This window comes from Shinella yambaruensis, assembly GCF_050859155.1.
Classification (GTDB): Bacteria; Pseudomonadota; Alphaproteobacteria; order Rhizobiales; family Rhizobiaceae; genus Shinella; species Shinella yambaruensis.
Window position 1 is genome coordinate 680647 of sequence record NZ_CP150639.1, and the last position, 56732, is coordinate 737378.

Here is a 56732-nt window from a genome sequence, read left to right on the forward strand (position 1 = left end):
GTCGCCAAGGGCGCGGGGCGCGCTGGAGACGATCGCCTCGCTCGGCGGTTTCAACCAGCGGAACGCATAGGGATTGACGGAGATGCACGCGGCCCACCGCTCGTCCTGCGCCGCCGCGCGGAAGGCGACATAGGCCCCGCTGCAACGCCCGAAGAGAATGGCCGGGCCCGTCCTGCCGATGCCGTCGAGATATTGCCGCACCGATGCCATGTCGGCGATCTGCGGTTCATCGTAGAGAACCTGCGCGCGGCGGCCGGGCACGGGCGGGCTGTCGCCGACGCCGGCGCTGTCGAAGCGGAACGAGGCGACGCCCTTCCGGGCGAGATGGCGGGCGAGGTCGACGCCCGAGCGCGCCCAGCCGCCCTGGTGGTCGTAGCCGGTGGTCAGCAGCACGGCCGTCGTGCCCGTGTCGCCCTCCATGGGCTCGGTGAGCGTTCCGATGAGCCGTCCGCCGGGCCCGAAGCGCTGGGCCGTCTCGCGCACTGCGCCGACGGTGAGGACGGCCGGGCCGGCCGGAAGCCTCGGGGGATGGCGGGCGGGCGCCTCGAAGGCGGCAAGGCCTTTCAGCCAGTCCGGGAAGGCTTCGAGAAAGTCGGCCGGGATTTCCTGCCCGAGCGGATTGGAGACCAGCTTGTCATAGCCGCGGAAGGTGAAGTCCCGGATCGCCGCCTCGCCTTTCGCCAGCCGGTCGCGCAACTGGCGGTCCGCCGTGTTGTCGGGCCGCGCGGCGAAGAAGATCTGCCCGGCCGGGTTGTCGTCGAAGGCGTCGGCATTGAGCGTCGCGAGCGTGTCGACGATGCCCTGCGGCATCGTCAGCCCGGCGATCGTGCCGGGCGCGGTATCGCGCATATGCGGGGCGACGCCCACCCCCTCGTCGACGACGGCCGACCAGACGGAGAGCTCCCGCAGGTAACGCCGGCCGGCGACGACGGGTGCGAGCAGCGCGAGGCCGGCAAGGTTTTCCACATGGGGGCTTGCCTTGAGCGCGATCGCCGCGCCGAGGCCGAAGCCGAGCAGGACGACGTTGTCCGCGCCGGAGAAACGGCGTACGGCCTCGACCCCCGCACGGGCGGCCTCCACCCAGCAATCGACGTCGATGACGGCATCGGGGGCATCGAGCGCATTGGCGGTGCCGGGATAATCGAAGCGCAGGCTCGCGACGCCGGCTTCGGCCAGCACCTCGGCGGTGATGCGGAAGAAGCGCCGGGTGCACAATTCGTCAATTCCCCAGGGGCTGAGGAAGAGAACCGCGACATCGCGCGCCGGCGATGCGCCCGATGCAGGCTTGAAGAGCCCCGGAAGGCCTGAAAAGGCGACGGGGCAGGCGGCCTCACCGGCTTCGGATGTTCTTTCCGCGGCGGTGGCCGCGCCGTTGTTGGCGTTTGCCGACATTGCGTGTCTCGTCCCCAGTCCACCGCTGCGCAACGCCGCGTCGCGCCGAAGGCGACCCGCGGGACCGTGCCATCGCGGATGTCGGCTTGACCGGGCGCGCGGACATTCCGTCCCTCCGGCGCACGATTTAAAGATGCATCATCCATCCGTTGTGCCGGGCAAAGCTTAAGATCGGGTGTAATGACGGGCCTTACGGCGGTGCTCTAGACGGTCCTGTCCTTCGCCAGGAACATCCAGGTCGCGCCGACGAGGGAGACCTGTACGGCGAGACGGGCAAGCCCCGCGCCCAGCAGGCCGCCAAGCGAGGCGCCTGCCATGATCGCCGGCACCATGATGAGGGCCGTGAGGATGAGCAGGGTGATGCGCAGCTTCTGCTTGCCCACCGCCCGCAGGATATCGGCGCCGATGCCCGACAGGCCCATCAGCAGCGGATAAAGCGCCAGCAGTTGAATGATCTCCGGCGTGCCGTCGAAATCGTGGCCGATGAGATAGGGGATGTAGTCGGCCACGAAATAGAGGAAGATCGCGATCGGAATCGAGATCACCAGGGAAAACGGAACGAGACGCAGGCCGAAGCGCACGCTTTCGGTGGCACTGGCGGATGCGTTGCGGAAGTGGCGCGTATAGGTCGCGTAGAGCAGGGCGCGGATCGGCGCCGATGCCGCATCGACGATCTTGAAGCCCGCGGCATACTGGCCGGCAATGTCGGGGCCGAGCGTCTGGGCGACGGCCGGCTTGTCGATATCGGCGACGCTGCCGATCGCCACGAACTCCAGGCAATATTGCAGGCCGAGCGAGATGTCCGCGCGGATCACGCCCGGGGAGGGCAGGCCGCAGACGACGGCTACCAGCGCCATGGCCACCAGGGCGCCCAGCGCCGAGGCCGCAAGATACCACCAGGCCCAGTCGTCGAGCGTCAGGTCCTTCTGGTAGAGGATCGCCGCCACCAGGAAGAGCGCGCGCAGCACCGCAAGGCCGACATTGACGAGCAGTTGCAGCTTTGCCCGGTCGAAGGCCATGAACGCGCTGGCGCAGACGGCGACGATGCGGCCGAAGACGAGATGGGCCACGACGAAGGCGAGGAGCGAGGCGACGTGCACATGGTCGCCCACGAGATAATGGCCGATGACGGCGGCAAGGACGGCGATGATCGGCACCGTCAGGGCGGACATCGCGACGCTGTGGCCGAGGGAGCGCGAAAAGCTCGCCGGATCGACGGCGACGCGCTGGATCATCACATGGTCGCTGCCCAGCCCCACCAGCAGCACGCCGATGCCGTTGATGCTCGAAAGCGCGACGAAGACACCGTATTCGGATGAGCCGAGATAGCGGGACAGCAGCATGAAGTAGCCGAACTGGATGACCAGCTGCATGCCGAAGTTGAATGTGTAGACGATCGTGTTCCGGGCGAGAAGCGAACCGCGAACTTTGTCGGCAAGCGCCACGATCCGTTTCATCCAATCACCCTGCGCTCTGCCCCCGTGGCGCCCGGGCACGGCCCGGCAGCCGCCCGATCACGGCGCTACGTCTAGAACAATGGCGGATTGCGCGCAATGGCGGCAGGGCCGGTAAACCGTTTCTTGAGCTTTGCGGCGTAGATGGAGGACGCTCGCCCTGTTGCCGCCGGAGACGCCATGCTTGCGAACACGCTCTACCTCACCTTCCACGGCATCGGCGCGCCGATCGTGCCGCCCGCGGAAGGGGAGCTGCGCTATTTCGTGACGGAAGAGGTCTTCCGCCGAACGATCGCCGGCCTCGACGACCTGGAGGCGAAGACCGGGGTCGAGGCGCATGTCACCTTCGACGACGGCAATCTCTCCGACTACGACGTCGCGTTGCCGGTGCTGGCGGATCATGGCCGGAGCGGCATCTTCTTCGTTCTCGCCGGCCGGATCGGGCAGAAAGGCTATCTCTCCGCCGCCCAGATCCGCGATATCGCCGCGGCCGGCATGACGGTCGGCAGCCACGGCCACGACCACGTCGACTGGCGTTCCCTCGACGAGGCGGGATATCGCCGCGAACTGGTGGATGCCCGTAGGAAGATCGAGGATGTGCTCGGCACGCCGGTCGCCTATGCCTCGATCCCCTTCGGCGGGTTTGACCGCTCGGTCTTGCGGCGGCTGAAGGCGGAGCGCTACGACCGCGTCTTCACGAGCTCCACGGGCCTTGCCTATCGCGACGTCTGGTTCTGCCCGCGCCGGTCGCTGACCGAAACCTTCGATCCCCGGAGCGGACTCCTGCCGCTCGCGCGCCCCGGCGCGAAGGCCCGGGGCCTCGCCTATCGGATCGCGCGTCGGTTGCGCTATCGCTGGTAGCCGACCTCCTTCGCATTTGATCGTTTTCGTTTCGCGCACATTAACCAAGCAACTACGAAACCTGCACCGAAAGGGAACTGGACGGCCGAAATTAACGCCGTGTTAGACACGAACCGTCATCAGCTTGGGGAACGGCGTATGCGATTGTCGGTTGCGAAGGCGCCGGAAACCGCAGCCCCAACGGGCCGGCAGGAAGGATGGAGCGCTTGACCTTGATTTCGGTAGTCATGTGCACCTTTGACAGGGAGGTGATGGCGCGGCGGACGATCGCATCCGTCTACGCCCAGCGCCTTGCCGACGGGCACGCCTTCGAGATGATCGTCGTCGACAACACGCCGGACGCGAACGCGCGAGCCTGGGTGGAGAGCCTGTCGGGCCTCGAACCGCCGTTGCGCTACGTGCACGAGGCACGAAGCGGCATTTCCCATGCGCGAAACGCCGGGGTGGCCGCGGCAAGAGGCCAGTTCATCGCCTTCATCGACGACGACGAGACCGCCGAGCCCGACTGGCTGGCGAACCTCCACCGCGCGCTGCTCGCCCATGAGGCCGACATGGGCACCGGGCCCGTCCTGCCGGTCTTCGAGAACAAGCCGGCGCTCGGCTGGGACCCCACGCCCTTCTTCTTTGGAAAGCGCGAGGCCATGGCGACCGGCGGGACGCTGCAGGCCGCACGCACGGGCAATATCATGCTCCGCGTCGCCACCTGCTTCGACGGCACCCCGCCCTTCGACCCGCGCCTCGGCCGGTCCGGCGGCGAGGACACGGAATTCACCCATGGCCTCTACCGCAAGGGGCGCAAGATCATCTGGGTGGCGGATGCGACCGTGCACGAGTTCTGGCCGCAGTCGAAGGCGTCGCTGCCGGCGTTCCTGCGCCGCAAGCTTGTCACCGCGCGCAACACGACCCATGTGAGGATCGCCTGGGCGCCGCGGCCGGTGTCGACCTTCCTCGCGGTTGCGGTGAAGGCGCTCGCCCAGCTCGTCGTCTTCTCGCCGCTCGCGGCGGCGAGCTATCCGTTCAGCCGCCAGTTCTATGCACGCAACGCCATGCAGGTCATGTCGGCGCTGGGCAAGCTGACGTTTTGGCAGAGGGCCGGCTATTACGGCGGCAGCGGAGGGGGGACGTGATGCTGCAGAAACCCGCAAAACCCTATCGCGTGGCGATCTTCCACCAGGGCTGCGTTCCCGTCTACCGGCGGGGCTTCTACGTGCGGCTGGCCGAGACCTCCCGCAACCAGTATGTCGTCTTCCACGGCAAGCCGCCGTCCAATACCTCGCTGCAAGTGGCCAAGCCGCCGTTTCCCTTCGCCAATGTCGAAGTCGGCACCGTGGAGCTGCGGCTGAAAAAGGCGCTGCTGATCTGGCAGGCGGCGGTCTCGCGCTATGTGAAGGGTCGGTTCGACGGCGTCGTCATCGGCCACGAGTTCAAGTTCCTGTCGAGCTTTGCCATCCTTGCGCTTGCCAAGCTGCGCAGGCGGCCGGTCTTCTGGTGGGGCTTCGGCTATCGCAAGGCCTACGGCTCGTGGGAGGAGGGCGGCGCGCGGCCTCCGCTCAAGGACCGGATCGCCCGCTGGGCCGCCGACCGGCTCGCGCGGCTTGGCGACGGCTATCTCGCCTATACCGAGAAGGGGCGTGAACATCTCCTGTCGATCGGCGTGCCCGCCGACCGGATCCAGGTCGTGCGCAACACGATCGACGTCGAGGAGCAGATCGTGCTCGCCGACAGGGCCGCAGCGTTCGACGATGCCGGGATCCGCGCCGAGTTCGGCCTGCGGCCGGGTTCCGACGTGCTGCTCTATGTCGGCCGTCTCGTGCCGCGCAAGGAGGTGGACAGCCTAGTGCGTTTCGCCGTCGCCTCTCCCGAAGTGGACGGGCGGCCGGTGGACGTGCTGGTGATCGGCGACGGCGAGGAGCGCGCCAGGCTCGAGGCGCTTGCCGGCGGGGCGCGCAACATCCGCTTCGCCGGGGCGATCGACCCGTCCGACCTGCGCATCGCCAAGGCCATGAAGCTCTGCCGCGCGGTCGTCATCCCCGGTTATCTCGGCCTCGCCATCAACCACGCCTTCGCCCATGGCCGCCCCATCATCACGCGCAAGCACGACTTCCACAGCCCCGAGATCGAATATCTGACGGAGGGGGAGGACAGCCTGCTGATCGCCGGCGACGAGGCCGATTTCCACAAGGGGCTCGCGGCTTTCCTTGCCGCGCCGGAGGAACAGCAGCGCCTTGCGGCAAACGCCGCCGCCCGGCGCGAAACCCTGAGGATGGACTACATGGTCAAGGCCTATGACGATTTCATAAGCCGTGTCGTGGCGAACGCGGACAACGGCCGATGACGAACGCGATCGCCCGGCTCAGGATGGCGTCCCTCGGGGATGCGCTGGTGCGCCGCTTCCCGCCGCTCTATCACGCCTATCGGCGGGAGCTTGCCGCTTTCGACGACAGCGATATCGACGGCCGCAGGGCGCTCCAGCAGCGCCTCGTGGAGCGGACCCTCGCGGCCGCCTCCGGCCTGCCCGGTTATGCGGCCTGGCGGGGCAAATCCCTTGATGCCCATCCCCTCCTGACGAAGGAGATGCTGCGCTCGGGTCCCGACCGCTACCGCTCCTCGTCCGGTTTCCTGACCACGGCGGCGGCGACCAGCGGTTCGTCCGGCATTCCGCTCGCCATCAAGCGCAGTTTCGCCTCCGTCGTGTTCGAGCAGGCCGCGATCGACCATGTGGTTGCGCTCGCCGGCGGCGACTTCCGGCGCGACAGGATCGCCGTGCTGCGCGGCGAGGCCATCAAGGACCCGTCCGACCGGACGCCGCCCTACTGGCGCGTGGAGCGCGGCGGGCGGATCATGAACTTCTCCGTCGCCCATCTGAACACCGCCACGGCGGAAACCTTCTTTGCCGCGCTGAAGGAATTTTCGCCGGGCGTCATCTGGGCCTATCCCTCGGCGCTCGACATGCTCGCGGCCTGCATGGAACGCCGCGGCTGGCGGCTCGACGTGCCGGTCGTGCTGACCTCTTCCGAGGTGCTGACGGACGAGCTTCGCGCGCGGGCGGAACGGCTCTTCGGCGCCTGCGTCGCCGATTATTACGGCCAGGCCGAGCGGGTCTGCTTCGCCTATGCGTTGAAGGCGTCGGCCTACCGGTTCATGCCGGCCTATGGCCGCGTGGAGCTGCAGCCGGAGGGCGAGGGCGGCGGACGCTTTCGCATCGTCGCGACCAATCTGCGCAACGAGGCGCAGCCGCTGCTGCGCTACGACACCGGGGACATCGCGCTCGCTGCGGACGCCGCCGACGCGCAGGGCGCCGAAGAGGTGGCGCTCGGCATCCGGCCCTTCGCCCGCATCGAGGGGCGCGAAAGCGACTATCTGATCGCCCCCGACGGCAGCCGGCTGATCGGCATGAACCATATTCCGCGCTCCATCGACGGCCTCGTGCAGATGCAGCTGCGCCAGACCGACCCGGACCGCGTGCTGGTGCTCGCCGTTGCCGAGGGGCCTGCGGACGAGACGCTGAAGGCGGCAATCGCCGCGAAGTTCGCGCCGCGCCTGCCCGGGACGATGCGGGTGGAAATCCGCTTCTGCGAGGCTATCGCGCGGGAGAAAAGCGGGAAAATGCCGCTCGTGGTGCGTGAAGCCGGCCTTCACGCGCCGGGATAGGGTATCCGAAAGGTTTTGCCGCTAGGACGCAGGTCCGGCAGCGGCGTTCGTCATCACGCCGGCAAACGGCACCATTGCAGAGGTTCGCATGAAGATTTCGCTATTTGGCCTTGGTTATGTCGGAGCCGTGACGGCAGCCTGCCTTTCGCGGGACGGACATGATGTCATCGGCGTCGACAACCAGCAGCTCAAGGTCGATATCATCAACAGCGGCAACTCGCCCGTCGTCGAGGAGGGCGTCGGCGAACTGATCCGCGCCGGCATCGAGAACGGCCGGCTGCGTGCGACCACCGATGTCGACGAGGCGGTGCGCGCCACGGACATGTCGCTGATCTGCGTCGGCACGCCGAGCCGCAAGAACGGCTCGCTCGACACCGATATCGTCGTGCGCGTCTGCCAGGAGATCGGTGCCGCCGTTGCGCGCAAGAAGCGCCCGCACACGGTCGTCATCCGCTCCACGGTCCTGCCGGGCACGATGCGCAACCTCATCATCCCGACCCTGCGCCAGCATGCCGGCGAGGATGCCGCGCTCTCCATCGGCAACAACCCGGAATTCCTGCGCGAGGCCAGCGCGGTCTTCGACTACGACAACCCGCCGAAGATCGTCGCCGGCGGCGAGACCGAAGCCGTGGCGGCGACGATCGCCTCGATCTACGACGGCATCGAGGCGCCCCGCTTCCTGACCTCCGTCGACGTGGCCGAGCTGGTCAAATATGCCGACAATGCCTGGCACGCCGTCAAGGTGGCCTTCGGCAACGAGATCGGCAATATCGGCAAGGCCGTCGGCGTCGACAGCCACGAGGTCATGAAGATCTTCTGCAAGGACGAGAAGCTCAACATCTCGCCGCGCTACCTGATGCCGGGCTTCGCCTTCGGCGGGTCGTGCCTGCCGAAGGACGTTAGGGCGCTCTCCTACAAGGGCCGCGAGCTGGACCTGGAGCTGCCGCTGCTCAACAGCCTGCTGCGCTCGAACGACGAACAGGTCACCCGCGCCTTCAACGAGATCATGGCCCATGGCCGGCGCAAGATCTCCATCTTCGGCATCAGCTTCAAATCCGGCACGGACGACCTGCGCGAAAGCCCGCTGGTGACGCTGGTGGAGCGCCTGCTCGGCAAGGGGATGGATATCCTCATCTATGACCGCTTCGTCAATTTCGCCCGGCTCTACGGCGCCAACCGCGATCACATCCTGAACGTCATCCCGCATATCTCGTCGATCCTCGTCGATGATTTCGACCGGGTCGCGGCGCACGGCGACGTGCTGATCGTCGGCAACGCCGATCCGGAATTCGAGAGCCTTCCTGCACGAATGCGCCCCGACCAGCGGCTCTACGACCTCGTGCGACTGAAGAATGTGAACGAGCTGGAGGACCGCTATGAAGGTGTTAACTGGTAAGGAGGTCGAGGCCGCGGTCGACCGGCCGTTCGATCGGCGCGTGCTGATCATCGTGGAAAACCTGCCCGTGCCCTTCGACCGCCGCGTCTGGTCGGAGGCGACGACGCTCCGCGCCGCCGGCTACGCGGTCTCGGTCATCTGCCCCACCGGCAAGGGTTTCGAAGCGCTTTACGAGGAGCGGGAGGGCGTGCACATCTATCGCCACCCGCTGCCGATCGACGCGCGTGGCGCGCTCGGCTACCTGCGGGAATATTCCTCCGCGCTTTTCCATGAAGCGCGACTGGCCTTCAAGATCCGCCGCCGGCACGGGTTCCATGTGATCCACGGCTGCAACCCGCCGGACCTGATCTTCCTCATCGCCTGGCTCTTCCGGCCGTTCGGCGTGAAGTTCCTGTTCGACCATCACGACATCTGCCCGGAACTCTTCGAGGCGAAGTTCGGCAAGCGCGGCTTCCTGCACCGCGTGACGCGCTTTTTCGAACGGCTGACCTTCCGCTCGGCCACGGTCTCCATCGCCACCAACGAATCCTACCGTGAGATCGCCATGCGGCGGGGCGGGATGGCAGCGGACGACGTGTTCGTGGTGCGCTCGGGGCCGAAGATGGAAAAGCTCCAGATCCGTCCGCCGAAAGAGGAACTGAAGAAGGGCTTTACCTTTCTCGTCGGCTATGTCGGGGTCATCGGGCAGCAGGAGGGCATGGATCTGCTCGTCGAGGCCGTCGACCACATCGTCAACACGCTGCACCGCACGGACATCCATTTCGGCATCGTCGGCGGCGGTCCGGAGCTGCCGACGATCATTGAGGCCGTGGAGAAGCGCGGCCTGTCGCGCTATTTCACCTTCACGGGCCGCGCGCCCGACGACATCATGCTCGACATGCTGAACACCGCGGACGTCTGCATCAACCCCGACCGCGTCACGCCGATGAACGACCTTTCCACCATGAACAAGATCCTCGAATACATGGCGCTGAAAAAGCCCATCGTGCAGTTCGAGACGCGGGAAGGGCGGGTGTCGGCTGGCGAATCCTCGCTCTATGCGAAGCCCGACGACGTGCGGGACTTCGGTGAAAGGATCGTGGCGCTGCTCGACGATCCCGAACGGCGCGAGGCCATGGGCGAACTCGGGCGCAAGCGCATCCTCACCTCCTTCTCCTGGGAGCATTCGGCGCCGGTGCTGCTCGCCGCCTACGAGCGCCTGTTCGAGAAGATCGGCGCGAAGGCCGGGCGATGACGGCCGGCCGCCTTTCGAGCCGCCTTGCCTGGTATGCCCGGCGCCTGTCCGCCATGTCCACGGCGGAAGTGGCGCACCGGGTCGGCGAGCTGGCGAGGAAACGGTCCGCCCGGCTGGCGCAACCGGGCTGGGCGCGCTTCGATGTGGGGGACGGACCGCTTCCCGTCTTTCCCGTCGCCATCGATCCCGCCTTGGCCGATGCTGACCTGCTTGCGCGCTGGGACCGTGTCGCGGAGCTGGCGATGGCCCGGCGGCACCATTTCCTCGGGCGGGAATGGCCGCCGGCAGGCGAAGCCTCGCTCTGGCATTTCGATCCGTGCTCGCGCCGGGAATGGCCGAGGGACCGCTATTGCTTCGACATCAACTACCGGCATAGCGATGTCTATGGCGATGTGAAATATGTCTGGGAAATCAACCGGCTGCAATATCTGCAGCCGATCGCGGCACTTGCCGCGCGCACGGGGCGGGCGGAGCTCGGCGCGTTCGTGTCGGATGAGATCGCGGGCTGGATCGCCGACAATCCGCCCTTCCACGGCATCAACTGGCCGTCCGGCATCGAACTGGCCCTGCGCGCCATCAGCGTGCTTGTCGCGACGCGGCTGGTCGGTGACGACGCCTTCTCCCCGGCCGCCCGCCGTTCCATCCGCGCCTTCCTCGCCGCGACCGGCACCTGGCTCCGGCGCTATCCGTCCCGGTTCTCCTCGGCAAACAACCATCTGATCGCGGAGGCCGTCGGCCTCTATGTCATCGCCACGGCCTGCCCCGACCTGCCGGCGGCGAAGAGCTGGCGCGCCTATGCCCGCCGCGTGCTGGCGGAGGAGGCCGACCGCCAGTTCCATGCCGACGGCATCGGCGCCGAGCAATCGCCGACCTACACCGCCTTCACGCTGGAGCTCTACCTGACGGCCGCGCGCGTGGGGCAGGCCGCGGACGACCCGCTGCCGCAGGCCGTGCTGCAAAAGCTCGCCGCCGTCGGCGAGGCGCTCACCTGGTTCATGGACGAAAACGGCGCGGTGCCGCGCATCGGCGACGACGACGAGGGCCGCGTGATCGTCAGCGATCCCGAGGCGGACCGGCACTATGTCGCCTCCGTCGTCTCGGCGGCGGCGGCGGTCTGCGATCGGCCGGACATCGCCCCGCCGGCCGCGCCGCCACATCTGCGCGATCTCGTCTTCGGTCGCCGCCTGGCGCCGGTGAAGGGCGTGGGCGTGCGCACCTTCCCGGAGGGCGGCTACACGGTGCTGCGCGACCGGGTGCACGGGCGGCAGCTGGTTCTTGCCATGGATCACGGGCCGCTCGGCTTCCTGTCGATCGCCGCGCACGGCCATGCCGATACGCTGGCCGTCTGGCTCGACTACGGCGGCAAGGCGCTGCTTGCGGATGCCGGAACCTATCTCTATCACGCCGGCGGCGCCTGGCGCGATGCCTTCCGGGGCACGCCCCTGCACAACACGCTGTCGATCGGCGGCGAAAGCTCCAGCCTGGTCTCGGGCGCCTTCAACTGGAAGACCAAGGCGCAGGCCCGCGGGCTTGCGGTCGACGAGCGCCTCGATGCCTTTTCCTGCGCCGCCGCCCATGACGGCTACCGCGCGCGCTTCGGCGTCGCGCATGCCCGCCTGCTGCGGCGCCTCTCCGCCGACACGTTCCATATCGAGGACCGGCTCGACGGTGCGGCGGCGCCGACCGAGACCGTCGCGATTTCCTTCCTGTCGGGGGAGGGCGTTGACATCCGGGCGACCGACCGGCCCGGCACCTTCGACTTCGTGGCCGACGGCCTGCCGCTGATGCGGCTTGCCGGGCCGCAAGGCTGGGCGGCCACGCTGGAGAGCGGACGGGAGGCCGGGCGGCTCGGCTGGCGTTCGCCGTACTTCGGCGTGAAGGTGCCCTCCGCCCAACTGGTGTTCCGCGGTTCGGCGCCGCCCGGCGGAACGATGCGCACGGAAATGAGGCTGCTGTGAAACGTCTTTGCTCTCTCGCCCTGCTGGCCGTCCTGCTTTTCGGCGCGGCAACCGCGACGCTGGCGGCGGATGCGCCGGCCTTTCGGCGGGGGATCAATCTCGCCCGGCTGCACAGCCTGCCGATGGAGGATCCTGAGGTTCCCGGCGCGTTCCTCTGGCCGCCCTTCCAGGGGCCGCTTGCCCGGATCGACGATGCGGAGCTCCATCGCCTGCGGGCCGTCGGTTTCGATTTCGTCCGCCTGCCGGTGGCGCCCGCTCCTTTCCTTGCCGTGACGGAAGCCGAACGGCGCCTGCTCATCGACGCACTCTACGACACGGTGCGGCGGTTGCAGGCCGCCGGTTTCGGCGTCCTCGTCGATGCGCATCCCAATCATTTCGATCCGAACTGGTCGGCACCGAGGATTCTTGCGGATGCCGACGGCGCGGCGTTCCACGCCTATGGCGAATGGCTGAAGCAACTCGCCCGCTATCTGCGCGACCTGCCGGCGGACAAGACGGCACTCGGGCTGATGAACGAGCCCCAGGAGGACTGCCGGCTGACGAGCGCCAACGAATGGACGCGGATGCAGCCGCTGCTCTATGCGGCCGTTCGCGAGATCGCGCCGGACCTCGCGCTGGTCCTGACGACGGGATGCTGGTCCTCGCCCGACGCGCTGCCCCATCTGGAGATGGAGCCGTATGACGCCAATACGCTGGTCGACGTGCACTATTATCGACCCTATCCCTTCACGCACCAGGGCCTTCCCTTCGCCAATGCGCCGCTGCGCCACATGTCCGGTCTCGCCTATCCCGGCGTCGGCGCCGAAAAGGCCGTTGCGCTTGCCCGCACGAAACAGCTCATCGCGGCGCGCCAGCGCGCCGGCGTCGATGTGCCGGGCGACACGCTCAAGCAGGCGAGGGGTGTGATCGCGAACTATTATGACGATCCGCCGCTGGTGGACGACGCCTATGTCCAGGGCCATTTTGCCGCCATGCGGCAATGGGTCGACGCGCAGAAGATCGCGCCGTCGCGGCTGATCATCGGCGAATTCGGGGTCGCCCGCGAGCCGGAGGGGCTGCCGGAAATCCCGGGCCGTATCCTCTGGCTGGAGCATGTCCGCAAGGCCGCCGAAGCGAACGGCTTCGGCTGGGCCCTTTGGGACTACAACGCGGGCGACGGCTATCCCGGTTTCGGGTTGGTTTTTGACAATGAATCACGCAAGATCGATCCGGATGTGATACAGGCGCTCGGCCTCGACCGAAGCGGACTGCACAACTAGAGCCATTCCGGCAAAAGCGCGTTCGGCACTTTCGCGTCCGGGTGGCACGCTCCGCAACGCGCGAGGATCAGGTTGAGCGAAGTGGTGGAAAACGGGATAGCCGTCACGCGCGAGCGGTCGCGTTCCGATGGCCTGCTCGGCTGGGTCCCGGCGATCGCGGTCGGCTATGCAACGATCCTCATGCCCCTTTTCGTGTTCCGCACGGCGCCCGCCGTCGATGACCCGGCGACGGCTGCGGCGTCGAGCTCCAACCTCCTGAACCAGGTCTTCTGGCTCCTCCTTCTCGGCTCGATCGCGGTCGCCTTCCGTCACCGGCTCGCGCGGCTGGAGGAGGCCCTGAAGCAGCCGCTCGTGGTGATCGTCGGCCTCTATATGGTGCTCGCCTTCGCCAGCATCCTCTGGTCGCCGGTGCCATCCATCGCGTTCCGCCGGGCCACGCTGCAGTTCATCGTGGTCGCCGCCCTCGTGCTCCCGGCCTTCCTCGTGGAGGATCGCAGGGCCCAGATCGACCGCCTCATGGCGGTCTTCTTCGTTACCATCGCCCTCAATCTCGTCGCCGTGCTGCTGCTGCCGGCGGGCAGGCTCGGCCATCAGGGCATCTACACGCACAAGAACGAACTCGGCCTCATCGTCGCCTACGGGTTCATCTTTTGCCTTTATGGCATGATGCGGCTCGGCGGCCTCGGCCGGTTCGTCGCGGCCGGCCTGGCGGCGGCCGCCGTGCTGGAACTCGTCGTCAGCAAGTCCAAGACCTCGCTCGGCCTTGCGCTCCTCATCCCGCTCCTTGCCCTCGCGGTGGTGGCGGCCAGCCGGTTCCTGCGCATCAACGCGCTGTTTCCGCTTTTCTTCGGCCTGCTCGCCTGCCTCTTCGTCGGCCTGTTCGTCACCAACCTGGTGGATTTCAGCTTCGCCGATCTCTCCATGCTGCTCTTTGACGACACGACCTTCACCGGACGCACCATCATCTGGGATTTCCTCGGCGACGTGATCAGCCGCAGGCCGGTGCTCGGGCAGGGCTACGGCTCGTTCTGGGATATCGGCCCGGGATCGATCGTGCTGACCGAAGCCCCGGGTTTCGTCGCCGTCCTGTTGCAAGGGCACAACGGCTATGTCGATGTCACGGTGGAGCTCGGCCTGGCGGGGCTGCTGGTGCTGGTCGCCTTCCTTGCCTGCGTTCTCTACAATGTCTGCCGTGCGCCCAACGACCGGCGCTCCGGTATCGCGGAAGCCTGGCTCTTCATGTCGATCGTGATCGTCACCCTGTGCCACAACCTCCTGGAGAGCAGCTGGTTTCGCGGCTATTCGGTGGTGTGGATGCTCTTTCTGCTCGTGGGCGCCTGGGCGCAGGCCGGCCGCCGGGGCGAGGGGAACCGCCGGTCCGGATTTTGAAGCTTCGTTAACCATAATGAATTAAGTCAGGAAGGAATTCGCGCGTGCGCCGCCGGAACGGCGTGGTGCGGCATAACCTCAACCGAGCGGGTCGATGACGAACGCCTCCATTGAAAACCGAGACGGCGACGGGATGATCGACCCCTGGGCGATTGCCCGCAAGCTGTATCAGCGCCTGCCCGTCATCGCGCTCGTCGCGATCCTCGCCGTGGGGCTGACGGCCGCCTATGTCTTCACCGTCCCGCCGATCTACACGGCCTGGACGCGGATCGTCGTGGATCCGAGCAGCCGCAAGCCTTTCGAGGACGCCAACGCGCCTTCGCTGGTCGGAAGCGAGGCGCTCGGCCTCGATACCCAGCTCCTGATCGTCTCGTCCGCCGCGGTGCTGGAGCCCGTGGTGACCGAGTACAAGCTCGTCGAGGATCCCGAATTCGCGAAGGAGGCGGCTGCGGACACGCCCGAGCGGCGCGTGGGCAAGGTCACGGAGGCGCTCGCAAAAGCCATGACCGTCTCGCGCGAGGGCGCGACCTACATCATCTCGATCGGGGTCAAGTCGCAAAGCGCGCAGAAATCCGCCGACCTCTCGCAGGCCGTGGCGAAATCCTACCTGCGCGAACAGCAGCAGTTCCAGTTGAACTCCTCCCGGCAGCTTGCGGAGCAGATCGACAGCCGCCTGATCGGCCTGCGCGAGCGCGTGCGGGAGGCGGAGGAAAAGGTGCAGCAGTTTCGCGCCGAGAAGCGGCTGCAAAGCGCGGTGGACGGAACCCTGCTCGTCGGCCAGGAACTCGGCGGCCTGAACACGCAGCTCGTCGAGGCCCGCAGCGCGCTTGCCAGCGCCACGGCGGCCAATGAGGAGATCCAGCGCTACTTCAAGCGGGAGGTGGCACCGACCGCCCTCGGCGAAGTGGTCAACTCTCCGCGTGTCACGCAGCTGCTCGAGGAATATTCCCGCGCCGTGCGCAGCGAGGCGTCGCTTGCCGCGGCGCTGTTGCCGCAACATCCCTCGCTGCTGCGGGCCAAGGCCGAGGTGGCCCGTATCTCGTCGCTGGTCCGCAGCGAGATCCAGGCGATCGGCGAGGGCAAGAAGGTGGAGCTGGACGTCGCCCGCCAGCGCGTCGCCAATCTCGAGCGCCAGATGGAAACGCTGCGGACATCCTCCAACGTCAGCGATCAGGACCTGATCGTCCTGCGGGAGCTGGAGACGGAGGCGAAATCCACCCGTGCGGTCTATGAGAACGTGCTGGGCCGGGCGAAGGAGGTGGCCAATCTGGAGCAGATCACCATGCCTGTCGCCCGTATCATCAGTCAGGCGCAGCCGCCCGAATATCCGTCCTGGCCGCGAAAGAAGATCCTGCTCGCTCTGGCCGGATTCGTCGGCTGTGCGCTGGGCGTCCTGCTGGTCGTGGTCGCCGAAGTCTGGCGCCAGCTTCGCGTCCGGTATTCGGCGCCCGCCCCGGTAGTCGACAGCGAGGTTCCTGCCAGCGAAAGCGCGGCGGCAGACGATCTCAAGCCTGCGGACGTGTTCCAGGCGGTCCCGAGACGGCGCATCGTCTATTCCGGTTCTCCAAAGGTATCGACCGGCCATCCCAAGCGTTAGCCCGGGCCCTCCAGCCGGCTTGCCCTATTCGCGTTCACATTGTCGTCATCAGCCGGATAAACCCTGGCTGTGCTGGCTGGGTTTACGCTTTCAGAAGGTATCGCCTCTAGAACCGTCTTGTATGGAACCGGTTGCCAATACAGGACATGTTGAAGCTTCGCGCCATAGATGAGGGCCGGCTGGAGGCCGCCGCGAAACTTCTGGTGAAGGGGTTTCCTTCCCGTTCGCTCGCCTTCTGGCAGCACGGGCTGCGCAGGCTGGCCGCCCACAACAGGACCATGGGCCAGCCCTCGGTCGGCACCTTCCTGATGGCGGAGGAAAGGCCCGTCGGCATTCTGCTGACCATCCCCCGGCACGATACGCTGACGGGGCGCCGGATCGTCAATCTCTCGAGCTGGTATGTGGAGGAAAGTCACCGCTGGTCCGCCGTGCGCCTGATCGTCGCGGCGCTCGCGGACAAGCAGGCGATCTATACGGACCTGACGCCGACCGACGTGGCCGCCGATGTCAACGCTCGCCTCGGCTTTCGCTCGTTCGATATCAAGGTTCTTCTCCTTGCCCTGCCGTGGACTGCCATCGTCGGCCGGAAGCGCGACAGGCTCGTCCCGTTCGAGGCGGTGCCGCCCGGCGCCATCGCCGAGGCGTTGATGCCGGATATGCGCAAGCACCGCGATCTCGGCTGCATCGTGACGACGATCGAGGCGGGCGGACGCTATCATCCGGTGGTCCTCGACGTGACCGTGCGCAAGCGCGTTCCCCTCGCGCGCGTCGTCTTTGCCGAAAGCATGGACCTCGTCGCCAACAACCTGGCCGCGCTTGCGCGCCTGCTGGTTCTGCGCGGCGTGCCCTTGCTGGCGCTGCAGGTGGAAAAGGACAGGCACATCCCGCACGCCTGGGTCTGGAAGCGTGGCCTGTGTTACCAGGTCAAGGGCGAATGGGACGAGCGGGTCATCAACGAGCTCTATTCCGAACGCGTGCTGCTGAAGGTCTGAAGCGCGTTACGATCTTCCAGCTTCGCTTCCCGCGCGTCGGCTCTTTGTTTTTCGCAGGCTGCTATCGCAAAACCGCTGCACTTTTGCGCGGCGCGCTCCAGCCGCCTATAGCTCTTCCAGCGTATCGCCGAAGCGCTCGATGCCGCGCAGGCGCGTGCGGCCGGCAGCGCCGGCGCGTTCGATGGCGCGCGTCGTGATCAGGTGGCAGACCGCCATGACCGAGACGTGGTTGAACAGCGGCCCGGGCGCCAGCGTCTGACATCGGAAGTGCCAGGTGGCGCTCGCCCGGTGGGTGACGCCTTCGTCCGTCAGGTAGAGCAGCTTCGCGCCGCTCTTCTCGATCGCCGACAGGATCGTCTCCATCTGCGCCACGCGGCGGCGCAGGCCGAAGACGATCGCCACGTCCCGGTCGGTCACGCTGACGAGATGTTCGCCGAGCGTCTGGCCCGCGCCGGGAATGGCGACGATGTTCTCCACCACCTGCGTCATCTGCCATTGCAGGTATTCGGCAAAGGCGTGGCTGCTGCGAAAGCCCAGCACCCAGGTCTTGCGTGCGCCAAGGATCGCATCGGCGATCGCATCCACCTGCGCGTCGGTGATCGTGGAAAACGTGCCTTCGAGATTGGCGATGCCCTGCGCGACATGGGCGCCGACGGATTGGGCGCCGGCGGCATCCGAGGAGGTGGACAGGAACAGGCGCGAGCCGGTCTCCCGCTCGTCGCGCGCATGGCGGCGGGCCTCCTCGTAGCTCTCATAGCCGAGGCGGCGGACGAAACGCGTCACGGTTGCATTGGAGACCTGCGCGAGCTTGGCCAGTTCCGAGGCGGAATAGCTGGCGAGCTCGCCGGGGAAATCGCAGACGAATTCGCCGAGCCGTCGTTCGGCCGGGTGCAGGCCATCGAGCGCGTCACGCACGCGAAACAGGAACGAACGATCCGTAGAGCCCATCTGAGCCATTCCTTTCACTTCGAAATCAAGCTTGTAACGCACTTGCCGGACTTCGCAAGAATGCCGTGCGGGATGCTGAGCGAGGTTTCTTGAAAAACAGATTTCATCTGTGTATTATAAGAAAATTGATTTTCATGCTGATGCCAAGAGGAGGAGACTATGGCAGCAGAAGGTATGGTGCAGTCCGGCACGTCATCGCCGGCCATCCGGCAACTGGAGGGCGCGCTCACCCGCATCGGGGTGACGCGCGCGCACAAGCAGATCATCGCGCTGGTGCTGATCGGCTGCCTGTTCGACAGTTTCGAACAGAACACGATCGGCGTGTCCGGCCCGCTCCTGAGGGAGCATTGGGGCCTGACGGGTACGGATATCGGCCTCCTGAACACGATCACGTTCGGCAGTGCGGCCATCGGCCGGCTGCTTTCGGGCATCCTCGGCGACCGCTACGGCCGCCGTGTCATGCTGACCGTCAACCTGCTGCTGTTCTCGCTGGGTTCGGCGGCCTGCGCGCTGGCGCCGGACTTCATGTTCCTGTGCATTGCCCGCGCCATTGTCGGCTTCGGCGTCGGCGGCGAGATTTCCACCGCCGTCACCATGCTGTCGGAATTCTGCTCGCCGAAGTTCCGCGGAACGGCGGCCGGGCTCGTCAATGTTGGCGCGGGCGGTTTCGGCAACTTCCTTGCCCCCGTCTACGGCCTGATGATCTTCAGCATCTTCCCGGGTGAGGACAGCTGGCGCTGGCTCTTCGCCTCGCTGGCGCTGCCGGCGCTGCTGGTCGTCTTCTATCGTCGCTACGTGCCGGAAACGCCGCGTTTCCTTGCCGCGCAGGGCCGGATCGACGAGGCGAACAAGGTGCTCTCGGTGCTGGAATCCGGCTCGCTCCGGCCGAAGAACCCCGTGGTGCGCGAATATCTCTCAAAGGAGAACGAACAGGATGTGCCCCGCGCCAAGGGCGCCTGGAAAGAGCTGTTCCGCGCGCCGTTCCTCGGCCGCATCGTGCCGGTGTCCATCGCCATCCTGATGAGCTACGGCGCGCAACTTTCCGTCCTGACGCTGATGCCGGTCATCTTCGTCTCGATGGGCTACACGCTGCAGGGCAGCCTGCTCTACAGCATGATCATCCAGAGCGGCAGCGTGCTCGGCGCCATCGCGGCCTCGATGTTCGGCTACTACTTCCCGCGCAAGCGCGTCCTGACCGTCGGTGCCATCTGCGCCTGCCTTGCCGCGCTCGCCATCATGCATCTCGGCACCACCATCCATCTGGTGCTGTTCTTCGGCGCGCTCTTCCAGTTCTTCGTGCTTCTCTTGAACACGTCGATCTGGATCTATGCGCCGGAACTCTTCCCGACCCGCATCCGCGCCTTCGGTGTCGCCTTCATCCTGGCGACGGGTTCGGCCGCCGGGTCCTTCGTGCCGACCATTTCGGGCGCCCTGTTCGACAGCTACGGCATGGGCGGCGTGTTCGGCCTTGCCGCGGCCATGTACGCCATCTTCGCCATCTGCATCCGCCTCGGGCCGGAAACCTACGGCATGTCGATGGAAGACATCACGCAGCGGGCGGACGCCGCCACGGCAAGCGACAACCTCGTCGCAGAGCCCGCCAAAGCAGGAGCTTGAAGAGAGCATGACCCCGCGTATCCTGTTGATCAATCCCAACAGCTCCGAGGCCACAAGCGAGATGATGCACGCCATCGCGCTGGCCTCCGCGGCGGGGCGGCTGGTGGTGAAGACCGTCACCGCGCGCCGCGCCCCGGGCATGATCGTCACTCCCGGGCAACTGGCCGCCTCCGCCGCCGAAGTGGTGGAGCTCGGCACCGCGCACGGGCGGGATTGCGCGGGGATCATCGTCAGCGCCTTCGGTGATCCCGGCCTTGCCGAGCTTCGCCGCAAGGTCGCCGTCCCCGTGGTCGGCATCTGCGAGGCCTCGATGATCGAGGCCTCGCAGGGCGGCCGCGCCTTTTCCGTCGCCACTTCGACGCCCGACCTGGTCGAGGCCATCGACCAGCGGGCGCACGATCTCGGCCTCGCCCATCTCTACCGGGGCATCCGCTGCACCGAGGGCGACCCCGTCGCCCTTGCCGCCGATCCGGCGCTTCTCAGCGAGGCGCTGGCCGGGGCGGTACAGGCATGCATCGAGGAGGACGGCGCCGAAGCCGTCATCATCGGCGGCGGCCCGCTCGGCCAGGCGGCCGAAAAGCTCCGCCCGCGCTTCGACCAGCCCGTGCTCGGGCCGATCCCCTCGGCGGTGGAACGCATCATCGGCCTCATCAGCAAGGCCGGCGACGCGCCGCAGGCGATGGAAAGCTGAATCCATTCCAGCAAAATTGCACAGCGGTTTTGCGTCCGGAATTGCGTTGAACCCTAGACCTCGACCGGCCGGGCATGCTCGGCCTTCGTACCGAAAACCCGGCGATACCGCTCGATTTCGGCGGGATCGCCGGTTGCTTTCAGGGGATTGTCCGAAAGCTTGACCGCCGGCCGGCCATTGGCGCTCGTCACCTTGCAGACGAGCGAGATCGGGTCGAGCCCCGTCCCGCCATCCGGATCGCAGCCGCGGAAATCGTTGGTGAGGTTGGTACCCCAGCCGAAGCTCATGCGCACGCGGCCGTGGAAGTGCCGGTACGTTTCCTCGATCGTGTCGACATCCATGCCGTCGGAGAAGATCAGCAGCTTTTCCCGCGGATCGCGGCCCTTGTCCTGCCACCAGCGGATGATCTGCTCGCCGCCGGCGATCGGCGGGGCGCTGTCCGGGCGGAAACCGGTCCAGTCCGCCACCCAGTCCGGCGCCTCGGCGAGGAAGGCGGTGGTGCCGAAGGCGTCGGGCAGGGCGATCAGGAGATTGCCGTTATAATGCTGCCGCCATTCCTCCAGCACCTGGTAGGGCGCGGCGGCGAGCGCCGCATCGCCCTCGGCCAGCGCGGCGGCCACCATCGGCAGCTCGTGCGCGTTGGTGCCGATCGCCTCGAGATCGGCATCCATGGCGAGCAGCACGTTGGAGGTGCCGATGAAGCGCTCGCCGAGCCCTTCCTTCAGCGCTTCCACGCACCAGCGCTGCCAGAGGAAACCATGCCGGCGGCGTGTGCCGAAATCGGAGATGACGAGATCCGGCAGGTGCCGCAGCCGCTCCACCTTCTCCCACAGGCGGGCCTTGGCGCGGGCATAGAGCACGTCGAGCGCAAAAAGCCCCTTGTCGCGCATTGCCGCGCGCGATTTCAGCTCGTTGATGATGACGAGCGCCGGGATCTCCCACATGGTGGTATGCGTCCACGGTCCCTCGAAATGCAGCTCATACTGCCCGTCCACCTTGCGCAGATCGTAGTCGGGCAGGCGGAAGGCGGCGAGCCAGGCGATGAAATCCGGCCCGAACATGCGCGCCTTGCCGTAAAAACTGTTGCCTGCCAGCCAGATCAGTTCCTTCTTGGTGAAACGCAGGCTGCGGGCATGGTCGAGTTGCGCCCGCAGTTCCTCCTCGTCGATGATCTCGGCGAGTCGCACGGTCTTCGTCCGGTTGATCAGCGAGAAGGTTGCCTCGACATCCGGATGCAGGTGGCGGATCATCTGCAGCATCAGCAGCTTGTAGAAATCCGTGTCGAGCAGGCTGCGCACGATGGGATCGAGCCGGAAATTGTGGTCGTAGGTGCGGGTCGCGAAATCGGTGACGGCCATCCGGCTCCTCCTGAACGATGCTGGACACGGGTATAGCCCACCCGCGACCTCCTCGGAAAGCGCCTGTCGTTTGGCGGGCCGAACCTGATGGTGTCGCTGCCGATGTGCGGGGAGGGGATCACACCCCGCCTGCAACGCATGATTGGTGGCAGGGGCATCTTGTGCTTGGTGCTTGATAGGGCGGTCCAAAACGTGATTGCGCGATGTCGGGCGGAGGACGCGTTGCCGAAGACGTTTGGCATCATCGCATCCGCACGATCCTGCCGGCAACGCCCGGCGTCGGGCTGTGCTTCCGGCATGTTTTCGGTTCCTTAGGCATTCTTGGCTGCACGTTCTGCGTTTATGGTTAGCGGAGCTTTTACGGCGCCCGGACGCACCATTTCGAAACACCCGGATCTGTCCGCAATGCCTTGAGAAACCGGGCTTACTCTCGCCTTGTTCATGAAGCGCCGCAATGGCACGTCCCGTCTCGATCCATGCATCTCGCCGGCTTCACGAAATCTTATCCATGTCCTTTCAGTCGATCTTATCAACCGTCGGTTATGCCTCTTCGGAACGATAAGCCAAGAGCCCGCTGTCCGGCCGGCATTGAAAACGACGGAGAAGACCATGAAGCAGAAGATTCGTGATATCCTGACGAAACACGGCGGCCTGCCGACGCCGGTCGACCAGCTCGCGGATGATGCCGATCTCTACGCGGCCGGTCTCTCCTCCTTCGCCTCCGTGCAGGTGATGCTCGGCATCGAGGATGCCTTCGACGTCGAATTCCCCGACAATCTGCTGAACCGCAAGTCCTTCCAGAGCATCGACGCGATCACGCGGGCGGTGGCCGGCCTTGTCGGCAATGCGGAGGCGGCCGAATGACCGTCACCGTCGGGAAGGGGCTCGCGGAGCGCGCCGAGCGCGTCTCCGCCGTGGCCGCAGCGCATGCCGACGACGTGGACGCCAAGGGCCGCTTCCCGCGGGAGGCCGTCGAGGCGATGATCGCCGAACGGCTGCTCTCCATCCAGGTGCCCGTCGCGCTCGGCGGCGAGGATGCTTCGATCTCGGAGATCGCCGAGGTCTGTTCGGTGCTCGGCCAGGCCTGCTCGGCCGCCGCCATGGTCTTCGCCATGCACCACATCAAGCTGTCGAGCCTCGTCTCGCACGGCGCCGGCGATGCCTGGCACAGCGCCTTCATGCGCCGCATTTGCGACGAGCAGCTTCTCCTTGCCTCCGCGACGACCGAGGGCGGCATCGGCGGGAACCTGCGCAACAGCATCTGCGCCATCGAGATCGACGGCGACACCTGCCGCCTCACCAAGGACGCGACCGTCATCTCCTATGGCGCGCATGCAGACGCGATCCTCATCACCTCGCGTGCCCATGCGGACGCCGCCTCGACCGACCAGGTCATGACCGTCTTCACCAGGGACCAGTACACGCTGGAGCAGACCCATGTATGGGACACACTCGGCATGCGCGGCACCTGCTCGGACGGCTGGCTCTTCAAGGGGGAGGCGCCGAAGGCGCAGATCCTGCCCAAGCCGTTCGCCGAGATCGCCGCGCAGTCGATGCTCGCAACCTCGCACCTTCTCTGGAGCGCCGTCTGGTACGGCATCGCCGTCAACGCCGTCGCCCGCGCGCAGGCCTTCGTCCGCGCCGCCGCCCGCAAGAGCCCCGGCGTGACGCCGCCCGGCGCGCTGCGTCTTGCGGAGGCCTCCAACCTTCTCCAGCTCGTGAAATCCAACACGATCGCCGGCCTCAAGGAATACGAAGCCGCCAAGGCGGATCCGGACCGGCTCTCCTCCATGGGCTTCGCCGTCGCGATGAACAATGTGAAGATCGCCTCCTCCGAGACGATCCTCGCGATCATCAACCAGGCCATGCTGATCTGCGGCATCATGGGCTACAAGAACGGCACGCCCTTCAGCCTCGGCCGGCACCTGCGCGACGCGCATTCCGCCCAGCTGATGATCTCCAACGACCGCATCCTCGGCAACACGTCGAACCTCCTGCTTGTGCACAAGCAGGACACCAGCCTGATCGGGTGACACCATGGATATGCAGACTTCTCTTCTCGACCGGCTCTTCGATTCGGGCCTGCTCATCGATACCGGCGTCGAAGGCCTCTATGGCCGCAGCGGGGCCTTCGAGGACGTCATCGCCCGCTTCGAGCGGCTGATCGACGCCTATGGCGGCGCCGACGGCGCGGAAGCGATGCGCTTTCCGCCGGGCATGAACCGTGCGCATTTCGAGACCTCCGGCTACATGAAGAGCTTTCCGCAGCTCGCCGGCACCGTGCACAGCTTCTGCGGCGGCGAACTCGACCATATGAGCCTCCTGCAATGCATGGAGGTCGGCGGCGACTGGACGAAGGACCAGAAGGCGACCGACATCGTGCTGACGCCGGCCGCGTGCTATCCGCTCTATCCGACGATCGCCAAGCGCGGCCGCCTGCCGGCCAAGGGCGGGCTCTACGATCTCCAGTCCTACTGCTTCCGCCATGAGCCCTCGAACGACCCGGCCCGTCAGCAGCTCTTCCGCATGCGCGAATATGTCTGCATGGGCACGCAGGAACATGTGACGACCTTCCGCCAGACCTGGATGGACCGTGGCCTCGAAATGATGGAAAAGGTCGGCCTCGATGTCACGATCGACGTGGCCAACGACCCGTTCTTCGGCCGCGCCGGCCGCATGCTCGCCAACAACCAGCGCGACCAGAACCTCAAGTTCGAGCTGCTCATTCCGGTGACCTCGGCCGCCAAGCCGACCGCCTGCATGAGCTTCAACTACCATCAGGACGCCTTCGGCGCGAAATGGGGTCTCAATCTCGAGAACGGCGACGTCGCGCACACCGCCTGCGTCGGCTTCGGCCTGGAGCGCATCGCGCTCGCCCTCTTCGCCCGCCACGGCCTCGACATCGCCGCCTGGCCGGAAGCCGTCCGCAAGACGCTCGGATATCGGGACTGAGCATGGCCGCCGTCTTCCCCGGGGCCGACCCCGAGACCTGGCGGCCGCACGCGCTGCACGACGCGGAGCGCATGTGGCCGGAGACGAATTGCTACGTCGACCTCTGGATCGAGGTGCTGAACGCCTTCGGCGCCGCACCCGAGGCGATGCTCGGCTTCTCCCTGACCCAGGATTTCGAGAGCGACCAGTTCACCTTCTTCAAGGTCCCGCTGGAAGACCTCGAAAGCCTGTACGGCATCCGCTGCACGGAACTCGCCATCTTCGACAGGGTTGAGACCCATGTCGCAACGCAGATCGCGCGCGGCCGCCTCTGCCTCGTCGAGATGGACAGCTTTTACATGCCGGACACCCGCGGCGTCGCCTATGGCCAGGAGCATGGCAAGACGACGGTGGCGATCAACCGGCTGGACCCTGAAGGAAAGCGGCTCGATTATTTCCACAATGCCGGCTTCTTCCGGCTGGAGGGGGAAGATTTCGACGGCCTGTTCCATCTGAATGACGGCCCCGACGACCTGCCTTTCCTGCCCTATACGGAATTCGCCAAGTTCCCGGAAAAGCGGCCGGATGAAACCCATCTGCGCCGCGAGGCGAAACGTCTGCTTGCCGCGCATTTCGCCCGCCGCCCGGCGGAAAACCCGGTGGCCGCCTTCGCGACGCTCTTTCCGAGCCAGGTGGAAGTGGTGGCCGATCGTCCCTTCGGTTTCTTTCACAAATATGCCTTCAACACGCTGCGCCAGCTCGGCGCCAATTTCGAGCTTGCCGGCTCCCATCTCGACTGGATCGCCCCGGACGGCAGGCTCGCGGAGGCCGCCGATGCCGCCCGGAAAATCTCCGAGACGGCGAAGTCCGTGCAGTTCCAGCTCGCCCGCGCCGTGACGCGCCGCAGGTTCGATCCGCTGGCGAGCGCGCTTAATCCGGCTGTCGAGGCCTGGGACCGGCTGATGGCAACGCTCGCCGCCCGCATCGGCTGATGGAGGACCGGATGCCCGCGATCGGAAGGCCCCTCTCCGGCGGCTGGCGCATGGTGCTGACGCCGGCCGGTGCCGCCGCGGACCCGGCGGCGCTCGAAAGCCTTTCCGGTTTCATCGAGGCTCCCGTGCCGGGCACGGTCGCCGGGGCGCTGGAGCGCGCCGGCCGCTTCGACCGCACGGCGCCCGACCCGCTCGACCATCTCGATGCCTGGTACGTGCTCGACCTCGCCGGCGAGGCACCGGGCGACGCCGTGCTGCATTTCGACGGTCTCGCCACGATCGCCGAAGTCTGGTGGAACGGCGCGCTCGTCCTGTCCTCCGACAGCATGTTCGTGCGCCACGACCTTCCTGTCATGCTCGCCGGCGACAACCGCCTCGCGCTCTGCTTCCGCGCGCTGAAGCCGCATCTGGAGAAACGCGGCCCGCGTGCGCGCTGGCGGCCGCAGATGATCACGCCGCAGGGGCTGCGCCTCGTGCGCACCACCCTGCTCGGCCGCATGCCGGGCTGGTGCCCCGAAGTCCACGCCGCCGGCCCCTGGCGGCCCGTCCGCCTCTCGCGGCCCATGCCGGCCTTGCCGTGCGACGTCCAGCTGGCCGCCCGCCTCGACGAAGACGGCGCCGGCCGGCTCGATGTGCGTTTTTCTCTCGACGGAACGGCTCCGCCCATCCTCGAATGCGCCGGGGTCACCGCCGTGGCCGTGCCCGACGGCGAGGGCCGGTTCCGCGCAAGCCTTGCCATTCCCCGTGTCGAGGCCTGGTGGCCGCGCAGCCATGGCCGGCCGGCGCTGCATGAGGTGGCCTTGATTGCGGGCGGACAGCGCCATGCGGTCGGCCGCACCGGCTTCCGCCGCATCGCGATCGATCGTGGCGCGGATGGCCGGGATTTCGCGCTCTCCGTCAACGGCGTGAAGATCTTCTGCCGCGGTGCGGTGTGGACCAGTGCCGACATCGTCGACCTGCCGGGCGATCGCACACGATACGCTCCGCTGCTGCGGCTGGCGGCCGAGGCTGGCATGAACATGCTGCGCATCGGCGGCACCATGGCCTATGAGACGCCGGATTTCTTCGCGCTTTGCGACGAACTCGGCCTGATGGTCTGGCAGGATTTCCAGTTCGCCAATTTCGATTACCCGGTGAGCGATCCGGCCTTTGCCGACAAGGTGCGGAAGGAAGCCGTCCAGTTCCTTGAGGCGACAGCCGCCTCGCCGTCGCTTGCCGTTCTGTGCGGCGGCAGCGAGATCGACCAGCAGGCGGCGATGCTCGGCCTGCCGGAAGCGGCCTGGGCCGGGCCGCTGACCCGGGAGATCCTGCCCTCCGTCGCCGCGGCCCGTCGGCCCGATGTGCCTTATGTGGAGAACTCCCCGGGCGGCGGCGCCATGCCCTTCTCGCCGAATGCCGGCGTGACGCACTACTACGGCGTCGGCGCCTATTGCCGGCCTCTGGAGGACGCGCGCCGTGCGGCGGTCCGTTTTTCCGCCGAAAGCCTCGCCTTCGCCAATGTGCCGGAACAGGCGACGCTCGACGCACACCTGCCGGTGCCCGCCGTGCATGACCCGCGCTGGAAAGCCCGTGTGCCGAGAGATCGCGGCGCCTCCTGGGATTTCGAGGATGTGCGCGATCACTATCTCGGCCTGCTCTACGGCCTTGAACCGGCGCGGCTGCGCCGCGAGGAACCGGCCCGCTACCTCGACCTTTCGCGCGCCGTCGTCGGCGAGGTGATGGAGGCGACCTTTGCCGAATGGCGCCGCGCGGAAAGCCCATGCAACGGCGCGTTGGTATGGACCTTCCAGGATCTCCTGCCCGGCGCCGGCTGGGGCATCGTCGACGCGACGGGCTTGCCGAAATCCGCCTGGCACGCGCTGCGCCGCGCCTTCCGGCCATTGCAGATCACGCTCAGCGACGAAGGCACGAACGGGCTCGACATACACGTGCTGAACGACGGGCCGGACGAACGGCATCTGGTGCTGGAGCTCTCCTGCCTGCGCCACGGCCGGCAGCCGGTCGTCTCCGGCCGCAGGGAGATGACGCTTTCCCCGCATTCCGCCGAGACGCTGCCGGCAACCGCGCTCTTCGGCGCCTTCTTCGACACGACCTACGCCTTCCGCTTCGGCCCGCCGTCCCATGACGTGACGGTCGGACGGCTCGTCGATGCGGGCGGGACCACCGTCGCGGAAGCCTTCCATTTCCCCCGCGGCCGCGCGGCGGCGATCTTTCCCGCCGTCCTGACGGCAGTCCTCCGGCAGGATGCGGAAGGCTGGCTGCTCGACCTCTCGGCCGACCGCTTCGCCCAGTCGGTCGCCATCGAGATCGACGGCTTCCTGCCGGCCGACAACTGGTTCCATCTGGCGCCGGGCGGCGTGAGAAGCGTCCGTCTTCTGCCTTGCGCCGGCACCGACCCCCTGGCGCGGCCGAACGGCACTGTCCGCGGTATCGGCGCCGAGGCCGTCATATCCATCTGAGCCTTAGAACGGGCGGCCGTTCCTGCTGCGCGCCCGCGCCAAGGCTATCGCGACCGGCATGCCGATCGAATCATTCTTCGTTTCTATGAAATGCATTTCATATATCTATTTGCGAAATGCATCGGCTTGCCGGCATATTTTCCCTTGAGGGCGTCATTGCTCCGGCGGTGATCCTGCACCAACAAGGGGAACAATCATGTTGAAGACCATCCTGTCCTATGCCGTGGCCACGGGCCTTGCCTTTTCCGTTCTCGGGACGCCGCTTGCCGCGAGCGCCGACGATCTCGAGACCATCAAGGCCGCGGGCGAATTCAAGTTCGCCAACAGCGGCGCCTATCCGCCCTTCAGCTTCGTCGACGACAGCAACCAGACGGTCGGCTTCGACGTTGATATCGGCAACGAGATCGCCAAGCGCCTCGGGGTGAAGGGCGCCGGCGTCAGCACCGCCTGGGACGGCATCATCGCCGGCCTGCTTGCCGGCAAGTACGATTCCGTCATCGGCAGCATGACCATCACCCCGGAGCGCGAAAAGGCCGTCGATTTCGTCGGTCCCTATTACAAGTCGGGCCGCGGCGTCTTCGTCACCGAGGGATCCGAGATCAAGTCGATCGACGACCTGAAGGACAAGACCATCGGCGTGACGCTCGGCGAGACCCACGAGAAATGGGCGCGCGAGCGCGGCGGCTGGGAAATCCGCACCTACAAGGGCCTGCCGGAACTCTTCCTCGAATTGAAGGCCGGCCGTATCCAGGCGATGATCGTCGATGCCGTGCCGGTGTCGATCGCCGTCAAGGAGACGGGCGAGAAGGTCGCCAAGCTCGACGTGCCGGAATTCGCCGGGACCGAGGACAAGATCGGCATCGCCATCCGCAAGGGCAATCCGGAGCTGAAGGCCGCCATGCAGAAGGCGCTCGACGACATGATGGCCGACGGCACCTACGAGGCCATCGCCATGAAGTGGGTCGGCGCAGACATCCGCTGATCTCTCCCCGCCCATGAAAGGGCCGGCCCGGCAGGAGACTGCCGGCCGGCTGACCGATCGTCGAGGATCCGGCAATGGATATCGCACTCATCGGCCGCATTTTCCCAGTCTTCGTCCAGGCGGCCTGGACGACCGTCGAGCTCTCCCTGCTGTCGCTTGCCCTCGGCCTTGCCGTGGCGGCGCTTGTCGCGATGCTCCGCCTCTCGCATGTCGCGGCCCTGCGCTTCGCCGGCGCGGCCTATGTCAGCGTCTTTCGCGGCACGCCGGCGCTCATCCAGATCTTCCTGCTCTATTTCGGCGGGCCGCAGGTCGGCATCCAGCTCGACCCCTTCGCCGCGGGCGCCATCGCGCTCGGCCTCAACATCGCGGCCTATATGGCCGAATCGATCCGCGGCGGCGTGCTCTCGGTTGATCGGGGGCAGATGGAGGCGGCGCGCTCGCTCGGTTTCGGCGAGGGCCAGTCCATGCGCTGGATCGTGCTGCCGCAGGCCGCCAAGCTGATGATCCGCCCGCTCGGCGTCAATGCCGTGGCGCTGGTCAAGGGCACGGCGCTCGTCGCCACCATCTCGGTGGTGGAACTCACCTATACGGCGCAGCGCTTCATCGGCTCCACCTACAAGCCGTTCGAGATCTTCGCGGTGACGGCGGTGCTCTACATGATCATGGTCTACGGCCTGACGCTCCTCGTCGACCGTCTCGACCGCGCCTATGCCGGGGAGGCGTGAAGATGCAGGGTCTCGATTTCAGCATCGTCCCCGAATACTGGCCGCTGATCGGCAAGGGCCTGTGGTGGACCGTCGTCATCTCCACCGCCTCCGCCGTGCTCAGCGTTCTCGCCGGCATCGGCTTTGCCCTTCTCGTGCTCTATGCTTCGCCGGTCGTGCGCTATCCGGTGCGCCTCTTCATGTGGCTCTTCATGGGCACGCCGCTGCTCCTGCAGCTCTTCCTCATCTATTTCGGCCTCGTGCAGGTCGGCATCGACATTCCGGCCATCTGGTCGGGCATCGTCGCCCTCAGCCTGCATTTCGCCGTCTACAATGCCGACATCTTTCGCGCCGGCATTGCCTCGCTCGACAAGGGGCAGACGGAGGCGGCGCGCTCGCTCGGCTTCGGCGCCTGGCGGACGCGGATCTACATCGTCGTGCCGCAGGCGGTGCGGGGTACGGTGCCCGCCGTCGGCAACATGATGATCGCGCTCCTGAAGGAATCCTCCATCGTCTCGATGATCGGCATCGCCGAACTGGTGCACAGCGCCCAGCTCGTCATCAGCGAGACCTACCGGCCCTTCGAATTCTACCTGACGGCCGCCGCCCTCTATTATGGCCTCAATCTCATCCTCGAAGCGGTCCTCAGGGGGATCGAACGGAAAGTGGAGCTTTCGCGATGAACGATACCCGTCCGATGATCGAGGTGCGCGGCGCCAGAAAGTTCTTCGGGCCGCTGGAGGTGCTGAAGGGCATCGATTTCAGCGTGGCGCGCGGCCAGATCGTCGCCGTCATCGGCCCGAGCGGTTCGGGCAAGAGCACGCTGCTGCGCTCGATCAACCATCTCGAAACGCTCGACGGCGGCGAGGTATGGCTCGATGGTGTACAGGTAAATCAAAAGCTTGACCGTCGTTCCTTCGAGCGGCACATCAATGGTGTGCGCCAGCAGATGGGCATGGTGTTCCAGCACTTCAACCTCTTCCCGCACCTGAGCGTCGCGGAAAACATCACCATCGCCCCGATCAAGCTGAAGGGCATGGCGAAGGCCGAGGCGCGGGCGCTCGCCCTGAAGATGCTCGACAAGGTGGGCCTTGCCGACAAGATCGACGCCTTCCCGGCGCGCCTTTCGGGCGGGCAGAAGCAGCGCGTGGCGATCGCGCGGGCGCTCGCCATGCAGCCGAAGGTCATGCTCTTCGACGAGGCGACCTCGGCGCTCGACCCGGAGCTGGTGGACGAGGTCAACCTCGTCATGAAGCAGCTGGCGAGCGAGCACATGACCATGGTCATCGTCACGCACGAGATGCGTTTTGCCGCCGAAGTCGCCGACCGGGTGATCTTCATGGCCGACGGCGCAGTGGTGGAGGAGGGCAGCCCGGCCGAGCTCTTCCGCAATCCGAAGCAGGAGCGCACCCGCAGCTTCCTGAAGAAATTCCTCAACGGCTAGGATTTCCCGGCCGCTGAAAACCGCATCCTCCTGTCATGGATCGATCATGAGCCAGCACCAGACCGCGACGGGCGAACGCCCGGCATCCCACCTCTTCTACCAGTCCCGCATGCGCCGGCCGCTCGCCGACCGGGCAGAGGGCATCTACATCTGGGACGAACATGGCCGGAAGGTCATCGACGGGTCCAGCGGGGCGATGGTCGTCAATATCGGCCATTCCAACCGCAACGTGCTCGACGCCATGAAGCGCCAGATGGACAAGGCGACCTTCGCCTATCGCCTGCATTTCGAGAACCAGCCGGCGGAAGACCTGGCGCGCCGCCTTTCCGGCTACATGCCGGAGGGCCTCGACCGGGTGTTCTTCGTTTCCGGCGGTTCGGAGGCGGTGGAATCCTGCCTGAAGCTCGCGCGGCAATGGGCGCTCGCCACCGACCAGCCGGAGCGCTGGAAGGTGATCTCGCGCTTCCCCTCCTATCACGGCTCGACCCTCGGCGCGCTCGCCGTCACCGGTTATGACGCGCTGAAGAAACCCTTCCTGCCGATGCTGCGCGACATGCCGCACATCAAGGCACCCACCGCCTATCTCGACCGCGACAACTTCTCGATGGAGGAGCGCGGCATCCGCTATGCCGACATGCTGGAGGAGAAGATCCTGGAGGAGGGGGCGGAAAGCGTGCTCGCCTTCATCATGGAGCCGATCGGCGGTGCCTCAACCGGTGCGCTCGTCGCGCCCGACGGCTATTATCCGCACATCCGCGAGATCTGTGACAAGTACGGCATCCTGCTGATCCACGACGAGGTGATGAGCGGGGCCGGCCGCACCGGCCGCTATCTCGGCGGCGACCATTGGAATTGCCGGCCCGATATCGTCGCCCTCTCCAAGGGCCTCGGCGCCGGCTATTGCCCGCTCGGCGCGATGATCGCCCATTCGCGGCTGGTGAAGCCGGTGCTCGACCGCGGCGGCTTCGCCCATGGCTACACCTATGCCGGCAACCCGCTTGCCTGCGCCGCCGGCCTTGCCGTGCTCGAAGAGATCGAGCGGCAGGATCTGCTCGGCAACGCCACCCGCATCGGCGCGCTTCTGAAGGCCGAACTGGAGGGCCTTGCCGAACGCTACCCGTTCATCGGCGACGTGCGCGGCAAGGGCCTGCTGCTCGCGGCCGAATTCGTCTCCGACCGCAAGACCATGACGCCGTTGCCCAAGGCATTGGAGGCGCACCAGCGCGTCGTCGACATCGCCTATGAGCGCGGCCTCATCATCTATTCGCGCCGCACGCGCGGCGGCGTCGAGGGCGACCATTTCCTCGTCTGCCCGCCGATGATCACCACCGAGGCTCAGGTCGGCGAGATCGTGACGATCCTCGATGCGACGCTGGCGCAGCTCGCCGGCGAACTTTCGCTGCCGGTCGGCAGATAGGAGCCGGCCATGAAATCGAACAAGGTCATCATCACCTGCGCGGTGACGGGCTCGGTGCACACGCCCTCCATGTCGCCCCATCTGCCCTACAAGCCCGAGGACATCGCGTCCGAGGCGATCGCGGCGGCGGCGGCGGGCGCCTCTATCCTGCACCTGCACGCCCGCGACCCGGAAGACGGTCGCCCGACGGCCGACCCGAAGGTTTTCATGCGCTTCCTGCCGGTCATCAAGCAGGCGAGCGATGCGGTGATCAACATCACCACCGGCGGCTCCTCCGTCATGACGCTGGAGGACCGGCTGGCGGCGGCGCTCGCCGCCGAGCCGGAAATGTGCTCGCTCAACATGGGCTCGATGAATTTCGGCCTCTACCCGATGCTCGACCGGCCGCGGGCATGGAAACATGCCTGGGAGCCCGAGCTCCTGGAGGCGACGCGCGGCACGATCTTCCGCAACACCTTCGCCGATATCGAGACGGTCCTCAAACGCCTCGGCGAAGGCTGCGGCACGCGTTTCGAGTTCGAATGCTACGATGTCGGGCATCTCTACACGCTCGCCCATTTCCGCGACCGCGGGCTCGTTCCCGGCACGCCCTTCATGCAGTTCGTCTTCGGCGTGCTCGGCGGCATCGGCGCGGATCCGGAAAACCTCGTCCATATGAAGCGCATCGCCGACAAGCTGTTCGGCGAGGACTACCGTTTCTCGGTGCTTGCCGCCGGGCGCAGGCAGATGCCGATGATCACCATGGCGGCGACCATGGGCGGCAGCGTGCGCGTCGGCCTGGAGGACAGCCTTTTCGACGGCCGCGCGCTTGCGGCCTCGAATGCCGATCAGGTACGACGCATCCGTGCGATCCTCGAGGGCCTTTCGCTGGAGGTCGCGACGCCGGACGAGGCGCGCGCCATGCTCGGCCTCAAGGGCGGCGATCGCGTCGCATTCTGAGGAGGGGACATGCAGGACGACATCACGATCCGGCCGGCCGTCGCGGATGACGCGGAGACCATCCACACGGCCCTGAAGACGATGGCCGTGGACATGGGCGCGGAGGCGAAGTTCGTCTCCACCGTCGAGGACGTGCGCCGCCATGGTTTTGGCGAAACGCCGGCCTTCGAGGTGCTGATCGCCGAGGCGGGGGCGGCGTTTGCCGGCCTGTGCCTGGCGTTTCCGAGCTTTTCCACCTGGATGGGCGAGCCCGGCCTCTATGTTCAGGACCTCTTCGTCGCCGATGCCTTTCGCGGACGGAGGATCGCCGAGCGGCTTTTGCGCGCCACCGCGCGGCGCGGCCGGGCGCGCGGCGCCCATTACATGCGCCTGTCGGTCGATGTGGACAATCTCCGCGCGCAGGGCCTCTACGATCGCCTCGGGATCCGCCATTCCCGCAGCGAGCAGATCCACATGATCAAGGGCGCGGATTTCGACGCATTCGCCGAGGGAGAGCCATGAAGACCTTTTTTGCCGAAGAACAGAAACGCCACGATCCGAGCTTCTTCCTCTCCAGCGGCGCGCCGCAGCCGAACCCGGAGCAGCCGGAACGCGTCGAGCGCCTGCTGGCCGGCGCGCGGGCGGCGGGCATGGAGATCGTGCGGCCGAAGGACCACGGCCTCGCGCCGGTCTCCGCCGTGCACACGCCGGAATACATCGATTTCCTGGGCCGCATCCACGAGCGCTGGCAGCGCATCGAGGGCGCCTCGGCCGAGGTCATCCCCAACATCCACCCGATCGCCCGCACCGGCAGCTACCCCGCCTCGGCGGTCGGACAGGCCGGCTATCACATGGCCGATACGTCCTGCCCGATCTCCGAGCATACCTTCGAGAGCGCGCGCTGGAGCGCCTCCACCGCCGTTTCCGCCGCCGAGGCCGTCATGGCCGGCGAGAGGTGGTCCTATGCCCTCTGCCGCCCGCCGGGCCACCACGCCTTCCGGGATGTCGCCGGCGGCTTCTGCTTCTTCAACAATTCCGGCATCGCCGCCCAGCACCTGCTGCGGCAGGCAAAACGCGTCGCCATCCTCGATGTCGACCTGCACCACGGCAACGGCACGCAGGGCATGTTCTACGAGCGCGCCGACGTGCTGACGGTCTCGATCCATGCCGATCCGGTGCGCTTCTACCCCTTCTTCTGGGGCCATGCCGACGAGCGGGGGGAGGGGCTCGGCCTCGGCTACAATCTCAACCTGCCGCTGCAGCGCAAGTCCGGCGACGACGTCTATCTGGAGGCGCTGGCCGCCGCCATCCGCCGGGTCGAGGCCTTCTCGCCCGACGCGCTCGTCGTGGCGCTCGGCCTCGATGCCTTCGAAAAGGATCCGTTCGGTGGCCTCTCGGTCTCGACGCCGGGTTTTGCGCGCATCGCGGAAGTGATCGGGGCGCTGCGCCTGCCGACAGTCATCGTGCAGGAGGGCGGTTATCTCTGCGACGCGCTTGGCGACAACCTGACGGCCTTCCTTGCCGGTTTCGGTGCGAGAAACGGCTAGGGCAATTCCAGCAAAAGTGCGAAGCGGTTTTGCGTCCGGAATTGCGTGAAAACAAACAGATAGAGCGTTTTCCCGATTCGGGGAAAAGCGGAAATGCTCTATGCGGGATAGGTCCTTTGCGCGAAGGGTATCGTGGCGATCGCCTGGCGCAGTTCGGCAAGCAGGATCGTCTCGGCCCGGCTGCGGCGGGCCGTGCCGTCATAGACGAGGTGCACGTCGATGACCGGCGGATCCTCATAGGGCGGCAGGCGCCAGAGGCGGCCGGCGCGCACGTCCTCCTCCACCACATGGATCGGCAGCGGCCCGAAGCCGAATCCGGCGATGATCAGCCGCTTGACCTCCTCCAGATGCGAGGAAGTGCCGACGGTCTGGCCCTCGAACCCCTCCTGCTGGCGCAGCAGCGCGACGGGCCAGAGCGCGCCGGACATCTGGTCCGTCTTGAAGGAGACGTAGGGCTCCTGGCGCAGCGCCTGCAACGGCAGGTCCGCCACGCCGAACAGCGGATGCCGCGCGCCGCAGAAATAGCCGAAGCTCTCCCGGTAGAGCACGTCGTATTCGAGCTTCGGATGCCGCTCCTGCATCAGGCAGACGCCGAAACCGGCATCGCGGTTGAGCACGGCGGCCATCACCTCCTGGCTGGAGGCGACGGAGAGCGACAGCGTGACCTGCGGAAAGGTCGTATGGAAGCCGGCCAGCACCTCGTCGAGGAACGGGCAGACGACATGGCTTGCCAGCGCGATCTCGATATGGCCGGTAAGGTCGCCGGGCTGCTCCTCCATCTGCTGCGGCAGGCCGGAAACGATCTCGAACAGCGCGATGCACTCGCTGAACAGCCGCTGCCCGGCCGGCGTGACGGCGAAATGCGAGGCGTTCCGCTCGACGAGCCGGCAGCCCATATGGGTTTCCAGCCGCTTCAGCGCATTGCTGACGGTCGGCTGTTTCAGGGAGAGCTTTTCGCCCGCCGCCGTCAGTCCGCGCTCCTGCACGATCACCATGAAGGTCCTGAGCAGGTTCCAGTCGATTTCCCAGACGAAACGCCGTCTTTGCCGCGCCATGTGCATTCCCCGGAATTATGCTTCGGGCGGCAACTATTGCATGCGCCTATCGGGCGTCAAAGGGTTCAACCGGACAAAGGAGATCCGCCGTGCCGCTTCTGACCTATCAGGGCGTCGTCTATCCCGCGCAGTGCGATGCGATGGGGCATATGAACGTGCAATACTACATCGCCGCCTTCGACCAGGCATTCTGGCATCTCATCGCCGCGGCCGGCTATTCGGCGACGTGGATTGCCGAGCGGCAGGAGGGCTGGGCGGACCGCCGCTACGAGATCGATTTCCGCCGGGAGCTGCCGGTCGGCAGCCTGTTCGAGGTCCGCAGCGCCGTCGTGAAGGTCGGGCGCACCTCGCTCACCACCCGCCACCGGCTGACGAACAAGGCGGACGACCAGCTTTGTGCCGAGCTTGTCGTCGTCTCGGTCTATTTCGACCTCGCGCGACGGGAGGCCCGCCCCCTGCCGGAGGTGCTTCTGAGCGGGGTTCGTCCCCTTGCCGAGACGGATAGGGATGGCCCTGACGGCGTATAGCTGAAGGACGGCCGCGCCCTCAGCCGAAGCGCCGGAGCGCCGCGGCGAACAGGTCCGTATCGACATTGCCGCCGGAGGTCACGGCAATCACGGCATCCCCTTCGATCGCGGCGCCGTGGAACAGCGCCGCCGCAAGGGCGACGGCTCCGCCGGGCTCCACGACGATCTTCAGCCGCTTGAAGGCGAGCGCCATGGCGCGCAGCACCTCCTCCTCCGTCACGGCGATGCCGGACCCGGCCAGGCGCTGCAGAATGGGGAAGGTGATCCTGCCCGGTTCCGGCGTGACGATCGCGTCGCAGATCGAGCCCGTCATCGTGGCGTTCCGCACGATCTTTCCGGCCGCCAGCGAGCGCGTGGTGTCGTCGAAACCTTCCGGCTCGCAGGGGCGCACGGTGAAGCCCGGCGCGGTGGCCTCGAGGGCCAGGGCGATGCCCGAGCTCAGCCCGCCGCCGCCGCAGGGCACCAGCACGTCGGCTGTCGTTATGCCTTCCTCTTCCGCCTGCTCCGCTATTTCGAGGCCGGTCGTGGCCTGGCCGGCGATGACCAGCGGCTCGTCGAAGGGCCGGATCAGCGTCAGGCCGCGCTCTTCGGACAGCCGCGCGCCGATGGCGTCCCGGTCTTCCGTGCCGCGGTCGTAGAGAACGACCTCGGCCCCGAAGGCGCGGGTGTTCTCGATCTTCAGCTTCGGCGCGTCGGAGGGCATGATGATGACGGATGGAACGCCGTGCCGCGTGGCGGCGAGGGCGACGCCCTGGGCATGATTCCCCGACGAGAAGGCGATCACGCCGCGCGTGCGCACCTCCGGCGCCAGCCCCGAAAGGGCGGACCAGCCGCCGCGGAACTTGAAGGAGCCGGTGTGCTGCAGGCATTCCGCCTTCGCGAAGACGCGCCGCCCCGCCATCTCGTCCAGGAAGGGCGAGGACAAGAGCGGCGTCCGCCGGGCATGGCCCTGCAGGCGGGATCTGGCGGCGACGATCATTTCGATGGATGTCATGGAGCAGGCTTTCGGCTGATGCGGTACCCGTTTCATAGAATGCCGCCGCACGCTTGAGAATGTCCGTTCTTGTCATGGTGACAGGAGCGTCCGCGCCTCGAACGGCACCATGCAGCAGAAGGACGCACCCTCTTGAAATTGCCGCATTGAACGGCCAATTGCAGGTCATGTGCATGGAAACGTCCGTCAGAATTTCGAGGCTTCGCGATCAAGCGCGCTCCCTGACCCGGAGCCGGCTGTCTTGACCCTGTAACGCCGCCGCAGATCCCGCCGCTCCGGGAACCCACACGATCCAACAGTGCGGTTCATGTCGTCTCGCCCTTGCGGCGTTCCGATGGAGCATATCCATGTCCTTGCCTCACTCCCCCAGAATCTGCCTCACCTGCGACCGGCATCTCCCGCGCGCGGCCAGCCGCTGCCCCTGGTGCAGGGCGCCCGTTCTCGTGCGTGCCGCCTCCGGCGTCCGCCGCACGGCAGCGTTCTTGCGGCCCGGCGGGGGGAGGGGATGATGAGCGGCGCAACGTGTATCAGCGCCCCTGCCGCGCAGGCCGGCGGTCCCGACGAATTGCAGCAGGTCGGGGTGCTTCCCTGGCGCCTTCGGCGCGACGGCGAGCCGAAGATATTGCTCATCACCTCGCGCAGGCGAGGGCGATGGATCGTGCCCAAGGGATGGCCGATGCGGGGGCGTTCGGCGGTCGCTGCGGCGTCCCGGGAGGCCTTCGAGGAGGCCGGCGTCATCGGCGATATCTCGCCTTCGCCCGTGACCTTCTACCGCTACATGAAGGCGCTGGACGACGGCTCGGAAGTTCCCTGCCACGTCACGGTGTTCGGCATGAAGGTGCGCGGCACGCTGAGCCATTGGCGCGAGAAGGGGCAAAGGCAGCGCCGCTGGTTCTCCCTCGCCGCGGCGGCCGACCGGCTCGGCGACGCGGAGCTTGCCGCCTTCGTGAGGACGCTCGATGGCGCGCCGGAGGCGCTGCGGCCGTTCGGCTCGTTTGGCGGGCGGAAAGATTCGCCCGGCGAACCGCGGGCCGGTGGACGGTGAGGTAGCGCGATGGTTTCGCCACGCCCGGCCCGCCGCGTTGCGCGACGTCCTTTCCGCAGGACCGCCGCCGACTGCTGACGGCCTGGCGCTGCTGACTGCGAATGCAAGAGCGGTGCCAGGATATCGCCTTCCGTCCCAAGATGAAAACCTGTCGAGCAAGGCCGGCCGCATCCCTGCGCCGCCGCCTGCTCCTATTCGGAAAGAGCCAGACATGCGCTTTCGATACAGCCATACATTTCCCATCAGTGGCCCGAACAAGCTGCCCCGTTTCAAGCAATGGGCGGCCGAGAACCTGCCGGGCATCGCCTTCTCCCTGCCGCCACAGGTCCCGGTGAAGAGCACGGCCCTGACGGTGCGCCTGCAATCCATCGAGGATCGCAACGCGCTGACGGAAAAGCTGGTCGGCGCCAGCTTCTAGCGGCATGAGAGGCGGCGAACGATGGCCTTGGCGGCATCGTTCGCCGCCTCTCTTCCTCAAGCGTCCGGTCATGTTGCCGCGGAGGCTAAGGATGTGCGCCGATGGTTCCATAATTCAGCTTATGCAACTTCCATATGCTGCCGGGTGGGATCGAGAAGGACGCGGACGAGTGGAAAAAAGCGGAAACACTAGACGGACTGCGGGGCGATGAACTGGTAGTAGGCCCAGACGAGCGCGACCGCGACGAGGACGGCGATCCAGATCAGGCCCCTCTTCGGTGGCGGCGCCTTCGGCTTGTTCTTGTCGTCCTGCTGCGGCTTCCGGCGTTCGAATTTCAGAACATTGTTCTCGTTCATGGCATCCTCCGGTGCGCAGGCGTGGCGGTCGCCGAGAGCTTTACCGGCGATTTGCCCCTTTCGGCAAGCGCCCCCGAGGAAGATCATGGATGGGGTCGTCCGGCGGGGTCACACCGCCCTTCCCCCGACGCCCATCTGCTCGAAATGCTTGTGGCCGAGATGGCCCGTGCCGTCGCGGATGTCCGCGGCGATCGCGGCCTTGAGCGCCTCGGGGTTGCGCGCGACGATGGCGGCGAGCGCCTCGGCGTGGCGGTCGATCTGGTAGGTGGTCGACAGGGTCTCGCCCGCCCGGCGCATGAAGGGGGCAAGGCGCAGCCAGAGGGATTCGATCAGCGGCAGCATCACCGTGCCGGGCCGTGCCTCGTAGAGGCAGCGGTGGAAATCGAAATTCGCCTCCACGAGGCGGCCGAAATCGCGCCGCGCCAGCGCCTCGTCGGCCTGCTGGTCGAAGGCGCGAAGACGGGCGAGCCGTGCCTCGTCGATGAAGGGCATGGCGCGTTCGGCGGCCCGGGTTTCGAGCGCGATCCGCGCCTCCAGCACCTCCTCGAAGCGCTGCGGATCGAGATCCGGCACGCGGACGCGGCGATTGTCGAGCAGTTCCAGCGCCCCGTCGGCGACCAGCCTGTGCAGCGCCTCGCGCACCGGCATGGCGCTGACGCCGAGGGTTTCGGCCAGCCCGTTGATCGTCACCGGATCGCCCGGCTCGAACTGGCCCGTCATCACGGCCCGCCGCAGCACGCGGTAGACCCATTGCTTGGCGGATTCGGACGCTTCGCGACCGGCTGCAACCAGCATGCTGAAACCCTCCCGTCTGTCGACCCGGTCTATGCCGGCTTATCGTCTCCGGGCTGAATTTTGCGGCCCTTGCACGCAGGGCGGATAAAGTCGCAAAGCTCAAAATGGCCCTTTACAGATTTGATCAAATTATGATTTGTTGTGATCATAAGCAAGTCAAGCCTATCACATAAGAGCCGTGATCAGCGGCCGGACAGAGGACAGCCGGCGCTCTGGGCGGAGGAAGCTCGGGACGCCGGACGATAAACGGGGAACCGATGACTGAGACCCGAACGACCGCGGCCCATGGCGGCGCCATCGGCATGCATGGCATCAAGAAATGGTTCGGCAATTTCCAGGCCGTCGACGACGTGACGCTGGATATCCGGTCGAACGAGTTCTTCACCCTTCTCGGCCCGTCCGGCTGCGGCAAGACCACGCTCCTGCGCATGATCGCCGGCTTCGAGCTGCCGACCGAAGGGCAGGTCCTGCTCGACGGGGTGGACATTTCCAGCCTTCTGCCGAACCAGCGGCCGGTCAACACGGTCTTCCAGAACTACGCTCTCTTCCCGCACCTGACGGTGGCCGAAAACATCGGCTTCGGCCTCAAGATGCTCGGCAAGCCCCGGTCGGAAATCGACAGCGTCGTCAAGGACATGCTGAAGCTTGTTCATCTGGAAGGACGCGGCGGCAACCCGGTCACGCAGCTTTCCGGCGGCCAGCAGCAGCGCGTGGCGCTCGCCAGGGCACTGGCGCCGCGGCCGAAGGTGCTCCTGCTCGACGAGCCGCTTTCCGCGCTCGACCTGAAATTGCGCAAGTCCATGCAGATGGAGCTGAAGCGCCTCCAGACCGAAACCGGCATCACCTTCGTCTTCGTCACGCACGACCAGGAGGAAGCGCTCACCATGTCCGACCGCATCGCCGTCATGTCGACGGGCACGGTGCGCCAGGTGGGCTCGCCCTGGGACATCTACGACCGCCCGGCCGAGCGTTTCGTGGCCGACTTCATCGGCGAGACGAATTTTCTGGAAGCCGAGGTCGTCGCGGTTTCCGGCGACCGGGCGCGCGTGCGGCTCTCCTCCGGCGCGGAGATTCCGGCGACCTTCCCGGCGGACGTGACGCCGGGCGGCAAGGTGACGGTCGTCATCCGTCCCGAACATGCCCAGGTCGGAGCCCCCTTGCCCGCCTCGGTGCTGCGCGGCATCATCCGCGAGATCGTCTATCTCGGCACGGACACGCATTTCCACATCCGCCTCGAGGACGGCACGACCTTCACCGTGCGCCAGCAGAATGCCCGCAGCGGGTCCTGCGGCTTTTCCAAGGACGAAGCGGTCGGCATCAACCTCAGCGACGACGTCGCCCAGATCCTGAGGGACTGACGATGAGCGGCGCACAGGAAGCCGCTCTGGCGGCGCAGAAACAGGATATCCGCTCCCGCTGGCTGCTCAGCGCGCCGGCCCTGCTCATCATCTTCTTTGCGGCGGTCGGCCCGCTGCTCGTGATGCTGCTCTACTCCTTCATGGCGAAGGGCGACTACGGCGATGTCAGGTTCGGGGAGTTCTCGCTCGAGGGCTGGGTCTCGGTCTTCTTCCAGCGCGACATATTCGACGACACGCTCGGCCTTGCGGATGCGCATCTGTCGATCATCTGGCGCTCGCTCCAGCTGTCGTTCTTCACGACGCTCCTCACCCTGATCCTCGGTTTTCCGACCGCCTACTTCATCGCGACGCGTCCGCCGCACACCCGTGAGATCTGGGTCTTCCTCGTCACGATCCCGTTCTGGACCAACCTCCTGATCCGCACCTTCGCCATGCAGCAGGTCATCCGCAACGAGGGCCTCCTGAACAATGCCCTGATCTGGCTCGGCGTGATCGATTCGCCCTTGCAGATCATGTATACGGACACGGCCAACCTGCTCGGCATGACCTATGTCTACCTGCCGCTCATGGTGCTGCCGCTCTATGCCTCGATCGAGAAGCTCGACTTCCGGCTGGTGGAGGCGGGATACGATCTCTATGCGAGCCGCCTGCAGGTCCTGCGCCGCATCGTGATCCCGCTGGTCAAGCCCGGCATCATCGCCGGCTCCATCCTCGTCTTCATCCCGTCGCTCGGCGCCTATGTCATTCCGCGCGTGCTTGGCGGCGGCAAGAACATGATGCTCGGCAACCTCATCGAGATGCAGTTCGGATCGGGCCGCAACTGGCCGCTCGGCGCCGCCATGTCGATCACCCTGATGGCCCTGGTGATGGTCGCGCTGATCTTCTACGTGCGCAATGCCTCGCGCGGAGGTTCGAGCCATGTTTAAGTCGCATTTCGACATCCGCTCGCAGCCCGGCTTCGGGTTCATCACCCTCTTCACCTTCTTCGCGCTCTACCTGCCGATCGCCGCGCTGGTCATCTACTCCTTCAACGGGGCGGAATCCCTGTCGCGCTGGGATGGGTTCTCCGCGCGCTGGTTCGTTGCGGCCTGGCAGAACGCGGCCGTTCAGGACGCGGCCATCCGGTCGCTGATCATCGCGATCTGGGCGGCCTTCCTCGCCACGATCGCTGCCACCATGGCGGCCCTTGCGACGACACGCACGACGCCCTATCGCGGCCTCACCTTCAAATATGCGCTGATCAACCAGCCGCTCATGGTGCCGGAGATCGTCACGGCCGTGGCGCTGCTCATCGTCTTCTCGCGCATCAAGGTCTGGACCGGCTATTCGGGCCTCGGCTACCTGGTCGTCGCGCACACCGCTTTCTGCATCCCCTTTGCCTACCTGCCCATCCGCGCCCGGCTGGAGAGCATGGACCTGACGCTGGAGCGGGCGGCGGCCGACCTCTATGCCACGCGGTGGCAGACCTTCCGGCACGTGACCCTGCCCCTGCTGCGCCCGGCGGTCATCGCCGGCTTCATGCTGGCTTTCGTCATCTCGCTGGACGACGTCGTCATCACGGAATTCGTGAAATCCGGCGGACAGGACACCCTGCCGACCTATATGCTGGGACAGCTCCGGCGCGAGACGACGCCCGAGATCAATGCCATCGCCACGGTCTTCCTGGCGCTTTCGACGGCGCTCGTCGTGGTCTTCTTCTTCATCAACCGGAAAAAACAGTGATCATCTCGACGAACAACGACAGAGAGGAACAGAGAATGAAAACGAAATGGATGACGACGACAGCAACGGCGGCGATTGCCATGCTGTTTGCGGCGAATGCCGCTTCGGCGGCCGGCCAGCTCAACATCTACAACTGGGGCGACTACACCAATCCGGAATTGATCAAGAAGTTCGAGGAGAAGTTCGACGTCAAGGTCACGGTCACCGACTACGATTCGAACGACACGGCGCTTGCCAAGGTCCGCGCCGGCGGCCACGGTTTCGATGTCGTCGTGCCCTCGGCGAACTACGTGCAGATCTGGATCAAGGAAGGCCTGCTGCAGGAAGCCCGGCCGGACCAGATGGAGAACTTCAAGAATGTCGACGAGCGCTGGGTCGACGTGCCGTGGGATCCGGGCCGCCACTATACCGTTCCGTGGCAGTGGGGCCTGACCGGCATCGGCGTCAACACCTCGGTCTACAAGGGCGACATCAACACCTCGGCGATCTTCCTCGATCCGCCGGAGGAGCTGGCCGGCAAGATCAACGTGGCGCCGGAGATGAACGACGTCCTCTTCGCCACGATCAAGTATTTCGGCGGCGACTGGTGCACGACGGACAAGGACGTCCTGCGCAAGGTCCGCGACAAGCTCGTCGAGGCGAAGACCAAATGGCTCGCCATGGACTACAGCGTGACGGAGAAGCTGCCGGCCGGCGACTATGCCGCCGTCTACTACTGGAACGGCGCCATCATGCGCTCGCGCATCAAGAACGCGGACATCAAGTTCGGCTATCCGAAGGAGGGTTTCCCCTACTTCATGGACAGCGTCGCGCTCCTGAAGGACGCGAAGAACGCCGAGAACGCCAAGCTGTTCATGAACTTCATCATGGATCCGGAGAATGCGGCCCTGATCTCCGCCTTTGCCAAGTATTCCAACGGCATCAAGGGTTCGGAAAAGTTCCTGCCGGCGGAAATGCAGGATGCGCCGGAACTGGTCGTGCCGGCTGAATTCCAGCCCGCGGGCGAGTTCCTCGCAAGCTGCGAGCCGGACGTGCAGCAGCTCTATACCAGGATCTGGACCGAACTGCAGAAGTAAGCGGCAAGGCCGCAAGGAAACGAGGACGGCCGTACGCGGGAGGGCCTGGCGCCTTCCCGCGCTTCGGTCGGATATGCCATGATCAAGACGTTCAAGGACAGGCACGGCTTTGCCCGTGCGGATATCACGCTCGCCAACTGGCGCACCGCGCCCTATAGCCGCTGGACCTTCCAGAATGTCCGCGATCTCGTGCCGACGGCGGTGATCGCGGCCGAGGTGCCGGCCGCCGAAGTGCCGCTCGCCAGCGACGCCTTTCTCGATGCGGCGATGGAGACCGGCCTTGCAGGCGCCGCGAGCGCCCGCGCCTTCCTCGACTTTGCCCATACCGACGCCTTCGTGATGATGCGCCGGGGTGAGGTCGTCGCGGAATATTATGCCCCGCATGCCGACCCGGATGCGCCGCATCTCGTCTTCTCCATCTCGAAGTCGCTGACGGCCGTCGTCTCCGGCATCCTGGAGGCCGAGGGGCTGATCGATCCCGACCGCCCGGTGACGGATTATCTGCCGGAGGCCAAGGGCAGCGTCTACGGCGACTGCACCTATCGCGACGTGCTCGACATGCGCGTCAGCCTCGATTTCGAGGAAGCCTATCTCGACCCGCACGGCGCCTTCGCGCGCTATCGCCGCGCCATGCTGTGGAACCCGCCGGAACCGGACATTGCGCCGGAGACGCTCGCTTCTTTCCTCATCACCCTGCAGAAGGCCGAGCGGCCGCATGGCGGGCCGTTCTACTATGCCTCGCCGAATGCCGACCTGCTCGGCGTCGTCATCGAACGCGTCACGGGCGCGCGTTTTTCCGACCTCGCCTCCGATCTCCTCTGGAAGCCGATGGGTGCGAAGGGCAATGCCGAAATCACGGTGGACGCGATCGGCACGCCGCGCACCGCGGGCGGTGTCTCCATGACGGCGCGCGACCTTGCCCGCCTCGGCGAACTGCTGCGGAACCACGGCGTGCGCAACGGCCGGCAGATCGTGCCGGAAGGCTGGATCCGCGACATGCAGGAGAACGGCGACCGGGAAGCCTGGCGAGAGGGCCGCAATGTCGACCTGCCGAACGGGCGCTACCGCAGCCAATGGTACCAGTCGGGCGAGGCCGACGGCGCCTTCTGCGCGATCGGCATCCATGGCCAGTGGCTCTATGTCGATCCGAGCACAGAGACCGTCATCGTCAAGCTCTCCTCCCAGCCGGAACCGCTGGGCGACGAGGAGAACCAGGACATCTTCACCTTCTTCCGGGCGCTCTGCCGCCGGGCAATCTGAACGCGATTCGAGGACACGCCATGCAGACGGAAGCGAGCTTCATCATCCGCAACGCGCGGGTGCTGACGATGGACGCGGCGAACCCGCGGGCGAACGCGGTTGCCATTGCCGGAAACCGCATCCTGGCCGTCGGCCCGGAAGCCGAGATCGACGCCTTTTCCGGACCCGACACCCATGTGATCGACGCCGGGGGCGGCACGGTGCTGCCCGGCTTCAACGAAGCGCATATGCACATCTTCGGCGGTTCGGCCGAGCTCAGCGAACTGTCGCTGGCCGGCGTCAAGGGGTTCGACGCGCTGGAGAAGGCGGTGAAGGCCTATGCGGCCGAATATCCGGAGCGCCGGCTCCTCATCGCGCAGCAGGCCGATTACACGATCCTGTCCGACGACGAGCGCATGACGCGCCATCATCTCGACCGCATCCTGCCGGATCGGGCGCTGCTGATCGTCGCGCCCGACCACCACACGGCCTGGGCCAACACGACGGCCCTCACGATGGGCGGCATCCTGGAGGGCCGGGATGTCGGCGTCGGCAACGAGATCGTCATGGGCGAGGACGGCCTTGCGAGCGGGGAGCTGCGCGAGAGCAACGCCATCCGCCCCATTTCCGCCTTCGGCGAAACCGGCGGGCGGGAAATGCTCGGCGTCGGTACCGGCGGCGACCCGGAGCACGTGACGGCGGAAGAGCGTGCGGGCGACATCGAGGTCATCAAGCGGGGCCTTGCCTATGTCGCCTCGCTCGGCATCACCTCGCTGCAGAACATGGACGGCAGCCTCTACCAGCTCGAAATGCTCGACGAGATCGAGCGCACGGTGGGCCTGCCGGTGCGCGTGCGCATGCCCTTCCACATGAAGAACTTCATGCCGCTCTCGGACCTCGAGACGAAGGCCGCCGCCTGGCGCGAGCGTTTCAACACGGACCGCCTGCGCTGCGATTTCGTCAAGCTCTTCATGGACGGCGTGACGGAATCGGGCACCGCCGTCTTCATCGACGACTATGCGCACCAGCCGGGCTGGAAGGGCGAGCCGCTGTTCTCGCAGGACCATTTCGACAGCATCGCCATCGCCGCCGACAGGCTCGGCCTGCCGGTCGCGGTGCACGCCATCGGCGACGGCGCCGTGCGCATGGTGCTGAACGGCTACGAGGCCGCCATCAAGGCGAACGGCAAGCGCGACAGCCGCAACCGCATCGAGCATATCGAGGTCGTGCATCCCGACGATATTCCCCGCTTCAAGGAACTGGGCACCGTCGCCTCGATGCAGCCGACCCATCCGCCGGGCAGCGCCGACCTGCCGGTCGAGCCCTACCTCTCCTATATCGGCGAGGACCGCTGGCCCCATGCCTTTGCCTGGCGCACGCTGGTCGATGCCGGGGCTGAGATCGTCTTCGCCACGGACTGGCCGGTCTCCCCGCTCGATCCGATGCACTGCATCGAATGCGCCATGACGCGCGGCCTGTGGAAGGAGGGCCTGAAGGACCAGCGGCTTTCGCTTGCCGAGACGCTGGCCGCCTATACCAAGAACGGTGCCTGGGTCGAGTTCATGGAAGACCGCAAGGGCATGTTGAAGCCGGGGTATCTCGCGGATATCGTCGTGCTGTCCGGCAATGTCGAGGCCGCGGACCATGCGAACCTCGCCGCGATCCGGCCCGTCACGACTATGTGCGACGGCCGCATCACCTATCAGGCCTGAAGGTGGTCGGGCCGAGGCCGCGATAAGGGCAACAGAGCAACCCACGCGGCGGAATTTCCGCCCGTGGCTTTGTCAAGGAGCATTCGGACGGGGCGCTGGAGGCTGCCTCGACTGAATGTTTGTATGCGGCACCGTCCAGCGCCCCGTTCGGCGGTTTTTGCCCGCGACTTCGGCCTCTCTGCGATGGCGGGGTGCGTGGGAACGGTGGCGCGCCCTTCCGAAGAAGGGGTCATGCACGCCCTCAGGATCACGGTGCCGCAGCCACGACTGCCGGTCGGCACCGTCTTCCACTGCGCCATGCGAGCGGGGAAGCCCCGGACGCCGCATGGTGCAGCCGCCATGTTGTGTGCCACACAGGCACGCCCGGCGACGTGATCGGGGCAAAACGGCGGTCCGGTCCGACGCCCCGCCATTTCCCCCGTTTCGCCGGAGGGAGACCATTTTCCGCGCGCCCGGTGCGTCAAGGTTTGCGTCGCCCCCTCACGCCCCGCGCCGACCCCGCCTCGCCGCAACGCCTTACGGTGTATCCGCGGCGGGATGGGAGGATTGTAGGCACGGGGTTGAGGGGTGGGGAAAATGCGGGGCGTGTTTTTTGGCGGCGAGGACGTGCCGTGGGGCGTGGGTCCTCGGGTCAAGCCCGAGGATGACGGAGAGGAGGAGAGGTTGCCAGCCCCTTGGCCGGTGCGGCATCCGGCTCCCTTGCTTCAGCCCTAATCCCCTCTCTTCTTTCGTCATCCTCGGGCCTGACCCGAGGATCCTGTGTGTTTGGTCTGATGTAAGATGGTTGCGGGAAGGAGGCCGAGAGGATCCAGGCCGCCGTTTGTGACGGCAGGCCGCGGCGTGGCTTGGTCCCTTCCCGCTTCGCCCATCAACCTGAACAGTTGCACGGGGCTGTCGCCACAGACCCCGCACACAGGAGCAGGCGCCATGACGATACACCATACCTTCATCGGCTGCGACATCGGCAAGGACATGATCGACATCTTCGATCCGAGAACGGCCAGGTTCTGCCGCATTCCCAACGAGCAGACCGCGCTGTCCGCTTTTGCCCGTGGCCTCGACCCGGCCACCGACCTGGTCGTCTTCGAGGCGACAGGTCATTGCGACCGGCTGCTGCGCCTGTGTCTTTCGCAGGCCGGCATCGCCTTTGCCCGCGTCAACCCGAAGACGGCCCGGCGCTTTGCCGAAGCGCGGGGACGGCTGGCCAAGACCGACCGCATCGATGCCCGCTCGCTTTGCGAGATGGGAACCATGTTCGGCCTGACGGCCGAGGCGCCGCCTTGCCCGGTGCGCGAACGGCTGGCGGCCCTTGCCCGCCGCCGGGACCAGCTCGTCGATGCCCGTGCAACCGAGCGCCGGCATCTTTGCGATGCCTTCGATCCCGCCGTCCGCGCCGACATCGAGGCCATGATCGCCATCCTCGGCGAGAGGATCGCCTCGATCCAGGCTGCGATCGACGAGCAGATGAAGAATGGACATCTCGCTCAGCAGGCGCACCGCCTTACCTCCGCGCCCGGCGTGGGCAAGGTGACAGCCTTGACCCTGCTGGCCCATATGCCCGAACTCGGCAGCCTTTCGCCCAAAACAGCCGCAAGCCTTGCCGGCCTTGCCCCCTTCAATGACGATTCCGGCAGGAGAAACGGCCGACGCCGCATCAAGGGCGGCAGGCCAAGGGTGCGAAAGGCCCTCTACATGGCGGCCCTCGGCGCCATCAAGGCCTCAGCGCGCCTGCGCGCCTTCCATCAGGCCGTCTCAGCCAGAACAGGCTCCGCAAAGGCCGGCATCATCGCCGTCGCAAGAAAGCTCATCACGATCCTCAATGCTATGCAGCGCGACAAAACCAACTTCGCTTGAACACAGTTGCCATAATCGCCGACATTTCCCGTATGACGGGATATGTCTATATCGTCACCAACCAAAGGAACGGCACGCTCTATATCGGCGTGACGGCCGACCTTGAACGGCGCATTCATGAACACCGGGAGAAGGTCACGCCTGGATTCTCCTCGAAATATGATTGCGTTCGCCTGGTCTGGTATGAAGAGCATGACAGCATCGGCACGGCCATTCAGCGGGAGAAATCGCTGAAACGCTGGTATCGGCAATGGAAAGTCGAATTGATCGAGGCGATGAATCCGGATTGGCGGGATTTGTACCTGGAACTTTGGTGAAGGCGTGCCGTGAAGGTGGATCCTCGGGTCGAGCCCGAGGATGACAACAAAAGAGAGGTTTGAGGCTGAAACGAGGGTGCCGAATGCCGCGCCATCAATGGCTGGGGCAACCTCTCCTCACCACCGTCATCCTCGGGCTTGACCCGAGGATCCACTCGGGCACCGTCAACCCTGCCGGGCGAGATCCACGAGATAGGTGTTTTCCGACCGCGACTTCGCGTAATCCTCGGGGCGGATTTCCGCGAAGAGCAGGGTTTCGCCCTCTGCCGAAGCTTCGGCGAGCAGCTTGCCGTCGGGCGCCGCGATGCGCGACAGGCCGGCATAGGTGAAACGGTCGTCGGCGCCGCAATGGTTGATATAGGCGACGAAGACCTGGTTCTCGAAGGCGCGCACCTGGATCATGTGGCTGGCGATGAAGGTGCCGGACGAGCCCTTCGGCAGCGCCGTGGGCACGATGACGAGATCGGCGCCGGCCAGCGCGAGCCGCCGCACGTTCTCGGGAAACTCGACGTCGTAGCAGATCAGCATGCCGAGCCGGATGCCGCCGAGCTCCACCATGACGGAGGCCGGCGCGGCCGGGCGGAAGACGCCGCGTTCGTACTCGCCATAGAGATGGGACTTGCGATAGACGGCATTGGTGCCGATGCCATCGGTGAAGAGCGCGCTGTTGTAGACATGCGCTCCTTCCTGTTCGGCAAAGCCCGTGACGATGGCCAGCCCGTTGTCCCGCGCGATGGCGCCGAGCCGCCTCGCCACGTCGCCCGTCGCAGGCGATGCCAGCCGGGCGAAGGCCGTCTCCCCTGCCCCGTAGCCGGTGACGGCGAGCTCCGGCACGACGAGCAGCTTGGCGCCACCCGCCGCCGCATCCGCGGCCGCCGCCGCGATGCGCTCGATATTGGCCTCGCTGTCGCCGGCAATGGCGTGCATCTGAAGGGCGGCGATCCGCATGCGGGCTCCTGTCTGGTTCTGTGCCGTTCCGCTCGGCTATAGTACACCTTCGCCGGACCGGCTGCTAATCTCGTGTCGACATGGCGCCGAGCAGCTTCGGCAGGTCGCCGAAGCGCGCGACGAGGCCGAAGATGGTGGCGGCGATCGCGACGAAGAGGATCGTGACCGAGGCCATGGTCGGCGTATAGCCGTAGCGCAAGGCGTTGAAGATCTTGATCGGCAGCGTCTCCATCGTGAAGCCGATCGTCATGTAGGCAACGATATATTCGTTGAGCGACAGGACGAAGGCGAAGGCATAGCCGGAGATCAGATAGGGCAGGATCAGCGGCAGGACCACCGTGCGGAAGATCGTACGGTCGTCGGCGCCCATCGTGGCGGCCGCTTCCACCAGCGAGCGGTCGATGGAGGAGAAGCCGAGCGACAGCGTCACCAGCGGCAGCGTCACGAAGAAGATCGCATGGCTGATCACCGCGGTCGCCGGCTGGCCGTAGAACCCGGTCGTCGCCCAGAAGGTGAGCAGGCCGAGCGCCGTGATGACCGGCGGTAGCGTGAAGGGCGCGATGCCGAGCAGCTGGAAGATGTTCGCCCAGGGGGCATGGTGCCGCCAGAGGAACCAGGCGAGCGGCAGGGCGATGAGAAGCGCCACCGCCGCCGAGAGGGCGGCCAGCGTGATCGAGGCGAAGAGGGCGCTGCGCCATTCGCTGTTGGTGAAGATCTCGCCGTACCAGCCGAGCGAAAAGCCCTGCGGCGGGAAGGCCAGCGTCTGCTTCTCGTTGACCGAGACGCCGGCGACCACGATGATCGGCAGCGAGAGGAAGAGGCCGACGAGGCCGAAATAGACCTTCTGCAGCAGCGCGTTCATGCGGCTTCTCCCTTGCGGCCGGCATAGACCGTGAGTGCGACGAGGCCGAGCGTGACGAGCACCAGGAATACGGCCATGGCGGCGGCGAACGGCATGTTCGACTGGTAGATCGCCTGGTCGGTGATGAGCACCGAGAGGGTCCAGTGCTGCGGCCGGCCGAGGATCTGCGGCAGCAGGTAGGAGCCGAGCGCGAAGATGAAGACCATGATCAGCGTGGCGACGATGGTGTTGCGCAATGCCGGCACGACGACGGTGAAGAAGGATTTCATCGGCGAGGCGCCGAGCGTGCGCGCCGCCTCCGTCAGGGTCGGGTCAAGACGGACGAGGGCGGGATAGAGCACCAGCACCGTATAGGGCAGCGCCTGGTAGACCATGGCGGTCAGCACCGCGCCGAAGCTCGGATTGAGCGCCACCGCCTCGTTCATGATGCCGAGCATGACGAGGAGATTGGTAATGCCGGCGGTGCGCGAGAACAGCGTCGACCAGGCAAAGCCGATGATGACTTCCGACAGCGACAGGATGGACAGCAGCGCCACCAGCCAGAGCACCTGGGTCTTCCGCTTGGCGCGCGAGAGGAGATAGGTGAAGGGCACGGCGAGCACGACGCAGCAGATGGCGACCATCACCGCCAGGAACAGCGAGAAGCCGAGCACCTTGCCGAAGAACAGGCTCAGGAAGCGGGCATAGTTGTCGAAGACGAAATCGGGCGAATAGAAGCCCGCCGGATCGCGGCGGAAGAAGGAGACGGCGATCATCGTCGCGAAGGGCACGACGAAGAAGACGATCAGCATGCCCGCGGGGAAGAATAGCGGGCCGTAGTCGGAGAACTTCTGCGGGGCCTCGCGTCTCATGACTTCAGCACCACGCAATCGGCCGGGTTGAGCTTCAGGCCGACGGTCTGGCCGACGGCGACGTCCGGCCGGGCATTCGGCATGGAGACGGCGACGACCTGCTTGCCAGCGGCTTCCACGAAGGTCTCGATCGTGCCGCCGAGATCGCGCACGAAGGTGACGGTGCCGGAGATCGGCGCATTGCCGGGCGCGGTGAGGTGCACGTCCTCCGGGCGCACCGAGAGGATGCCGGATTCAAGGCCCGCCGGGATGGCAAGACCGGGGATCGAGGCGCCGAGCACGCTGGCGCCGGTGCCATCCGCGGAAAAATCGATGAGGTTCGTCATGCCGATGAAATCGGCGACGAAGGTGTCGGCCGGACGGCGGTAGATCTCCACCGGCGGGGCGGCCTGGCGGATCTCGCCGCCGTTCATCACGACGACCGTGTCGGCCATGGTCATCGCCTCGCGCTGGTCGTGGGTGACGACGATGGTGGTGATGCCGAGGCGCTGCTGGAGCTGGCGCAGCTCCACCTGCATGGCCTCGCGCAGCTTGGCGTCGAGCGCGGAAAGCGGTTCGTCGAGCAGGAAGAGTTTCGGCGAGATGGCGAGCGCGCGGGCGATGGCGACGCGCTGGCGCTGGCCGCCGGAGAGCTTCGCGACCGGGCGGTCGGCGTAGCCCGCAAGGTGGATCATCGCGAGCAGCTCGTCGACGCGCTTCTTCTGCGCCTCCTTGCCGATGCCGCGGATGCGCAGCGAATAGGCGATGTTCTCGCCGACCGTCAGGTGCGGGAAGAGCGCCAGCGACTGGAAGACCATGCCGAGATCGCGCTTGTGGGTGGGAACATTGGTGATGTCCTTGCCGTCGAGCCTGATCGCGCCGCTGGTCGGAAGGTCGAGGCCGGCGACCATGCGCATCAAGGTCGTCTTGCCGCAGCCGGAAGGGCCGAGGAGGCAGACGAAGGTGCCGTGCGGCACGGTCAGCTCTACATTCTTGACGGCGGTGAAGGTGCCGAACTGCTTGACGATATTCTGGAGGGTCAATCCGGACATTGGGGCTCCGCTCGGCTTACGGTTTGGGGCCGGCCGGCCGATGTTTCAGCCGGCCGGTCGAATTGTGGACGGCGCGGCTCAGCCGGCGATCATCTCCGTCCACTTCTGGTTCAGCCAGTCGGACTTGGATGTGTAGAGGTCGTAGCGCGGGATGATCGGCTCGATGTCCGAGGAAACCGCGGCGAACTCCTCGGCCGTCAGGTCGAGCAGGTCGCGCTTGACGGTCGGGGCGGTGCCGACCTTGCGCGACAGCAGCGACTGGATCTGCGGCTGGCACATGTAGTTGATGAAGGTGTGGGCTTCCTCGACCTTTTCCGAGGCGCGCGACAGCGCCCAGCAGCCGGAATCCATGATGCCGCCTTCCTGCGGGAAGGTGGAGCGGACCGGCTGGCCATCGGCGGCGGCAAGGCCCGTCACGTCGTGGTAATACTGGCCCATCGGGATTTCGCCCGACTTCAGCGACTGCTCGAACTGTGCCTCGTCGCGATACCACAGGCGCACGTTCGGCTTGACCTCGGCGAGCTTCTCGAAGGCCTTGACGAGGCCCTCCTCGGTGTCGAGCGCGTTGGTGCCGCCGAAATGGGTCTTGGCCGTCACTTCGAGCAGGAAGGAGTTGGAGACGAGCGCGAGCAGGCCGAGCTTGTCGGCGTTCGCCGGATCCCACAGCGCGTTCCAGGAGGTCGGGGCTTCCTTGTAGACGTCCGTGTTGGTGACGAGCGTGATGTACCACGCGACGGCGCCGATGCCGGCGACGCGGCCATCCGGATACTTGTTGACGAAATGGTCGATGAGGTTCGTCGCGTTCGGGATCTTGGCCGTGTCGAGGGCGGCCCAGAGCTCGGTCGACTGGCCCTTCAGCATGGCGACCTGCGACATCATCGAGACGTCGGCCGGTGCCTGGCCCGCCTTGGCGGCCTGCTCGAGCTGCACGAGCCAGGCCTCGCCGGTCGGCTCGGCGACCGATTCGATGGCGATGCCCGTTTCCTTGGTGAAATCGGCGAAGATGTTCTTGTCGAAGGAATCCTTGAAGTAGCCGCCGTAGACGCCGACCTTCAGCGACTTGTCCTGGGCGCGCAGCACGGCCGGCATGGCGAGCAGCGAGGCGCCGGCGACGCCGGCGCCCAGCACCGCGCGGCGGCTGACATTGGTCTTGAGGATGTCACGCATCGTCATCTTTCTCCTGTTTGGCCGGCCGATCGATCCGGCCGGTGCGTTCCCGTTGTTGCTATTGTATGTCAGGCGGTCCGGGCCACGGAAGGGCTGAAAACCATCAGGCTCAGAATTTCGAACAGCACCTGCGCGCCGGCATGGGCGGTGTTGGTCGTCGCGTCGTATTGCGGGGCGACCTCCACGACGTCGCCGCCGACGAGGTTGATGCCCTTGAGGCCGCGGATCAGCTCCAGCACCTCGCGGCTCGTCAGGCCGCCGATCTCCGGCGTGCCCGTGCCGGGCGCAAAGCTCGGGTCGAGGCTGTCGATGTCGAAGGAGAGATAGGTCGGCCCGTCGCCGACGATTTCCTTCGCCTTCTCGATGATGGCCGGGATGCCGAGGCCGCTCACCTCTTCGGCATGGATGACGGTCATGCCGGATTCGTAGGAGAACTCCCAGAGATATTCCGACGAGCCGCGGATGCCGATCTGGATCGTGCGCGTCGGGTCGAGCACGCCGTCGAGCACGGCGTTGCGGAACGGGCCGCCATGGTGGAACTTCGTCTGGTCGAAGGCGCCGCCCGTGTCGCAATGGGCGTCGATATGGATCATGCCGACCGGCTGCTTCTTCCCGACGGCCTTCATGATCGGATGGGTGATCGAGTGGTCGCCGCCGACGGCGAGCGGGATCACGCCGGCATCGACGATCTGGTTGAAGCGCTTCTCGATGTCGTCATGGCTGAGTTCGAGGCGGTAGCGGCTCTGGAAGGGTACGTCGCCGATATCGGCCACGCGCAGTTCCTGCACCGGGGCGCAGTCGAGGACGTGGTTGTAGGGGCCGATGCGCTCGATGGCGCGCATGGCGCGCGGCCCGAAGCGCGAGCCGGGGCGGTTGGTGACGCCGAGATCCATCGGCACGCCGGTGATGGCGACCTGGAGGTTGCCGAAATCCGGGTTCTCCGCATCGACCGGCATGTAGGGCGCGGAGAGGAAGGTCGGCACGCCGGCATAGGGCGCAAGGCGCGAACCGCTCTTGGTGAAGATCTTGTCGGCAACCTTGCGGAAGGCGGGGTCGAACAGTTCGCCGCCGTGGCTTGCGCCATATTTTGCCTTGAGTTCGTCGAGTTTGCTGTCGGCCATGGTCTCTACCTCACCTTTCGGAAATGCGGGCAGACCGGGGGGCCGGAGCAGATGCGAGCCAAGTGATGTTCCCCCGGGGCTTTGCCCTCGTTCTTCATAGTATCGTAACAAAACGACTGGAAAAGCAATTGACATTGTTATAGCAGTTTGCGTGAGAAAAACTCACATACCGGAACCGCTCCTCATGGCCTCGCGCCTGCCGCCGCTCAATCCGCTCCGCGCCTTCGAGGCGACCGCCCGCCGGGGCGCGGTTTCGGCTGCCGCGCGGGAACTGAACGTCACCCATGGCGCGGTCAGCCACCAGATCCGGGCGCTGGAGGATTCGCTCGGCACCGCGCTTTTCGAGCGCGGCGGCAAGCGGCTGAAGCTGACGCCGCAGGGGGCGCTGCTGCTGCCGGCCGTCACCAACGCCTTCGGCGAGATCGCCGCGGCAACAGCCCTGATGAAGCAGCCGGAAACCTGCGGCGACCTCACCGTCACCTGCGTGCCGGCCTTGCTTTCGCTCTGGCTCATCCCGCGCCTCAACACCTTCACCGACCAGTTTCCCGGCGTGCGCGTCACGCTGATCGCCTCCAACGATCCGGACAATCTGCGTTCGCTCGATACGGATGTCAGCGTGCTTTACGGCGACGGCAACTGGCCGGACTGCTGGACACGGCTCTGGTCGCACCTCAAGCTCTTTCCCATCGCCAGCCCCACCCTGCTCAACAGCCGGCCGTTGCGCTCGGTGCGCGACCTTTCCGACCACACGCTGTTCCACGGCGACGACGGGCGCGAATGGAGCACCTGGCTGGCGGCGGCGGATGCGGTCGACGTGGTGCGCGGGCGCCAGCATTTCATGAGCGATGCCCGCCTTTCCACCGAGGCGGCGCTGCACGGCCAGGGCGTTGCCCTCGGCGACACGATCACCGCCAGCAACCTGATCGCCCGCGGCGAACTCGTCGTGCCCTTCGACCTGACGGTGCCGGCGAACGACGCCTTCTATGTCGCCTGCCGGCAGTCGGTGCGCCAGGCGCCGATCGTCAAGGTGTTCATCGACTGGCTCTTCGCCTCGCTCGAGGAGAGCCTGCCCGAGCCGCAGACCTCCGCCCGC

At 66.3% G+C, this 56732-nt stretch carries 52 protein-coding genes (2 of these 52 only partly in view); 38 read left to right on the forward strand and 14 right to left on the reverse strand.

Going from position 1 to position 56732, the window contains the following annotated elements:
- Nucleotides 1-1392, reverse strand: partial view of a serine aminopeptidase domain-containing protein gene (locus WMC41_RS25565; RefSeq protein ID WP_432348761.1) — the 5' portion only. 417 nt of this gene lie to the left of the window's left edge; 1392 of the gene's 1809 nt are visible here — the first part of the coding sequence; it begins with the start codon at nucleotides 1390-1392; the stop codon falls past the left edge of the window.
- Nucleotides 1393-1595: 203 nt separating this feature from the next.
- Nucleotides 1596-2849, reverse strand: a complete 1254-nt coding sequence (locus WMC41_RS25570) for an oligosaccharide flippase family protein (RefSeq protein WP_432348762.1) — start codon at nucleotides 2847-2849, stop codon at nucleotides 1596-1598.
- Nucleotides 2850-3026: 177 nt separating this feature from the next.
- On the opposite strand from WMC41_RS25570, the gene WMC41_RS25575 reads away from it, so the two are divergent.
- From WMC41_RS25575 to WMC41_RS25625, 11 genes are all read left to right on the forward strand, one after another.
- Complete coding sequence (locus tag WMC41_RS25575) at nucleotides 3027-3707, forward strand: polysaccharide deacetylase family protein (RefSeq protein ID WP_432348764.1); 681 nt, start codon at nucleotides 3027-3029, stop codon at nucleotides 3705-3707.
- A gap of 206 nt (nucleotides 3708-3913) precedes the next feature.
- On the forward strand, nucleotides 3914-4834 hold the full coding sequence (locus tag WMC41_RS25580; RefSeq protein WP_432348766.1) for a glycosyltransferase: 921 nt from the start codon (nucleotides 3914-3916) through the stop codon (nucleotides 4832-4834).
- Entirely contained in the window at nucleotides 4834-6042 is a 1209-nt protein-coding gene (locus WMC41_RS25585; RefSeq protein WP_432348768.1) for a glycosyltransferase family 4 protein, read from the forward strand. Before WMC41_RS25580 ends, WMC41_RS25585 begins: the two co-directional genes overlap by 1 nt.
- Complete coding sequence (locus WMC41_RS25590) at nucleotides 6039-7358, forward strand: hypothetical protein (protein WP_432348770.1); 1320 nt, start codon at nucleotides 6039-6041, stop codon at nucleotides 7356-7358. The genes WMC41_RS25585 and WMC41_RS25590 overlap by 4 nt, the downstream gene beginning before the upstream one ends.
- A gap of 88 nt (nucleotides 7359-7446) precedes the next feature.
- Nucleotides 7447-8754: a nucleotide sugar dehydrogenase gene (locus WMC41_RS25595; RefSeq protein ID WP_244766082.1), complete on the forward strand. Its 1308-nt coding sequence runs from the start codon at nucleotides 7447-7449 to the stop codon at nucleotides 8752-8754.
- Nucleotides 8735-9988, forward strand: coding sequence for a glycosyltransferase family 4 protein (locus WMC41_RS25600; protein WP_432348772.1), 1254 nt, complete (start codon nucleotides 8735-8737; stop codon nucleotides 9986-9988). Before WMC41_RS25595 ends, WMC41_RS25600 begins: the two co-directional genes overlap by 20 nt.
- Entirely contained in the window at nucleotides 9985-11946 is a 1962-nt protein-coding gene (locus WMC41_RS25605) for a heparinase II/III domain-containing protein (protein ID WP_432348774.1), read from the forward strand. Before WMC41_RS25600 ends, WMC41_RS25605 begins: the two co-directional genes overlap by 4 nt.
- The gene (locus WMC41_RS25610; RefSeq protein WP_432348776.1) at nucleotides 11943-13205 is read left to right on the forward strand and encodes a glycoside hydrolase family 5 protein; all 1263 of its coding nucleotides are present in this window, start codon (nucleotides 11943-11945) and stop codon (nucleotides 13203-13205) included. Before WMC41_RS25605 ends, WMC41_RS25610 begins: the two co-directional genes overlap by 4 nt.
- A gap of 81 nt (nucleotides 13206-13286) precedes the next feature.
- Nucleotides 13287-14594 (forward strand): O-antigen ligase family protein, encoded by a 1308-nt coding sequence (locus WMC41_RS25615; RefSeq protein WP_432349344.1) that lies wholly within the window; start codon nucleotides 13287-13289, stop codon nucleotides 14592-14594.
- A 94-nt stretch (nucleotides 14595-14688) separates the two neighbouring features.
- Complete coding sequence (locus tag WMC41_RS25620) at nucleotides 14689-16191, forward strand: GumC family protein (protein ID WP_272808077.1); 1503 nt, start codon at nucleotides 14689-14691, stop codon at nucleotides 16189-16191.
- Nucleotides 16192-16337: 146 nt separating this feature from the next.
- Entirely contained in the window at nucleotides 16338-17183 is an 846-nt protein-coding gene (locus WMC41_RS25625; RefSeq protein WP_244766088.1) for a hypothetical protein, read from the forward strand.
- 105 nt (nucleotides 17184-17288) lie between these two features.
- On the opposite strand, the gene WMC41_RS25630 is transcribed toward WMC41_RS25625, so the two are convergent.
- Nucleotides 17289-18131 (reverse strand): MurR/RpiR family transcriptional regulator, encoded by an 843-nt coding sequence (locus tag WMC41_RS25630; protein WP_244766089.1) that lies wholly within the window; start codon nucleotides 18129-18131, stop codon nucleotides 17289-17291.
- Nucleotides 18132-18290: 159 nt separating this feature from the next.
- Between WMC41_RS25630 and WMC41_RS25635 the strand changes: the two genes are divergently transcribed.
- Both WMC41_RS25635 and WMC41_RS25640 read left to right on the forward strand, forming a co-directional pair.
- Complete coding sequence (locus WMC41_RS25635; protein WP_432348779.1) at nucleotides 18291-19748, forward strand: MFS transporter; 1458 nt, start codon at nucleotides 18291-18293, stop codon at nucleotides 19746-19748.
- Between the two features lie 7 nt (nucleotides 19749-19755).
- The gene (locus tag WMC41_RS25640) at nucleotides 19756-20439 is read left to right on the forward strand and encodes an aspartate/glutamate racemase family protein (protein ID WP_432348781.1); all 684 of its coding nucleotides are present in this window, start codon (nucleotides 19756-19758) and stop codon (nucleotides 20437-20439) included.
- A 53-nt stretch (nucleotides 20440-20492) separates the two neighbouring features.
- On the opposite strand, the gene pncB is transcribed toward WMC41_RS25640, so the two are convergent.
- Complete coding sequence (pncB, locus tag WMC41_RS25645) at nucleotides 20493-21797, reverse strand: nicotinate phosphoribosyltransferase (protein ID WP_244766092.1); 1305 nt, start codon at nucleotides 21795-21797, stop codon at nucleotides 20493-20495.
- Nucleotides 21798-22406: 609 nt separating this feature from the next.
- On the opposite strand from pncB, the gene WMC41_RS25650 reads away from it, so the two are divergent.
- The 13 genes from WMC41_RS25650 to WMC41_RS25710 all read left to right on the forward strand — a co-directional run bounded on the left by WMC41_RS25650 (nucleotide 22407) and on the right by WMC41_RS25710 (nucleotide 35191).
- On the forward strand, nucleotides 22407-22661 hold the full coding sequence (locus WMC41_RS25650) for an acyl carrier protein (RefSeq protein WP_244766093.1): 255 nt from the start codon (nucleotides 22407-22409) through the stop codon (nucleotides 22659-22661).
- On the forward strand, nucleotides 22658-23830 hold the full coding sequence (locus tag WMC41_RS25655; protein ID WP_244766094.1) for an acyl-CoA dehydrogenase family protein: 1173 nt from the start codon (nucleotides 22658-22660) through the stop codon (nucleotides 23828-23830). The genes WMC41_RS25650 and WMC41_RS25655 overlap by 4 nt, the downstream gene beginning before the upstream one ends.
- 4 nt (nucleotides 23831-23834) lie before the next feature.
- Nucleotides 23835-24749, forward strand: coding sequence for an amino acid--[acyl-carrier-protein] ligase (locus WMC41_RS25660; protein ID WP_244766095.1), 915 nt, complete (start codon nucleotides 23835-23837; stop codon nucleotides 24747-24749).
- Between the two features lie 2 nt (nucleotides 24750-24751).
- A complete protein-coding gene (locus tag WMC41_RS25665; protein WP_432348784.1) occupies nucleotides 24752-25720 on the forward strand; it encodes a DUF1839 family protein in 969 nt (322 codons plus the stop codon).
- Nucleotides 25720-28179, forward strand: a complete 2460-nt coding sequence (locus WMC41_RS25670; protein WP_432348786.1) for a glycoside hydrolase family 2 protein — start codon at nucleotides 25720-25722, stop codon at nucleotides 28177-28179. Before WMC41_RS25665 ends, WMC41_RS25670 begins: the two co-directional genes overlap by 1 nt.
- Before the next feature lie 199 nt (nucleotides 28180-28378).
- Nucleotides 28379-29161, forward strand: a complete 783-nt coding sequence (locus WMC41_RS25675) for an ABC transporter substrate-binding protein (protein ID WP_432349346.1) — start codon at nucleotides 28379-28381, stop codon at nucleotides 29159-29161.
- Between the two features lie 74 nt (nucleotides 29162-29235).
- A complete protein-coding gene (locus tag WMC41_RS25680; protein ID WP_432348788.1) occupies nucleotides 29236-29886 on the forward strand; it encodes an amino acid ABC transporter permease in 651 nt (216 codons plus the stop codon).
- A gap of 2 nt (nucleotides 29887-29888) precedes the next feature.
- Nucleotides 29889-30548, forward strand: a complete 660-nt coding sequence (locus WMC41_RS25685) for an amino acid ABC transporter permease (RefSeq protein ID WP_432348790.1) — start codon at nucleotides 29889-29891, stop codon at nucleotides 30546-30548.
- A 14-nt stretch (nucleotides 30549-30562) separates the two neighbouring features.
- Nucleotides 30563-31309, forward strand: coding sequence for an amino acid ABC transporter ATP-binding protein (locus WMC41_RS25690; RefSeq protein ID WP_244766631.1), 747 nt, complete (start codon nucleotides 30563-30565; stop codon nucleotides 31307-31309).
- 46 nt (nucleotides 31310-31355) lie between these two features.
- Nucleotides 31356-32726 (forward strand): aspartate aminotransferase family protein, encoded by a 1371-nt coding sequence (locus WMC41_RS25695; RefSeq protein ID WP_432348792.1) that lies wholly within the window; start codon nucleotides 31356-31358, stop codon nucleotides 32724-32726.
- A gap of 9 nt (nucleotides 32727-32735) precedes the next feature.
- Nucleotides 32736-33665: a 3-keto-5-aminohexanoate cleavage protein gene (locus tag WMC41_RS25700; RefSeq protein WP_432348794.1), complete on the forward strand. Its 930-nt coding sequence runs from the start codon at nucleotides 32736-32738 to the stop codon at nucleotides 33663-33665.
- A 9-nt stretch (nucleotides 33666-33674) separates the two neighbouring features.
- On the forward strand, nucleotides 33675-34166 hold the full coding sequence (locus WMC41_RS25705; RefSeq protein WP_432348796.1) for a GNAT family N-acetyltransferase: 492 nt from the start codon (nucleotides 33675-33677) through the stop codon (nucleotides 34164-34166).
- Nucleotides 34163-35191 carry a histone deacetylase family protein gene (locus WMC41_RS25710; RefSeq protein WP_244766104.1) on the forward strand — a complete coding sequence of 343 codons (1029 nt, stop codon included), beginning with the start codon at nucleotides 34163-34165 and terminating at the stop codon, nucleotides 35189-35191. Before WMC41_RS25705 ends, WMC41_RS25710 begins: the two co-directional genes overlap by 4 nt.
- Nucleotides 35192-35289: 98 nt before the next feature.
- Here the strand turns inward: WMC41_RS25710 and WMC41_RS25715 are convergent, their stop codons facing one another.
- Complete coding sequence (locus tag WMC41_RS25715; RefSeq protein WP_064333299.1) at nucleotides 35290-36246, reverse strand: LysR family transcriptional regulator; 957 nt, start codon at nucleotides 36244-36246, stop codon at nucleotides 35290-35292.
- 89 nt (nucleotides 36247-36335) lie between these two features.
- Here WMC41_RS25715 and WMC41_RS25720 point away from each other — a divergent pair, with 89 nt between their 5' ends.
- The gene (locus WMC41_RS25720) at nucleotides 36336-36773 is read left to right on the forward strand and encodes an acyl-CoA thioesterase (RefSeq protein ID WP_432348799.1); all 438 of its coding nucleotides are present in this window, start codon (nucleotides 36336-36338) and stop codon (nucleotides 36771-36773) included.
- Nucleotides 36774-36792: 19 nt separating this feature from the next.
- On the opposite strand, the gene WMC41_RS25725 is transcribed toward WMC41_RS25720, so the two are convergent.
- Nucleotides 36793-37767, reverse strand: a complete 975-nt coding sequence (locus WMC41_RS25725) for a threonine ammonia-lyase (protein ID WP_244766106.1) — start codon at nucleotides 37765-37767, stop codon at nucleotides 36793-36795.
- Between the two features lie 508 nt (nucleotides 37768-38275).
- Here WMC41_RS25725 and WMC41_RS25730 point away from each other — a divergent pair.
- Both WMC41_RS25730 and WMC41_RS25735 read left to right on the forward strand, forming a co-directional pair.
- Nucleotides 38276-38812: an NUDIX hydrolase gene (locus WMC41_RS25730; protein WP_432348801.1), complete on the forward strand. Its 537-nt coding sequence runs from the start codon at nucleotides 38276-38278 to the stop codon at nucleotides 38810-38812.
- A gap of 211 nt (nucleotides 38813-39023) precedes the next feature.
- Nucleotides 39024-39230 carry a hypothetical protein gene (locus WMC41_RS25735; RefSeq protein ID WP_244766108.1) on the forward strand — a complete coding sequence of 69 codons (207 nt, stop codon included), beginning with the start codon at nucleotides 39024-39026 and terminating at the stop codon, nucleotides 39228-39230.
- Nucleotides 39231-39418: 188 nt separating this feature from the next.
- On the opposite strand, the gene WMC41_RS25740 is transcribed toward WMC41_RS25735, so the two are convergent.
- Nucleotides 39419-39586, reverse strand: a complete 168-nt coding sequence (locus WMC41_RS25740) for a hypothetical protein (RefSeq protein ID WP_432348803.1) — start codon at nucleotides 39584-39586, stop codon at nucleotides 39419-39421.
- 108 nt (nucleotides 39587-39694) lie between these two features.
- On the reverse strand, nucleotides 39695-40381 hold the full coding sequence (locus tag WMC41_RS25745) for a GntR family transcriptional regulator (RefSeq protein WP_244766110.1): 687 nt from the start codon (nucleotides 40379-40381) through the stop codon (nucleotides 39695-39697).
- Nucleotides 40382-40638: 257 nt separating this feature from the next.
- Here WMC41_RS25745 and WMC41_RS25750 point away from each other — a divergent pair, with 257 nt between their 5' ends.
- From WMC41_RS25750 to WMC41_RS25785, 8 genes are all read left to right on the forward strand, one after another.
- Nucleotides 40639-41739, forward strand: a complete 1101-nt coding sequence (locus WMC41_RS25750) for an ABC transporter ATP-binding protein (protein ID WP_432348806.1) — start codon at nucleotides 40639-40641, stop codon at nucleotides 41737-41739.
- Nucleotides 41740-41741: 2 nt separating this feature from the next.
- Nucleotides 41742-42665 (forward strand): ABC transporter permease, encoded by a 924-nt coding sequence (locus WMC41_RS25755; RefSeq protein WP_244766111.1) that lies wholly within the window; start codon nucleotides 41742-41744, stop codon nucleotides 42663-42665.
- Entirely contained in the window at nucleotides 42658-43461 is an 804-nt protein-coding gene (locus WMC41_RS25760) for an ABC transporter permease (protein ID WP_244766112.1), read from the forward strand. Before WMC41_RS25755 ends, WMC41_RS25760 begins: the two co-directional genes overlap by 8 nt.
- A 35-nt stretch (nucleotides 43462-43496) precedes the next feature.
- On the forward strand, nucleotides 43497-44537 hold the full coding sequence (locus tag WMC41_RS25765; protein ID WP_432348809.1) for an extracellular solute-binding protein: 1041 nt from the start codon (nucleotides 43497-43499) through the stop codon (nucleotides 44535-44537).
- A 78-nt stretch (nucleotides 44538-44615) separates the two neighbouring features.
- A complete protein-coding gene (locus tag WMC41_RS25770; RefSeq protein ID WP_432348811.1) occupies nucleotides 44616-45797 on the forward strand; it encodes a serine hydrolase domain-containing protein in 1182 nt (393 codons plus the stop codon).
- 20 nt (nucleotides 45798-45817) lie between these two features.
- Nucleotides 45818-47488, forward strand: a complete 1671-nt coding sequence (locus WMC41_RS25775; RefSeq protein ID WP_432348813.1) for an amidohydrolase — start codon at nucleotides 45818-45820, stop codon at nucleotides 47486-47488.
- A gap of 927 nt (nucleotides 47489-48415) precedes the next feature.
- Nucleotides 48416-49342: an IS110 family transposase gene (locus WMC41_RS25780; protein WP_432348815.1), complete on the forward strand. Its 927-nt coding sequence runs from the start codon at nucleotides 48416-48418 to the stop codon at nucleotides 49340-49342.
- A gap of 32 nt (nucleotides 49343-49374) precedes the next feature.
- Nucleotides 49375-49659, forward strand: coding sequence for a GIY-YIG nuclease family protein (locus tag WMC41_RS25785; RefSeq protein ID WP_244766116.1), 285 nt, complete (start codon nucleotides 49375-49377; stop codon nucleotides 49657-49659).
- Between the two features lie 165 nt (nucleotides 49660-49824).
- Here WMC41_RS25785 and WMC41_RS25790 read toward each other — a convergent pair whose 3' ends face one another.
- The 6 genes from WMC41_RS25790 to speB form a co-directional block, all read right to left on the reverse strand.
- Nucleotides 49825-50607 (reverse strand): carbon-nitrogen hydrolase family protein, encoded by a 783-nt coding sequence (locus WMC41_RS25790; RefSeq protein ID WP_432348817.1) that lies wholly within the window; start codon nucleotides 50605-50607, stop codon nucleotides 49825-49827.
- Nucleotides 50608-50671: 64 nt separating this feature from the next.
- Nucleotides 50672-51469 (reverse strand): ABC transporter permease, encoded by a 798-nt coding sequence (locus WMC41_RS25795; RefSeq protein WP_432348819.1) that lies wholly within the window; start codon nucleotides 51467-51469, stop codon nucleotides 50672-50674.
- Entirely contained in the window at nucleotides 51466-52320 is an 855-nt protein-coding gene (locus tag WMC41_RS25800; protein ID WP_244766119.1) for an ABC transporter permease, read from the reverse strand. The genes WMC41_RS25795 and WMC41_RS25800 overlap by 4 nt, the downstream gene beginning before the upstream one ends.
- Complete coding sequence (locus WMC41_RS25805) at nucleotides 52317-53351, reverse strand: ABC transporter ATP-binding protein (protein ID WP_432348821.1); 1035 nt, start codon at nucleotides 53349-53351, stop codon at nucleotides 52317-52319. Before WMC41_RS25805 ends, WMC41_RS25800 begins: the two co-directional genes overlap by 4 nt.
- Before the next feature lie 78 nt (nucleotides 53352-53429).
- Entirely contained in the window at nucleotides 53430-54518 is a 1089-nt protein-coding gene (locus tag WMC41_RS25810; RefSeq protein ID WP_432349349.1) for an ABC transporter substrate-binding protein, read from the reverse strand.
- Nucleotides 54519-54586: 68 nt separating this feature from the next.
- Entirely contained in the window at nucleotides 54587-55639 is a 1053-nt protein-coding gene (gene speB / locus WMC41_RS25815) for an agmatinase (RefSeq protein WP_244766121.1), read from the reverse strand.
- A 184-nt stretch (nucleotides 55640-55823) separates the two neighbouring features.
- Between speB and WMC41_RS25820 the strand changes: the two genes are divergently transcribed.
- A protein-coding gene (locus WMC41_RS25820) for a LysR substrate-binding domain-containing protein (RefSeq protein WP_244766122.1) crosses the window boundary here: on the forward strand, nucleotides 55824-56732 show its 5' portion. The gene runs 108 nt beyond the window's last position; 909 of the gene's 1017 nt are visible here — the first part of the coding sequence; its start codon is at nucleotides 55824-55826; its stop codon lies beyond the right edge, outside the window.

Bases quoted from the DNA above. Each gene is read 5' to 3' on its own strand.
- WMC41_RS25570 (WP_432348762.1), bottom strand. From the start codon at position 2,849: ATGAAACGGATCGTGGCGCTTGCCGACAAAGTTCGCGGTTCGCTTCTC.
- WMC41_RS25575 (WP_432348764.1), top strand. From the start codon at position 3,027: ATGCTTGCGAACACGCTCTACCTCACCTTCCACGGCATCGGCGCGCCG.
- WMC41_RS25585 (WP_432348768.1), top strand. From the start codon at position 4,834: ATGCTGCAGAAACCCGCAAAACCCTATCGCGTGGCGATCTTCCACCAG.
- WMC41_RS25590 (WP_432348770.1), top strand. From the start codon at position 6,039: ATGACGAACGCGATCGCCCGGCTCAGGATGGCGTCCCTCGGGGATGCG.
- WMC41_RS25595 (WP_244766082.1), top strand. From the start codon at position 7,447: ATGAAGATTTCGCTATTTGGCCTTGGTTATGTCGGAGCCGTGACGGCA.
- WMC41_RS25600 (WP_432348772.1), top strand. From the start codon at position 8,735: ATGAAGGTGTTAACTGGTAAGGAGGTCGAGGCCGCGGTCGACCGGCCG.
- WMC41_RS25605 (WP_432348774.1), top strand. From the start codon at position 9,985: ATGACGGCCGGCCGCCTTTCGAGCCGCCTTGCCTGGTATGCCCGGCGC.
- WMC41_RS25620 (WP_272808077.1), top strand. From the start codon at position 14,689: ATGACGAACGCCTCCATTGAAAACCGAGACGGCGACGGGATGATCGAC.
- WMC41_RS25625 (WP_244766088.1), top strand. From the start codon at position 16,338: ATGTTGAAGCTTCGCGCCATAGATGAGGGCCGGCTGGAGGCCGCCGCG.
- WMC41_RS25630 (WP_244766089.1), bottom strand. From the start codon at position 18,131: ATGGGCTCTACGGATCGTTCGTTCCTGTTTCGCGTGCGTGACGCGCTC.
- WMC41_RS25635 (WP_432348779.1), top strand. From the start codon at position 18,291: ATGGCAGCAGAAGGTATGGTGCAGTCCGGCACGTCATCGCCGGCCATC.
- WMC41_RS25640 (WP_432348781.1), top strand. From the start codon at position 19,756: ATGACCCCGCGTATCCTGTTGATCAATCCCAACAGCTCCGAGGCCACA.
- pncB (WP_244766092.1), bottom strand. From the start codon at position 21,797: ATGGCCGTCACCGATTTCGCGACCCGCACCTACGACCACAATTTCCGG.
- WMC41_RS25650 (WP_244766093.1), top strand. From the start codon at position 22,407: ATGAAGCAGAAGATTCGTGATATCCTGACGAAACACGGCGGCCTGCCG.
- WMC41_RS25655 (WP_244766094.1), top strand. From the start codon at position 22,658: ATGACCGTCACCGTCGGGAAGGGGCTCGCGGAGCGCGCCGAGCGCGTC.
- WMC41_RS25660 (WP_244766095.1), top strand. From the start codon at position 23,835: ATGGATATGCAGACTTCTCTTCTCGACCGGCTCTTCGATTCGGGCCTG.
- WMC41_RS25665 (WP_432348784.1), top strand. From the start codon at position 24,752: ATGGCCGCCGTCTTCCCCGGGGCCGACCCCGAGACCTGGCGGCCGCAC.
- WMC41_RS25670 (WP_432348786.1), top strand. From the start codon at position 25,720: ATGGAGGACCGGATGCCCGCGATCGGAAGGCCCCTCTCCGGCGGCTGG.
- WMC41_RS25680 (WP_432348788.1), top strand. From the start codon at position 29,236: ATGGATATCGCACTCATCGGCCGCATTTTCCCAGTCTTCGTCCAGGCG.
- WMC41_RS25685 (WP_432348790.1), top strand. From the start codon at position 29,889: ATGCAGGGTCTCGATTTCAGCATCGTCCCCGAATACTGGCCGCTGATC.
- WMC41_RS25690 (WP_244766631.1), top strand. From the start codon at position 30,563: ATGATCGAGGTGCGCGGCGCCAGAAAGTTCTTCGGGCCGCTGGAGGTG.
- WMC41_RS25695 (WP_432348792.1), top strand. From the start codon at position 31,356: ATGAGCCAGCACCAGACCGCGACGGGCGAACGCCCGGCATCCCACCTC.
- WMC41_RS25700 (WP_432348794.1), top strand. From the start codon at position 32,736: ATGAAATCGAACAAGGTCATCATCACCTGCGCGGTGACGGGCTCGGTG.
- WMC41_RS25705 (WP_432348796.1), top strand. From the start codon at position 33,675: ATGCAGGACGACATCACGATCCGGCCGGCCGTCGCGGATGACGCGGAG.
- WMC41_RS25710 (WP_244766104.1), top strand. From the start codon at position 34,163: ATGAAGACCTTTTTTGCCGAAGAACAGAAACGCCACGATCCGAGCTTC.
- WMC41_RS25715 (WP_064333299.1), bottom strand. From the start codon at position 36,246: ATGGCGCGGCAAAGACGGCGTTTCGTCTGGGAAATCGACTGGAACCTG.
- WMC41_RS25725 (WP_244766106.1), bottom strand. From the start codon at position 37,767: ATGACATCCATCGAAATGATCGTCGCCGCCAGATCCCGCCTGCAGGGC.
- WMC41_RS25730 (WP_432348801.1), top strand. From the start codon at position 38,276: ATGAGCGGCGCAACGTGTATCAGCGCCCCTGCCGCGCAGGCCGGCGGT.
- WMC41_RS25735 (WP_244766108.1), top strand. From the start codon at position 39,024: ATGCGCTTTCGATACAGCCATACATTTCCCATCAGTGGCCCGAACAAG.
- WMC41_RS25740 (WP_432348803.1), bottom strand. From the start codon at position 39,586: ATGAACGAGAACAATGTTCTGAAATTCGAACGCCGGAAGCCGCAGCAG.
- WMC41_RS25745 (WP_244766110.1), bottom strand. From the start codon at position 40,381: ATGCTGGTTGCAGCCGGTCGCGAAGCGTCCGAATCCGCCAAGCAATGG.
- WMC41_RS25750 (WP_432348806.1), top strand. From the start codon at position 40,639: ATGACTGAGACCCGAACGACCGCGGCCCATGGCGGCGCCATCGGCATG.
- WMC41_RS25755 (WP_244766111.1), top strand. From the start codon at position 41,742: ATGAGCGGCGCACAGGAAGCCGCTCTGGCGGCGCAGAAACAGGATATC.
- WMC41_RS25760 (WP_244766112.1), top strand. From the start codon at position 42,658: ATGTTTAAGTCGCATTTCGACATCCGCTCGCAGCCCGGCTTCGGGTTC.
- WMC41_RS25765 (WP_432348809.1), top strand. From the start codon at position 43,497: ATGAAAACGAAATGGATGACGACGACAGCAACGGCGGCGATTGCCATG.
- WMC41_RS25770 (WP_432348811.1), top strand. From the start codon at position 44,616: ATGATCAAGACGTTCAAGGACAGGCACGGCTTTGCCCGTGCGGATATC.
- WMC41_RS25775 (WP_432348813.1), top strand. From the start codon at position 45,818: ATGCAGACGGAAGCGAGCTTCATCATCCGCAACGCGCGGGTGCTGACG.
- WMC41_RS25780 (WP_432348815.1), top strand. From the start codon at position 48,416: ATGACGATACACCATACCTTCATCGGCTGCGACATCGGCAAGGACATG.
- WMC41_RS25785 (WP_244766116.1), top strand. From the start codon at position 49,375: ATGACGGGATATGTCTATATCGTCACCAACCAAAGGAACGGCACGCTC.
- WMC41_RS25790 (WP_432348817.1), bottom strand. From the start codon at position 50,607: ATGCGGATCGCCGCCCTTCAGATGCACGCCATTGCCGGCGACAGCGAG.
- WMC41_RS25795 (WP_432348819.1), bottom strand. From the start codon at position 51,469: ATGAACGCGCTGCTGCAGAAGGTCTATTTCGGCCTCGTCGGCCTCTTC.
- WMC41_RS25800 (WP_244766119.1), bottom strand. From the start codon at position 52,320: ATGAGACGCGAGGCCCCGCAGAAGTTCTCCGACTACGGCCCGCTATTC.
- WMC41_RS25805 (WP_432348821.1), bottom strand. From the start codon at position 53,351: ATGTCCGGATTGACCCTCCAGAATATCGTCAAGCAGTTCGGCACCTTC.
- WMC41_RS25810 (WP_432349349.1), bottom strand. From the start codon at position 54,518: ATGCGTGACATCCTCAAGACCAATGTCAGCCGCCGCGCGGTGCTGGGC.
- speB (WP_244766121.1), bottom strand. From the start codon at position 55,639: ATGGCCGACAGCAAACTCGACGAACTCAAGGCAAAATATGGCGCAAGC.